Raw genomic sequence first — 57,671 nt, 5'->3', positions numbered from 1 at the left:
CGTGGGTACGAACTATCTTCAACTGCCGATCAATGCGCCAAAAAAGAAAGTTGCCACCAATCAACGCGACGGTCAAATGGCTTTTTATATTGATATTGCGCCTGGTCAAAATCCCCATATCAATTATGAGCCTTCCACAATGGGCGGATTGAAGGAAGCCGAACGTTCGGGCGAGCCGCATGAACCCTCCTACTCAGCCAAGCTGATTAAGGAACCGATAGATCGCCAGAACAATTTTAAGCAGGCTGGCGAAACCTATCGGAAGTTTGAGCAATGGGAGCGTGATGAGCTCATCGAAAATTTAGTCGGGGCACTTAGCACCTGCAGCACTGTCATCCGCGACCAAATGATCCGTCATTTCACGGAAGCTGACCGTGATTACGGCAAGCGTGTAGCCGATGGTTTGATTCTTGCTGATCAGCGGACGAAGGATCCTGACCATGTAGGCACGAATCCTGCTAACGAAGGCATGGAGCTTGCTAGCGAGCTTGGCCAGTCTACCGACGGATATTAAAAATCAGGAGTGTGTAATTTTTCAAGTGAATATCCCCTTGACGAAAGCGCTTTAAATTAATATGATGTTAATATTCATTTGGATGATTTTAAAAATCATTTAAATGATTCCAACGATCACTCATATTACATTGGCGTGTTACTCATTATTGTTTGAGGCATGAGCCAAGAAAAGATTACCTTCTAATTTACATTAGAACGGCGGTCTCTTCTTGGCTCTTTTTTTTGCCAAATGGGTATCTTAGTGACAAAGGAGGGATTTCAAGTATGGCTCGCGCATTTCGGGTAGAACGCGCCATCGGCAACAATGTTTTATTGACGGTTGATCTGCAAAGTGAGAGAGAATACGTCATTTTGGGCAAAGGACTAGGGTATTCGCTCAAGGCGGGTCAAACCATTGAAAGTACGGACACCCGTATCGAGAAACGTTTCCGGTTAGACGATACCGAGCAGATGAAGCAATACCATTCATACCTAGAAGAAATCGATCCTGCCATCATTGAAATGACAGAACGGATTGCCGATTATATCAAACAAAAAACAGGTGCCGGAGTTACTCCGAAGTTTTATTTTGCTTTGCCGAGCCACATCCAATTCGCTGTTTACCGGCTCCGTAACGGCATGGATATTGTAAATCCCTTACTAAATGAGACGAAAAAGAACTTTCCTATGGAGTATGGGATTGCCGCGCATTTGGCTGAATGGATCAAGGGGCATTTCGAGGTTGATATCCCGGAGGATGAAATCGGATTTTTATCTTTCCATATCTACTCCGGCATTCACAATGTGCCAGTAGGGCAACTTATTAAACAAGAAGACTAACAACAGTAGGAGGACATCATGATGCTATCCAAACTTTTCGGAAAATCAAAACAAAAAACGATCGAAATTACAGCTCCCTTGTCAGGAAAGGCAGTTCCTTTAAGCGCTGTTCTGGACGAGGCTTTTGCTGGCAAGCATATGGGTGACGGACTTGCAATCGAACCGGTTGAAGGCAAAGTTACGGCTCCGTTTGACGGAACGGTAGCCCATCTCATCCATACCAACCACGCCATTATTATTGAGCATGCTTCAGGTTTGCAGCTGCTCATTCATATCGGCATTAATACGGTAGCGATGAACGGTGACGGCTTTACCGCTCATGTCGGCTCAGGTGACAGCTTTAAAGCAGGCGATACACTCATTTCATTCGATATCACCAAAATTACTGCTGCCGGCTATCCGACAATAACGCCAATTGTTGTAGCAAATGAGGATGATGTGAAGCAGCTTGAGCATATCGTCACGAGCGGAGACGTAACCGCAGGAAATGAAATCATACTTAAAGCTGAAATGAACGGCTAAGGCCGCATCCATTACTTTTGATAAGAAAAGAGGACGATTAATTATGCTGGCCTTCCTGCAAAAAATAGGTAAAGCATTAATGCTTCCGGTTGCCGCGCTTCCCGCGGCTTCCATCCTGCTTCGTTTTGGGAATATCGATTATGTGAAGGACTTCCATATGGGAAGCGCAGGCGAGTTTATTAACCAGTACATCGCGCCGTTTCTTGCTGCCGGAGGATCTGCTATTTTCGATCATTTGCCGCTTATCTTTGCGGTCGGCGTTGCCATTGGCCTTGCAGGCGATGCGGTTGCCGCGCTTGCTGCCGTCATTGCATACCAAGTGCTCGTTACGGTTCAATTGAAAGTCCCTCTTGTCTTCACCGGGATCGTCGGCAAGGACGTCGTCCTTAACATGGGTGTGCTAGGCGGTATTATCGCCGGACTTATCTCCGCTTACTTATATAAACGGTTCCATAATATAAAACTGCCGGATTGGCTGGGATTCTTCAGCGGCAAACGGTTTGTGCCGATAATTACCTCTTTGATTATGGTGATTGTCGCTCTTTTGCTGGGCCTTGTTTGGGGTCCCGTACAGGCTGCTTTGGATACATTCGGACGCTGGGTCGTCGGCTTTGGCGGCATCGGTTCCTTCGTTTTCCTCACGGCAAACCGATTGCTTATCCCTACCGGCTTGCATCATGTTATCAATTCCATCGCTTGGTTCCAGATCGGCGATTACACGGATGCAGCGGGTAAGGTCGTCCATGGCGATTTGACGCGTTTCTTCGCCGGCGACAAAACGGCAGGCATGTTCATGACCGGATTTTTCCCGATAATGATGTTCGCTTTGCCAGCTGGGGCGCTTGCAATTATCCATACAGCCCGCAAGGAAAAGAGAAAGATGGTTGCCTCTATCTTCATCGGAACTGCTTTTGCTTCATTCCTGACCGGCATTACCGAGCCGCTTGAATTTGCTTTTATGTTCGCCGCGCCGTTTTTGTTTGTCATTCACGCATTGCTAACCGGTCTATCCGGTTTGATCCTTTACCAAATGGACGTTAAGCACGGCTTCGGATTCTCAGCAGGCTTTATTGATTATGCAGTCAACTATCAGCTCGCTACAAATCCGCTGCTTATCATACCCGTGGGGCTTGCGTTTGCAGTCGTGTACTATTTCTTGTTCCGCTTTATGATCTTAAAATTCAACATCAAGACACCTGGCCGCGAGGACGATGTTGTCGATGATGAAAGCTCAGATACCGTTAAATCGGATGCAAAAGCCGGCAGCAAAGCAGAAAACGTCCTGCAGGCACTCGGCGGTTCATCTAATATCATTGGTTTGGACGCTTGTATCACACGGCTTCGTTTAGTCGTCAAGGATGAAGCGATCGTCAACGACACTAAGCTTAAGGGTATGGGCGCTGCCGGCATTATCCGTTTAGGCAAAGGCGCCGTACAGGTAATCTTCGGAACACAGTCCGAGCAGCTAAAAGACGAAATCAAAAAATTACTGTAAACAAACAGAAAATAGGAGTGGAAATCCGATGCAAAACAACTTTGTGATACAAAACCCTTTCGGTATACACGCTAGACCTGCCCGTAAAATCGTTGAGGCTGCAAAAGCTTTCCCCGGAGCCGTTACGCTTGAGAAAGAAGGCAAAAGCTTTAACGCCAAAAGCCTCGTTCACGTTATTTCAGCTGGGGCAAAGCTTGGCGACAGCATTACCGTCAGCGCTGAAGGCGAACAAGCCGAAGAAGTCGTTGCAGCTATTGGGGAGATCCTTGTTTTGGTAGAACAGCATGCGGAAAAGGGGCAATAAATGATGCTGCTTCAAGGAATTGCCGCTTCGCCCGGCTATGCGATCGGGGCGGCAAAGGTATTAACGGCGAAGACTGTTCCTATCGAGAAAATTCAGCTTGCGAACGAGCAATTGGATAACGAAATCAACCGCTTTGATGCTGCGATAGCCGCGACCCGCCTTGAGCTCGAGGCGATCCATGCCCAACTGCTGGAGCAGAAAAAAGAGCATGAGGCTGAGATTTTCGAAGCGCATCTCATGCTGCTGGAGGATGAGGAGCTCATCGATCGATCCAAGGAGCTCGTTCAATCGGAGCAGGTGAATGTCGAGTTCGCTTTTCACACCGTCTCCGAGGAAATCGCAGAGATGATCGGCGGACTCGATGATCCTAATCTCAAGGAGCGCGCAGCCGATATTCGCGATGTGAGCAGACGCGTCTTAAATAAACTGCTGGGCATTTCAGACGAAGCTCTAAACGATGATTCAGGTCCAATCATCCTGTTTGCAGAAGATTTGACGCCATCGGATACCGCGCAGCTGGATCCGGCAAAGGTGATTGGTTTTGTTACGCAAGCCGGCGGACGCACCTCCCATTCTGCCATTATTGCCCGATCCATAGGCATTCCCGCGGTAGTCGGCATTGGCAGCAACATGGAAAATGCCGTAAAAAGCGGTCAATCCGTTATTATTGACGGAACGGACGGGAAAATTTATATCAACCCGGATGAAGCTATGGTTGCCCAGTATACACAATTACAGCAGCAGCAGCTTGAAATTCGGAAATTGCATCAAACCTATTTGAATCAGCCCTCCATTAGCAGCGACGGCGTTCATGTCGAGCTGGTTGCAAATATCGGACTCGTGAAGGATGCGGAGCTTGCAGCTTCTGCGGGGGCGGAGGGCATCGGATTATTTCGTACCGAATTTCTTTATATGGATGCGGACCAGCTTCCCTCCGAGGACTTGCAATTCGAGGCTTACCGCAAAGCGGCGGAGGCGTTCGCGAGCAATTCTCCTATCGTTATCCGAACGATTGATATTGGCGGAGATAAAGAAATCCCTTACCTTAAGCTTCCGAAGGAGGACAATCCCTTCCTTGGCTACCGCGCAATCCGTATTTGCCTGGATCGGCCGGAAATGTTTAAGACGCAGCTTCGTGCGATTTTGCGGGCCAGCGCCTTTGGTAATTTAAAAATCATGTTCCCGATGATTGCGACGCTTGGTGAGTGGCGTCAAGCTAAGGCGATGCTCGAGGAAACGAAGCAAGAGCTAAGCGCGGCTGGGATTGCGTATAATCCCCGTATTGAAACCGGCATTATGATTGAGATTCCGGCAGCCGCGCTGCTTGCCGATAAATTCGCGAAGGAAGTAGATTTTTTCAGCATCGGAACAAATGATTTAGTACAGTACACGCTTGCTGCCGACCGCATGAATCCGAAGCTCGGTTACTTGAATGACCCGCTCCACCCTGCTGTCTTACAGCTTATTGAGCGCGTGATAACTGCTGCTCATGCCAATGGCAAATGGGCGGGCATGTGCGGGGAAATGGCTGGACAGAAGCATGCCCTCCCCATTCTTCTCGGTCTAGGGCTCGATGAATTCAGCATGAGCGCGAGCGCAATTCTTCCGGCGCGCGCCTTGCTGGCCAAGCTGTCGCAGCAGGATATGAAGCAGGTCGCGCAGGCCGTACTCGAGCTAAGCACGGCAGAAGAAGTTCGCGCGTATATAGAGGAGCATGTTCCTGCAATAAAGTAACATGTTTAAAAGCCCGGATCAGGATCCGGGCTTTTTTGGTATGTCTGCGGGTAATTTCAATTTATTTTCCAGAACAAAAAAATGATTAAACATACCCAAGACACGGATCTTGTTATTTTCGTCATAAGAAATGTTTGTTTCCGCTGTCATGTAGATCGGCAGATGACGGATATACTCGGATGAAATAACCTTATCCGAGAGCCCATGCTCATTTTTTAGATAGTCATGATAATCCATTGCGCTTGGCGTCGAGAACTTTGTGACAAGCAGAAACAACGCGATAACGATAAATATGTACCTTTTCTTTTGGATATCAACCGACCCCTTAATACTTGCGTGTCGCAATAAATTCGGGCCACTTCATTGCTCGCTGTAATCGTGTCGTAATTGTTTGAACGCTAGTCTAATAGGTTTCCCCTTCTTCTCCCTGAACGATTGCATTCAACTCAGCCGCCACTTCCTTCATCTTATCAATGACCTCATCGTCAGCATGCGAGATGGTAATCATGCCTTCTGAGTATCGAAACGGCACCTTCACATCTTCATTGGACCAGATGAAAAACTCCCCGCTTATGGTCATCGAAAATGGACCCGTTATAGAAAATTCTTTAGAATATTCAAACTCGCTTTTCCCGGAAAAATAATTCTTTAACTCTTCCATCGCAATTGGTTTATTTGTACTCTCTGTCCAATGATCCGCTCTCGTAATATGAATATCATAACTCATTTGGTATAATCCCCTCTTACTAACCGTTATATTCAAAACCATTTATACATAAATTCCACTTCTCGTTAAACAATCCTGCCCTAGTTCAGGTATTTCCCTGATTATGACGATGCGTGTACTCGATAAGTGCTTTACGGCGCTTCGAATGTAATCACGCGGGTTGAGCTACAGCTGTCAGATCACAATTTGCATCAGCAGCTTGCCATCCTCATAACGGTAAACCATATCTCCCTTATACTTCTCAACGGTTCTCTTCACGATCGAGAGCCCGTTCCCATGTACCCCCTGACCATCATGCTTGGTCGTGAAGCCGGTTTGAAAAAACTCGCCTAGTTCAAGATCCGTAAGCACGGCCGGATTCAAAACAGCAAATTGGTAGCTGCCATTAATCGCTTTGCAGCTTACATGAATGTCTCGTGGAAGCTCACCTTCATAAGTTTCTACTGCCTCAATCGCGTTATCCAACAGATTCGAGAAGAGCTTAACCAAATCCATCGATGCCAGCCGGTCAAACGCATTGTAATCCGTTTCGAAGCTGATCCTAATATTTTTAGAATGTGCCAGCTCCCATTTACTCTTAAAGAGTACCAGAAGCATAGGATTTTTGACGCTCAAGGATAAATGCAGCGTTTTGGATTCCTCGGTCAGCTGCTTCAAATAATCATGCGCTTGATCGTGCTTTCCGATGTCCATTAATCCATTCAGCACCTGAAAATGATTCATCAAATCATGCCGGCTTGATTTGATCGTGTCTACTACCTTCCCCAGCTCCGAGATATACATCTTCTCCGATTCCTGTAAATCCCGGTTAAGGCGAGCCCTGTACCATTTGTTCAAGAAAAGGACCACGGCTACCAATACGAGTGCAAATAAGATATCCATTCCAAAAATAAACATATTGTTTCGGATGACCTGATGGCTGATGATCTCCAGTTCCTTGGTAGAAATATCTATCCCTAGAACACCCAGCACGACCCCGTTATCGTCAAAAAACGGAACCCCAACGGATAAATACGACCCTGTCAACTCATCATGAATGAGATCTGTACTGTATTTTGATCCCTGCTTAGCCAGACGCACCTGAGCAGCGGGGACCGTGCACGGAAAACCAATCGGCATATCCATAACCTGCGGTGGAAATGCGGAAACCATTACCTTCGACACATCCGTGTCATCGAGAAGCAGAATATACACATAGAGAGCATTAATTCGTTTATGATATTCCTCCAAGTACAGCTTCAGCTTCTTTCGGTGCTCATCATCGGCTTTAGATTGGAGAAACCGCTTATAGGTCTCTATATCAAGCCCATCTGCGATATCTTCAGCTATTTCCGTATATTGCTTCGCTAACGTAATCTCAGCCGATTTACTCGTGGAATGATAGGAAAAATATAATTTAATTCCTGTCAGCAAACTCAATACCGTTATGGATAAAATGGTAAAATAAATCATTCTTTTTTTAGTGGATAATTGTATTTTCATCTTTTAAATTTTCTCTTTTCCTCATAGTGTTAAAAGTTAATTATCGGATCAATTGTTTAAAATAATGAGATAATAAACGGAAAAATCAGACAGCATATCAATATGCCGCCTGAATATAATACTACAACAGATTTGTTATTTAACAAGCTTAATAAGTGAACCTTTTTCTTTCATTCTTCTGTATGTCTATTAATTCTGCTATAATCAACGATGGAATTAATGTAAATATGTTCAGTTTGATCATTTGCTATATATCAAAATAACATTAGGCAGGTGTTCCCGATGCTTCATTATCCAACAATAGCCGCCATCATGCTCTGCCCGTAGGAATTACATACCCTGTTATCTCCTCCGGGCTGAGCCTTAGCCCAGGGAGCGTGATGGTCATGAAGCAGCATAGAAAGAATCGAAATCAATCGTATGTTAGACATCAAAACAAGCGAGTAATTCAGCGTAAAATGAATCTATCCTTGCCGCGGGGATGGTCCGTTAAATTCTACGGCATGTTCAAAAAAGGAAAAATTCATTGTTCCTGTAGGCTGTGCAGCTTGAAAACGAAACGTGACGGTTACTCAAAATCAGACTTAATCAAAATAGCCGAATGCTGTGAACAACTGCGAGAATATGGATTTTAATCCGAATTATAATCGATTGCCTTCATACTGAGGCAGTCGATTTTTTTGCGCTAGCGTATAATAAATTGAAAACGTCTACGAAAACAAAAATAAGACAGCATATCGCTATGCTGTCCGATCATATTGCTATGTTAGATTTGTAATTCACCAAGCTTGATTAGCTCGACAACCGCTTGTGAACGACCTTTGACGTTCAGCTTTTGCATGACATTCATGATGTGTTTTGAAACACAACTGAATTTGAAGATGACTTAATCATTTGTGAATGGAGGCTCGATGCCGTATAAAATTTGGGCGACATCTCCGCTTCCTCCGTGATGGCAAGCGCGTATCCTTACCTTTTTACTCTTCACGTCCACCGAATAGACTACTACAACATTCCGAATCATTTTAAGGCAAAAGCCATTGTAGGCATAATTCTCATAGTCAGCTGTTTTGTCTGCTTGAGCGAACGGATCCTTGCCCAAAAAATGCAATGACAATTGATATACCTGGTCATGGTCAATCCTTTGGAACGTAAACAGACGACGAAGCGCTGTCCTTGACCACTCCACCGAATAGCGGTCATTTACGCTCATTAAATACCTCATTCTTGAACTTCAGGTATTCGTCGTAGCTTGAAATATCACTTTGCTCAGGTTCCAGATCAGACTGCTTCAACTGCTTCAATACATCGGGATGGAAGAAAATCGTCTCTCCCAGCTTATTTTTTTGTTCCTGAGACAACTCATTTCTATGGTGGGAAAATTGTTCAACCAAAGAATGAATCAGCTCATTAATATGAATTTCAGTCTGACCAGTGCTGCTATTAAATATTTTTTCAATCGCATCTTCAACAGCTTCTCTTGACACCTTTTCCACTCTGGTCACCTTCCCTTCAAACTTCATTATACCAGATATTTAGAGCTTGTACTCCATTTTCACATTAACAACTAGTCAATCATACCACTCGGAACAATTAAGCCATTAATGGACACCACATGATTGAACGGATTTCTCTCCTGCAAGCTGGCGGTTGAAAACTCACTGTCGAAGTAGCCAAGTTTCAACAGGTCGCGTATTACTTTGGATTTCTGGCTGGTCGTGCTTTGCGCGGTGCCGAAAAACTCACAAATGTCGTGTACAGTGGCGTAGGGCTGTGAGTTTTTATCAAACAGGAAATTGATCGTTCCCAGTGCATGAATGATACCCGCTGCCCATACCACCAGCTTACCAGACATAAACGGGACCGTCCTTTTACGTCCAAGCTTTTCAACCATTTTTATGGACAGACGTTCGTATTCCTCATCCAGCTTGTCTTGGCAGAAACCTTTCACCAGCTCCAGTAATTCATCTTGCTTTTCTACTATTTTCGGATCTTTCATTTTTTCCACGTTCTCCTTTGCTGCAATCAGTACTAATCAGATCTATTTTTTCACATTCATTTTATCATAGCTAGAAAGTATTTGTCGTCACTACAAGCTATTCTTTATGCCGCTTGGTTTCCTTCTTATGGTCGCTACCCTTCAATGTTTGCCACCCAAAACATAAAGCGTTTTAAACAAAAATAAGACAGCATATCGCTATGCTGTCCGATCATATTGCTATGTTAGATTTGTAATTCACCAAGCTTGATTAGCTCGACAACCGCTTGTGAACGACCTTTGACGTTCAGCTTTTGCATGACATTAGAAATATGGTTGCGGACGGTCTTCTCGCTGATGAATAGTTGCTGTGCAATATCTCTTGTTGTCTTATCCTGTACCAACAGCTCGAATACCTCGCGTTCACGATGCGTCAATAAAAACTTGCTCTTATGGTCGCTACCTTTCAATGTTTGTCACCCCTCCTTGCGCGGGTTTTTATGGTTTAACAAGGTTAAGGGATACAGTCAACTTATACTATGAAGGGGCGGTACCATTGGTGCTGTTAAGCGGAGAAAATGGGCTCTATCGCTTACATTTTTGCGTGGATGATTAAACGATGCGTTGGGTTCACGATCGGATCGCAAGTGATTAAGGTAAGCAGCTTGTCTTTGTTGTTGTAATTAAGCACGGATACGTCCGTTGGTTTTACGATCGATACTTTATAGACCGTGTAGGTATAGGATTTCCTCTTTGTATCCACCACGATTATATCGCCGACCTCTACCTCGCCAAGCCGGTTAAACAACCTTCCCTTCGACCGCATGCGATGACCTGCGATTGCCGCGTTGCCGATCTGGCCTATCGCGGTTGTTTCCTTTAAATGGGCGGCGGCGGATTTCATGTTTTTCTGGGTAGCCCCTTCGACGACAGGCAGCTTCAGCTTTATTTTGTCAATCTTAATGGTTGCGATCGATGTTAGCTTCTGCGCTGCTGGAGCAGTTGATGGGGCATCCGTGGCGGGATTCGTAGGTACAATCGTCGGTTCAGGTTCAGTATCCACAGCCGCGGCTGCCGATTCCTCGTTAAACAGATCCGTCAAATCCTCATACTGCTGCTGTGCCTGCTGTTCTGCCGTTTCTTCGAAGCTAGCTTCTTCCCAATCCGCCATCAGCTTATCCTGTTGGCGGTTGTCGTACCATTCATTGGCTTTGGGATAAAGTAAAATAAGAAGACCCACGATTACTAATGTATAAGATAATATTTTTTTCATCTTTCCCGCCTTCCGTTAGCTGCTCTTTGCTCTCGACCCGCTCACTGCAAAAACCCATTTCTTGCTTCCATAAAAATTCAGCGCCACGGTAATCACCGTTACGATGACCTTGGATACGACCTCGTTCATTCCCCACCACTCTGTAAAGGCGGCAAGTAGCAGCAGTGTAAGTCCAAGTAAGAGGGCATTCCACAGGGCGAACCTTAATCCTCTATTGATCTGCTGCGGTTTTGAGACGAGGCCATCTCTCTTATGAAAGGTATATCGGCTGTTAAGCACGAAGCTGTTAATCATTCCCGCTCCGTAAGCAATGATCTGCGCGATTAAATAATAGGTTCCTAACCATAGAAGAAGGGTGAAAAGCAGAAAATCGATTGCAGTGTTGAGCAGCCCCACTAGATTAAAGGCTAAGAATTGAAAGAAAACCTTTTTGGAAGCCATTTTAGCCATACTCTTTAACCCGTTCCGAGCCGCTTGCATTCTCTGGTTGATTCGCATCGTTCTCAGAGTAGCCCTGTACCTCGCGAACGATATAAAGCGGCCTGTTTTTGGATTCGTCATAAATCCGACCAATATATTCGCCGATAATGCCAAGGAGCATCAAAATAATGCCATTAAACAAAAGGTTAACCGCTACGATGGAAGCCCAGCCCGCAATCGTGCTGCCAGTGAACAGCTTCTGAAAAATGACGACCAGCAGGTACAAGAAACTTGTAAACGACAAAGTAAAGCCGATATAGCTTGCAATTTTTAGCGGCTTATAGGAGAACGAGGTAATCCCGTCAATGGCAAAAGCGATCATCTTCTTTAACGGATATTTGGTCTCCCCTGCAAAACGTTCCTCCCGCTCATACTCAACCATCGTCTGGCGGAAGCCGATCCAACTGACCAAGCCACGCACAAAGCGATTTTTCTCCTTTAAGCCACGCAGCACATCGCATACCTTACGGTCAATTAATCGAAAGTCACCCGTATCCACAGGAATTTCAACGTTGGTTAAGCTGCGCAGCGTACGATAGAATATTTTCGCCGTCAGCTTCTTGAATGCCGTCTCGCCCTTGCGCTTAAGCCGTTTGCCGTAAACGACCTCGTAGCCTTCCTTCCACTTGGAGATCATATCTAGAATGACCTCAGGCGGATCCTGAAGATCCGCATCAATTACGACGATGGCATCCCCCTGCGCATAGTCCATACCGGCGGAGATCGCGATCTGATGGCCGAAATTGCGGGAGAAATTGATCAGCCGGACGTTAGGATCGAAATCGCAAATCATGGATACTAATTCAATTGTACGGTCTTTGCTTCCGTCATTGACGAATATCAGCTCATACGGCTCATCAGCATGATCCATAACCAGCTTCAGCCGCTCATACGTATGCTCGATAACCTCTTCTTCGTTGAACATCGGGACGATAACACTGTATTTTACAGCTGATTGCTTCATCTATATGCCCCTTTCTCAAGCGTAGACGACTGTCGCCGTTCTTCTGGTAACATAGTATTTAAAATAACCAGCTCGGAAACCAGCGCAGCACATGCTCTACATACCAGCTTTTCACCGTCATACCGGAGAGCGCAGGATAATAGGCAATAAACAACAGAACGGCCGCAGCCAGAAAAATGTTGCGCGCGAGCTTAAAGCCTGGCCGCTTCTCTTCAATCACCTTGAATATATAAACCAAGCTCAAGATAATAAACGGCACCATCGCAAAATAATGATAGAGGAACGTGAGCCGTGTGACCAGCATCCATGGCACGTACTGCGCCAAGAATGCAATCCATATCGTATATATGGCTTTGTCTTTCCGTTTGATACTGATCCAGATCGTCGCAGCCATTGCGAAGATTCCCGTCCACCAAATAAGCGGATTACCCAACGCAACGATTGTAGACTTAAAGCCTTCGGCCATATTGTCGCCGGAATAATACCATACTGGTCTCTTCATAAATGGCCACTCCCACCAGGATGAGGAGAACGGATGCGTCGATACGAGCTGGCTATGATAGCTGAACATATGCTTCTGATAATCGACAAGGCTCTTCAAGGTATAACCGTCATCCATGACGGTCAGTACCGGGATGTAGGACAAGGCATAGATCACAAGCGGTATGGCAATATAGAATACGAGACAAACAGCAAGCGTAATCAAGGTATAGCGCGGAAACACATGAACGATATGCTGCAGCTTCTCTGAGCTGAAGGTTGCATTTGATGCCATCCCGCCCCGCAGAACCCGCTTCGCGGCTGCATACTCTTTATATCGTTCAAATAACGATATCCCGAGCATGATGGCTAAACCCGCGCCGCCATATAACACAATCCATTTGGACGCCACGCCTATTCCAAAAAACAATCCCGCCAAGAACAGCGGCATAAGGGTAACCCCAAGCTTGACTCTGTAAAAGCTGAGAGAATAATATTTGTGCATGAAATAAAACATCAGCATAATGAAAAACACGCCGTAAACGTCTATTGTCGCGATTCTTGTTTGCGTAAAGTGCATGAAATCAGCGGCAAACAGCGCTGTGGCAAGTCCGGCGTAAACGCTGGTTTTGAACAGCCTTCTAGCGAAAACATATATTAATGGAAGCATCGCTATACCGAAGAGCGTGCCCGCTATGCGCCAGCCAAACGGATTAAGCCCAAACAGCTTGATGCCGAGCGCAATAATCAGTTTGCCAAGCGGCGGATGCGTATTCTCGTAAGCCACAATATGTTCCAGATGCTCATAAGCCGTACGTGCATGGTAAATTTCATCGAAATATGAACCATTCATGAAGGTAGCGTCATACACGGCCAGCTGTTGTTCGTCAAAGAGCAGCGGTACGCTGCCTCTCTTGGCATCCTTCGCCAGCTCATCGTTTATTCCGACGATCTGCAGCGGTATTTTGTTGCTCTGCTCGTAGATCGCAAGCTCATGCATAGAAAAGCCCGTTTGAACGGTAGTGACCTTTACATAACGTGCTGGAAGCGCTGCGGGCTGCGTTGTCCAAGTAAATACGGCAACATGGCTGCTGTCTATTTCCATCACATTGTCCCAATCGGTCCCGTTTTGACTAAATTCATATTTGAATTTCCCGGTTCCGACACCGCCAAAGCTGTTGATTCGGTCAAGCTGTTTGACAGCGCCCAAATCGACGTAAAAGCTTTGGCCTGCCGCCGCAGGCTGCCATGCCGTTTGCGGCCCCTTCATATCGCCGAGCTGGAATAAAGCAACAATCGCATATACGATTGTGATTAAGCCCATAACGATCCAATCCTTGCGATCGAAACGATTTGCGTTTTGCCTCGCCCGCGAAATGGATTTGGTCTTGAAAGGGGATAGCGTCTCATGATCCGTATCCGTAAGCTCTTTCTCCAATAACGGCTCTACCAGCTTTACCCTGCCGCGTATATATTTATCATATCCGATATAAAGCAAGTAAAGCATTAACCCAATATTTGCTAGCGAGCACAATAAAACAATGCCGTTAAAAGGGACGTTTGTCGTTGTTTTGCTGAAATCCAATACGTAAGCAATATTAATGAAGCTGGTCAAGCTAAATCCGTAGAAAACAATAAGCATTCTCCGGTCAAGCGATTGCAAGAAGGCGAAGAGACCAAGTAACAGGACCGGAAATAAATAACGCTCATGCATTTTGGTTACACCCATAAATACGACAACGATGAGCACCATGGCTATAAAATAAACCCGATTGGAAGAATCGCTGTCCTTCTTGCGTAAGGTGAAATATGCGGCTAAAGCAACGGCAGCCAAAATAAAGATCGTCCCCCAGGTTTTGAAGGAGAACAGCAGCCAGGTTTCGGTGATCGGCTTCCAATTATCATTGCTTAGCGCATAAAGGTTAAATGCATTTAATGTGGCGTAAGGATAGGAAGATAAGGTTCCTTTGTACAGTTGAAATAGACCCGATAATCCGCCATTCCCCCAAAAGAAAGGAAGAGCGAGTAAAATAAACGCCGCAAAGCCATAAGCGGCACTAACCGCGACCTTCCTCCAGTCTTTGCGATAAACAAACCATAGCAGCAGCACCGGCATGAAAATGAACGCCTGCGGCTTAATAAGCGCCGCTATGGCATACCAAACGGAAGCGCGCTCGATCTTATTTTCAGCAAGTCCATGGATGGACAGCACGAGCACCAAAGCAAATATGGAGTCGACTTGGCCCCAAACGGCAGAATCCACAATAACTGCAGGATTGAATAAATAGAGCAATGCAAGTCCCAATGATACGGAAAAGCCCGTTTTTCTTTTACCCGTTTGAAAAATAAAATAAGCAGCTGCAAGATCAGCCAAAATCGCTGGCAGCTTGAACAAAAGAAGTGCTGCCTTCGATGCTCCGTCTAAAGAGAGCATGTCCTTGATTAAACCTAAGACATACAGAATATAAATATAGCCGGGCGGGTAATCTACGAACATGCCGGAATGGTAAAACCCGGAAAGGCCTTCCTTTGCAGCATGGTCAGCCCAGGCCATAAATAACGCAATATCATTGGCATAGCCCATATTCGTAACCGCAAGCCAAAGCCGCGCCGCTAGAGCGACAATACATACAAATACGAGTATGTATTTATGTATATGCGGTTTCCCGTCCAATAAGCTTCTCTCTCTTAGGAGCTTCTTGTAAATTAAGGAAAACAACAGACTGAACAACGCCGCGAACAAAATCAGGGGCAGCACGGATCCGCCTTTAGCGGCAGCATCGGATGCTTGTCCGGTTTCTGTTGGCGTTAAGCTGAATACCTCAACGCCCGCAGGGGCCTTCGATACTTTCTCTACACTGACATCGTCAAAATAAGCTTTCCCGGTGTTAATCGCCCCGTAACCGCCGAGGCTTGCTCCAAACGTAATGCTTTTCTGATCCTTGCCCGTTTTTGCGTAAAAATGCACATAAGCCCATTTCCCGTTCGTATTCTTTATTTCGGGATAGGCAACGGCAACGCCGTCTACAAAAAAATGAGCGCCGGTCGCATCCGCGCCGATTTGTTCCGCTTTTATGTAACCAGATAGCTTATAGGTTGATTTCGGTTTTACTTTGATCGTCTGCGTCCAGCGCGAATGATTGGCTTCCTTATTCTCGAGCACCGCGGAATACGTGCCCGTATGGGCCTCTTTATCCGAAATCGTATACGTGGTAATATGCTCTTCTTTCAAATAGGCGTCATGCTGCCATTCAGTCGGAGCGCCCTCCGTTATGTTCTCAAAACCAGCATTCGTTAGTAGGTTGCTTGCCGCATGCAAGGTAACCGCAGGAACTAATAGAGTCAGGAAAAGGATAACTGCAAATGCGCGGAAAGACAGTTTAATCATCGTTCTATTACTCACCTCATATCGGCATTTGTAAGAGCATTACATTAAAATCAACTCTATTAGATTATAATACGACGGTCAATGCAATTACCAAAAAAAAGACGCCTATTCGGCGCATAGTTAATCTTTTGGAATAGCCCGGTTTACGATAGGCCGATATTGGCTGGTTCGCGCTACGGTCTTCGCTCTAAGGATCCGAAACGTTCGGGCCGTAACCTTCCACGTATGCTTCTTTTGGTTCCCTCTCCTGAGGGCGGTGAAATTGTACCGGCTGGTGGATCTGATCTTATACCCCTTTTTCAAGCAGTCGTTAAGAAACCTCATATCCGAGCCCTTGCGCAGGTTAGAAAAAACAACCCCGGGATATATCCTTTTCTCGAACATAATGGTCGCGCCGGCTACGAGCCTCTTAGTCGGCATGCTTGCGTGCATAAGCTTATTGCCGCTGTGGAAGTACATATAAAACTTATTTTTCCCTATAACGTTTGCGCCAGTTCGCTCAAATTCCGCCATGGCTTCTGATAAATAATGCGGAGAGTAATAATCGTCATCATCAAATTTAGCAATAATCTCGTATTTCGCTTTGCTGATGCCGTAGTTTAGACATTTTCCGAGAGAGTATTTCTGAGGCAGCCGATAGACGGACACTTGATCAAAATGCTTGGCATATTTTCTATAACTGTCGATGCTCATGCGATCATTGTTCAATAGAATGATAAGCTCTTTCGCTTTCCAGCGCTGGCGGCTGTAGTTCGTGAACAATTGCTTCATAAATTCCGGTTTATTGGTTGCCGTAATGATGGATACTCCCTTCGGGAGAAGCTTCGTTATTTGGCTCCCTGCTTCTGTCGAATCTATCGTTTCCATCATCTCCTGTGAGTCCGATTGTTCCGGCGAAACCGGTAAAGCCGTTGATTCTAACGTTTCCTGTATCATTGCCTTCTCATACATATCCGGCTTCTCAAGCATCGTACAACACCTCATTAATTGAAATCTACATTTGCATTGTACGTTATGGCACTTGAACTAGGAACGGCTGTCGTCACGGCACGCAAAAAGTGAATCGCGATTACTTTACATAATTTTTCATAATCTTATTTACCTTCCACTGCTTCGCTACGAAGTTCGTCTTGGACAATAATCTTTGGTTTAATGTGTTTCGTTCATGAACAACAACCATATAGTTTCGTTTTCCGTTTTTGGTCAGTATTTCATGCTTAAGCTTAATAACGGAAGTATGCCCTTTCGGTGTTTTATACCTAAGTCCTTTAAAATAAGCGGAAGTCCTATAGATAAACGTATAGAAAGGCGGGGAAGGCTTTTTAACTGTAGCGACGCGATGGCGCAGGCTGTCATACACGTATCCCGTTTGGTTAATGAGCGCGCGGGTTTTCTGCTTGGGCTTATAATTATGCAATTGTTTGATAAAGGTTTTATGGTACATATCATCACAGTCCAAGCGTACAAGATACAGATACTTATAGCCGCGTGTCAGCTCTTTTTGAACCTTGAGATATTGTCCGTCCGGTACAAATCGAACGTTGCCAGGGAGTGCTTCGTACTTGCTCAATGTTTGCAAGATCGTAGACTCCGATGAGATTGCATACCGGACAAGGACCGTAAAATTCTGATTGGTTTGATTTTTAAGACTTTGTAAGGTGTATTTCATAAAGATAGACATTCTGTACTCAATCCATTGCCTAGTCAAACCCACCTTCCAGCGATTATTGGGCTTTGACCGGTTATTAAATTCAATTCCAATAATAATTTTTTTATTAGGCATCACTAGTTCCTCCTTGCATTCTTTTCAATCGTCCAAAAAAAGTAAATCGCCAGGAGAACCTGTTATTGCGCGATCATGTCCTCTTCGGTCCTCATAAGTCGCTGCGGCTCTTGCTCGATAACAGGTGCTGTCTCTTTGCAAAAGTTTTTGAGAATATGATCCAGTTTGTTTCGATTCGATCTGAACACGGCTTTGCGCAGCAAGTTTTGATTTAATGTGTTGCGCTTATGAACAACGATCATATAGTTGCGGTTTCCCTTTCTAGTTAAGATTTCATGCTTTAATTTAATGACGAATCGATGCCCGCCGGGAGTAACATATCTCTTTCCGTTCAGGTAATCCTCAGCCTTGTAGATAAAAATATAGAATGGCGGAGATTGATGGTGAACCGCTGTGAAACGCTGCCTGACGGCATCATATATATATCCCTTTTGATTAATTAATGCTTGAGTGCTAGATTTAGGGCGGTAATCTCTTAACTGCTGCACGATAGATTTATGGTACATATCGTCACAATCCAAACGAACCAGATATAAGCGATCGAATCCGGTGATCCATTGCGAAATATGTTCTTGGTATTTGCTTGCCGGAACAAATTGAATGTTTTCCGGAAGCGGATCATATTTGCCGAGTTCAATCTTTATCAAAGACTCCGTGCAATCCGCATATTGAATAAGGGCTACAAAATCTTGATTGGTCTGCTTCTTTAAGCTTTTCATTGTATATTTCATAAATACGGACATTCTGTATTGAATCCACCCTGCAGTTAATCCGATTCTCCAAGCGGGCTTCGTCGATCTCGAATTGAATTCGATACCGAAGATGATCCTTTTGGTTAACAACTCCCATCACTCCCGTATACGCTGACACATTCATATTTAACTCACCTTGATTACGTTTCACCTTTGAAATCCTTCAACATCACATTAGCTTCGTGAAGCGATTCGAAGGTGCCCGCATCAATCCACCAGCCGTTCATGATGTTGAAAGTAAGCGTTCCTTCAGAGGCATAGACGTTGTTAACATCAGTAATTTCCAGTTCCCCGCGATTCGAAGGCTTAATACGCTTGATGACCTCAAATACGCTTCCATGGTACATATAAATACCAGTAACCGAGTAGGATGATTTGGGATCAGACGGTTTTTCTTCAATTTGAATGATTTTGTTTCCATCAATCACCGGAACCCCATACCTGCGAGGATCGTCAACTTGCTTTAGAAACACTTTGGCGCCTTTTTCCTGATTGCTAAAATCGTTAACCATCTTTATAAGCGATTCGTCGAACAAGTTATCTCCGAGCAGAACGATAAACTTTTCATGCGGTTGAACAAAATCCTCTGCAGTCATCAAAGCCTGGGCGATTCCGCCGGCTTCCTCCTGTATCTTATAGGTGATTTTCACTCTCAATTCTTTGCCGCTTCCCAGTAAGTCGGTAAATAGTCCGGCCGATTGTTTTCCCGTCACGATTAGAATGTCTACGATTCCCGCACTTCGCATTTTGTCTATTGCGTAATAGATCATGGGATATTTCCCGACAGGTATCAAATGCTTGTTTAAGATCTTCGTTAATGGCCAAAGGCGCGTTCCGGTACCTCCAGCAAGTATCACACCCTTCAAAAAAATACCTCCTAACAGAACCTAGTATCCAGCAGAACCTATTAAGACCAAATAATTTCACATGAATAGTGTATGCCTATCATTTAGATTCTGTATGGACGATATACCCTTGCTATCAAAATAGTCTTCATCTTTTTCTCCGTTAAGAGTTTCCGAACCATTCTCGGATAAGCTTTTCATATCTTCCCCGGACAGACGATCCTTGGCCTCCATGGCATCGTTAGAGAGTAAAATGAGTCTATTCATAAGACTAACGTTGCTCTTCTCTACCAGAGTCTTCGGCTTGTTGAAAACGACTTTAGGCCCTTTTCCAAAATCAATCGCCACTTTCCCTGTTAGCCGAGCTACTTCGGGCGCCATAACGACAGCATTTACACCGCAGGATATGAGGGCAATATCAAACTGGTCTTTCATTCCCTCCACTTTGTTCAACGTTTTGCTCATTTGCTTAAAATGCGTAAAAATAATGGCTCCGGTTATCACCATTCGATAGGGATCGCTTTGAAGTACTTCTTTTAATTTTTTGGCATGCTCCGTGATGATCAGAATCCTTTTGCCTCTCAGCACTTCCCAAAATTCCGGTTTGCTTGCAAACTCACGGTTGATAAAAGCATCGCAAGTAAACCGCGGCCTCAGCTTGTAATAACGAAATATTTTATTCGTTAAGGGGCGTCTTACTCTTTTCGGCGCCTTTATCTTGTCCTTGATTGGCAAAATGCCTACAATATCGGCTTTCCGTATCGAACGAACCATTTGATTTCTTAGCTTTAGGTTGGGAAGCGTCACTCCTTTTTCTTTATGTCCGAGGCGTGCGCTTCGCGTTCTGACCGGATGGTTTGCCCGTCTGGCCCATGGTGTCCTTAATACTTCCCTCAGGCTCCAAACCGATTTTTGGGCCATGATCACATTTTCTCCGTCACCGATTCGGATGAGTGAGAAAGGCCGTTGATGATCCAATGCCTCTTTAATCCTTGCGAGCACCTGATCGGAATTTAGCTTTGCCATGCTGTTCATTCACCCCTCTATCTGGATTTGCGTTTTTTTAATTTCTTTACAATCAGGTAGCCGCTGCTTGTATGGCCAAATACAGGCTGATGCTTGTTCCCCCATTTTTTCAAATACAGGAGTACGAGTCTTTTTCGGAGTACATTACGTTTTTTGATATTTGCCGCGTTTGTAAGCTGACGGCCATGCTTTAAAGCGTTATAAAGGTTCCGGTTTACAAAGCGGTGCGGAAAACGATCGATAAGCTTCATGCACATGCGCCGGTCCTCCATGATCCGCCCTTCGTATGGATCGTTCACTTCCCACCCGCCCGCAGCTTTAAGAGCAGAAGTTTTATAGCATCTCGGTGTTAACATGAAATCGAAAGTAATAAGAAATTTCATCTTGCTGTATTGCCTATGTCTTATTATTTTCTTCAGCCGCAATTTTCCTTTGTTCTCAAGCCACAGCTTAGAATTCCCGTAGATTAACGCCGCTTCCGGATGTTTAACGCAGGTTTTCGCCAAAATTTCGAGCGCGCTCGGTTCAAGCCAATCATCCGAATCCAATTGGACAAAATAGGGTGTTGTTACATGTTTCAAAGCCATGTTCAGCACTTTCGAAATGCCTACATTCGTATCTAAACTAATAAGGCTTATCTCCTCTTCCGATGTAAAGGCCGATGCAATGGATGCGGATTTGTCTGTAGATGCGTCATTAATGATCAGTATTTTCCAACCCTTATACGTTTGACGAATGACGCTTTTAATCGCTTTTGCGACATAGGCTTGACGATTATATAAAGGAATAACAACCGTAAATTGAGGTTTTGACTCTGCACTCAAAAATAACCGCTCCTTTTTCTGAAGATGGTGTGGATGAATCAATCATTTTAGCCGTGCAGCAGGTCATACCTTTCCTCGAAGCTGCCAATTTGGAGGGCTAAATCATGATGAAACATAATACAAAGATCACGCAAGGCATCCGCATGATGACCCTGTCGATTATAAATTTCAGATAAATACGCAGAAAAATCGTCCATCTCTTGCATGGTTTCATACGGAATGATTTCTACCTTATGACTGCCATCCGCTGCATTTTTCCGGACACCGACTATTCCGATCGTCGGATCTGCTCGCAGCCACCAGAGCATGCCGTGAAGCCAATTTTTTTTTACTACCGTATTCTCATTTAGCAGGACGATATATTCTCCACTTGCTGCGATTACACCTTGATTCATCGCTTCGCAGCGTTCTTTAGTTACCTCATTCTTAATGACCGTAGACCCTGGGATGGTTTGGATATACTCTGCCGTTCCGTCGGTTGAGCCGTTATCAACCAAAACGAGCTGGGTATTTATCGGTGAGTGCTGCTGGATACTTTCGATGCATTCTTTCGTGGATTTCAGGCTATTGTGATTCAATACGACGACGGAAACCTTTCCGGGAATATACTGCGAGGTGAGCATCATTAGGTTGTTCTCGGCCGCATTGTTTATTTTCTGATCGCTAAATTTAGTGCTGCCTTTAATCGTCTTTTTTCTGAACACGACATGATGGCCTTTACCGAAATCCATCGCCACTTTTCCGGTTAAACGGGCGATTTCAGGGGCCAAAACCACCGTATTAACCCCACAGGAGATCAGAGCAATATCAAATTTGTCTTTCATCGCATAAGCTTTTTTTAACGCGCTGCCCATTTGCTTATTATTCGAAAATGCGATCGTACCAACAACGTTCATCCTATACGGATCTCGTTGAAGGCTTCTCTTAAGTCTCTCGGCATGCCGCGTGATAATCAGAACTCTGCGGCCTCTCAGCACATCCCAAAATTCCTTCCGCCCTGCCAAAAAACGGTTAACGACGGCATCGCAAGTATAGCGGGGCTTTAGCTTATAATATTGAAATATTTTATTGGTAAGCGGACGCTTCAATCTTCTCGGAGCATAGGTTCTTCTATCTCCCGGTGGAAGAACGCCCACAATGTCAGCCATCTTTATCGATCGGATCATTTGGTCCCGCAGCGTAAGATTAGGAAGCCTCACGCCCTTTTGTCCACGGTTGGCCCTTATAGCCCACGGTTCCTTGAGTACGGAGCTCATTCTCCATACGGATCTTTGTGCCATGACAATATTCTCTCCGTCTCCTATTCTCACGATGGAAAACGGCTGACGATGGTCCAAAGCATGTTTAATCATATGCAGTACTTTCTCCCAATTTAAATTCATTCCACCATTTCCCCTCCAGAAAATGTTCTCACTACGACATTATATGAATGATAGTGTTGATGCTCTTGTGCAGGTTTACTCCCATGCGTATGCTCTAGCCCTAATTTGCGCACATTTCGCTTCAGGCATAGCAAATAAAACGAAAATGGATGATCTCCTGCATAAAGAACGGGGAGTGGCACAAGAACTACTGCTGCATCTTTCATATAGTGGAGTAGTAAAAAAAAAATAAGGAGAGGGAATGATTGTGACGAATTTAAAATGGAAGCAGGTATTGAGAAGCATCAAGAATGCTTTAGATAATCATCAGCCTTTCTCCATGGTAAGAATAGGTGACGGTGAAAATATTGTAATGGCGCAAAAGTCGGTGTGGAGTATCAAAACCGTACTCAGGGAGCTCTGGGCAAAGAAAGCCAATAGAGGAAAAAAGGGCGTCAGGCTTCCAAATTTAAAGCTGAGAAATGAAATGGTCCGATCGATTAAGAAAGCAAATATTGTTGGGATACTTATTCCCGGGGATAAAAGGACGGTTGCACATCCCAGAGTGAAGCGGCCGCTTACTAATAAAATATTCCGATATTATAAGCTAAAGCCGCGCTATACTTGCGATGCCGTCGTTAACCGTTTTTTAGCGGGGCGGAAGGAGTTTTGGGATGTGCTGAGGGGCCGAAGAGTCCTGATCATCACGCGGGAAGCCGAGAGACTAAAAAAAATCCTTCAAAAAGACCCTTATGGGATGGACATTGCCGGAACGATTATCTTTTCTGATTACACGCAAATGAATAGAACGTTAACGCAGGTAGAAGCAATGAAATATCAATTTGATATTGCTTTAATCTCCTGCGGCGTTAATTCCGTTGTCCTGGCACCCGCGATTGCCCGTTTAACCGGAAAAGTAGCCATTGACTTCGGAAAAGGACATCTAGTCGTTTTCAAGAAAGGAAAGCGGAAACGGAAATGGAAACGCAAAAGCAGAAGATAAGCGAAAATTAATTCGAATAATTATAAAGAAAGATAGTGCATAAAATTTAACACGGATCAAATACAAAAACGACAGCGAGATTGACTATTCTTGAATAGTCAATCTCGCTGTCGTTTTTGGTGAATTCTGAAAGATAGTAGATAGCTTCGATCGAACCATCAATTTGTGTTATAGAATCTTTCTAACTTCCGCTACAAATTGCTGTGCTCGAACTTGAATCGTATGATACTTGCGAATAAAATTGTAACCATTTCGTGTAATTCGTGCTCTTGCGCGTTTGTTTTTTTGAAAAGATAATGCTTTTCTATAAAAATTCTTTCTACTACATGCTATATAGTTCACCTTATCCTTAAAGCCCAAGCCCTTCAAATCACGATTCGGCTCCGCCAACATTAAGGTTTTGCATCCCGGAAGTTCAAAAAATTTAGCAACAGGAATCTTTAAGTCACTTCCGCAAGTAAATGAAATTTGTGATCGGTTGATAACCTTGGCATAATTACTGTTAATAAGAAGACCTCGTCTGGCTCGAGCCTTGTGCCCCGGATGCTTAAAGTTAATGAATCCTTTTACTCTCCTCATTCTTCTCAGAACCGCTTTTCTGAATTTATATCGTGGTTGAATCAAGCCTAACAGGGAGAACTTAATATTTTTCCTCAGCTTATAGTCTTTGATTACTTTGGGATTGATCGCAAACGGCGACCATCTAAATTTGGGTTTACATTCGGGAAAAACCTTAAGAAACGGATATTTGCTTGCTGAGAAGATTAAATCCGGTTTCGCGGTTTTATGAAAGTAAGCACTTCTGAATTTCTTATTCCAGTGTACGTCCATTACATAACAACCTAATGGTATTTTCACCTTATTAAGATTCGTAATATTTGGAGAAAACGCATAGTTCCAAGCAATATCATAATGGAATATAAAATCCGGTTTCATCTTTATTTTCTTTAAAATGTCTAGAATATCTCCATTCCTATGCCAATATTGAACATCCGCAACCTTTTCAATGGCCTTGATAAAATCATATTTGTGCTGATGCTTGGGCATTTTTTTGTTAAATGGCTTTATAAGGATCAGAACCTTTGTTTTTCTTTGCGGAGGTACATCAGCTTTCTTATCATTCGTTTTTTGCAATTGCGCTTTGATAGTATTTTGAATAAGCTGTTCTATATATGAAATGATTTGTTGTGCCTTTACATTGGATTCAGTCATAGCAGGAGGCAGCAGTCTGACTCTTCCTTCATACTCAGGAAGGCTCATTGCGAAGGAATTATGATTTTCAGTGAAAAAAAGATCGATTTTTCGATTTTGGATGTATGTTATTTGGTCCATTTCACTTACATGATCATTAACCGCATAATACCCTGTTGGAATCCCACCTTCTTCCACTTCGTTAATAACAGACACAAAATTCACATCTGCCAAATCATAATATAGAATAAAGTCCGGTTTCATATCGAACTGTTTCAATACTTCCAGCATACTTCCGCCTTCGGTCCAATAGCGTATTTCTGCAAAGTTTTCCATAGCCTTAATCGTGTCAAGATTATAATCCGATTCCATGGTATCATTAGGTTTTGTCAGCACTAGAATTTTTAGTTTTTTCTCATTTATAATAGGAGTTTTTTTAGACTTTGCCTTTCTTATTAATAACTTATTTCTGTGTAACGTTTTTTTAGACTTTGCCTTTCTTATTAACAACTGATTTCTGTGTAACGTTTTTTTAATTCTTCTTTTCTGTGTTCTTACTAATTTCACACCTATTTTTTTCGCTTTTTTAGGTTTGCGAGCCTTCTGTATCCGATTGCGCTTTACTCTCACTCTTTCACCCGCTTCTCCATAGAAATGTATACCTCATCCTCATTTTTCTATTGGTTTTCCAACCATTGATCCGGTGAAACATCCCTAATCTTGCGGGCTGGTGAACCCGCAACAAGCTCTTTGGATTTTACATCTTTCGTGACGATGCTTCCGGCAGCAACAACGCCGTCTTCCTCAATGGTTTTGCCTGGGAGAATTGTCGCATTTGCGCCTATTCTCCCTCCTTTTTTGATCGTCACTCCTTTAAACTTGCCAAAGCGTTCCTTCGTCCGGCCCAAATAATTATCATTCGTTGTGACGACGCACGGAGCAACGAATACATGATCTTCCAAAGTCGAGAATGCGCAAATATAACAATTAGTTTCAAGCTTGCAGTTTGCTCCGATCGTACAATCATTCTCTACTGCCACCCCTCTACCAATGATCGTTTTCTCTCTGATGACGACCCGTTCCCGAATGGTCGCCAAATCCGCAACGAAAACATCGTTCTCCAAGAAGGCATTCGCATAAATAATAGCGGAGGTTCCAATAATGCATCCATCCCCGATAATTGTCGGGAGCAGATAAACCTGATTTGTTGTCGTCGCGGAATTGTGTGCTTTCATCGGTTTTTTGCCGATTACCGCATGATCGTGAATGACTGCCTGGTTGCCGATGACAGTCCCGTCGTATATGACAACATGATGGCCAATCACCGCATCCTCGCCAATCGTTACGTTTTCTCCAATCACAACATGCTGTCCCATCCTTAGATTTTGATTCATTATACACCTCAACCTTTTGTAAATTGTTTGACTTTCTCGATGATATAGGCTTGTTGGTCGTCCGTTAGGTGTGGAGACATCGGCAATGCCAAGGAGCGTTCACATAATTTCTCCGCTACCTTGAAATCACCCGGTTTATATCCGAGATAGGCAAGCGCCTTTTGGAGATGCAGCGGGCAAGGGTAATAGTGACCTGTAGCAATGCCAGCCTGCTGCAATTGGTCCGCAATTTGTTCACGATTGTCGCATTCAACAGTAAACAAATGAAAGACATGATCTACATGAGCATCAACGGTTGGAATTCGGAGTGCCGAATGTTCAAGTTGCTGAGCATAGAGGGCGGCTTTCTGTCGACGTTTGGCATTCCACTCCTGCAGCTTGCTTAATTTCACACGTAGGATAGCGGCTTGTAAGGAATCCAGTCTGCTGTTATATCCAACCACCTCGTGATAATATTTACGTTTGCTTCCATGGTGACTGAGAATCTTAATACGTTCTGCTATTTCCTCATCATTGGTAACGACAATGCCTCCGTCTCCATATCCTCCTAAATTTTTCGTTGGAAAAAAGGAAACGCATCCGATACTGCCAAGAGCGCCAATCGGTTTATTTTTGTATCCGGCTCCCAATGCTTGGCAAGCATCCTCGATAATCGCAAGATTGTGCCGTTCAGCCATATCATTAAAGGCATCCATATCTGCCGGTTGGCCGAAAATATGAACCGGGATGATGGCCTTCGTTTTTGAGGTGATTTTCTTTTCCGTCTCCTCGGGAGACAGGTTATACGTTCGCTCGTCGATATCGGCGAATACGGGAATGGCACCTCGCCTTGCGATGGCCTCTGCCGTCGCAAAAAAAGTATATGGCGTAGTAATGACCTCATCGCCCGGTCCGACCCCGCATGCTTCCAAAGCCAGGATCAGGGCATCAGTACCGTTTGCGGTGGAAACTGCATGTTTGGATTGTGTAATGGATGCTATGTCTTTCTCCAAAGCTTCCACTTCCGGCCCTGAAATATAAACCCCGCTATCAAATACCCGCTCCGTCGCCTCTAAGATGTCCTTTTTCAGCTCCAGGTACTGGGCATGCAAATCGATTAAAGGAATAATCAATGCGGGTCCCCTCCTTTGCTTATTAGCGTCATATTTTTCATGTCAAAATGATCGAGCGGCAGATGTACCGGTACGCCTTCCTTAATAGACTTGTAGATCGCCAGAATGACCTCCAAAGAATCTATCGACGTTTCTACGGATACCAAGGGTGAGGTTCCCGTTGTAATCGCTTGTATCATGTCTTTATATAGGGGGGTATGGGAAATTTCATCCGTTCTTTCGAGTACACTTTCATCCTCGATTTGATCATTTTCAAAGTTCCATTGTTTTAGTTCGTTTAATCTCACGCCTTCGAGTGACACTGATCCCCTCTCGCCGAACAGGCTAAGTGAGGTTAGAAGGCTTTTCGGATAAACACAGGCTGAGGCTTCGACATTACCGGTCGCACCGTTTGCGAATTTCAACACGGCGACTCCCATATTTTCCACATGCAAGGGTTGTGCAAACGTGTCGGCTTCTCCGTATACCGACACAACAGGCCCCATTAACCATTGAAGGAGGTCGATGTAATGTATGCATTGATTCATAAATAACCCGCCACCTTTGGCCCAAGATTCCCGCCAAGGACTGGCATGATAGTAATCCATATTCCGATTCCACCTCATCGATACGACACCATGAATCAAACGCCCGAATCGCCCTTCGTCAGTAGCCTTTTTTATCGCTTGCATCTGCGACAAATATCTGGTTTGCAACGAAACAGCAAGAATAAGACCACGCTGCTTCGCTTCAGCCTCCGCTAATCTAGCATCTTGAATCGACAACGCAAGCGGTTTCTCTACCAGAACGTGCTTGCCCGCTTGAAGAGCCGCAATGGAGATAGCTGCATGGGTATGACTGCTGGTTGTAATCGCAATCAGATCAATATCATCTCTGCTCAAACATTCTTCAATCGTAGTATGGAGTCGTATATTCGGATAATGAGGCTTGCATACATCCTTAGCAAAACGTTCCAGCTGTTGTTTATCAATATCGCATAGAGCTACCAATTCTACTTCCTCTCCTATTTCTAGCAAAGAACGTACATGTTTTTGCGCGATATAACCGCAACCTATCAATGCAATTCTTACAGGTTGCATAAAGTATCCCCCCTTTCGGTTAAGCAAAGCCTTTCCGAAATATTTCATTTACGTCATAGTATATGAGAGAACAATCAGGCTGGTATGGACAATGTATCAATATTTGTAAAACAGGGAAACAAAATGAATGATTACCTATTTTCACTTACTTAAAAGAGATGAAATAAAAATCGCTTGCAAGAAAAAAAACAAAGTATCGCCCTCTAGGCGGTACTTTGTCTTTTTAAACGGAAACGCTCATCCGCTTTTTTTGCTTTATTTCTTCCGTTTCAGAAACTCCTCGATAGCAGCAACAAACTGATTTGCCCGCACTTGGTTAGTATGGTGAGTCTGTATAAAATCATAGCCGTTTTGACTAATCAGTTCTCGTTCCAGATGATGGGTTCGATAATAAATGGCTTTCCGGTAAATATCCCCTCCATAGCACGCAATGAAATTTATTTTATCTTTAAAGCCCAATTCTAAAATATCCTTATTGGGTTCAGCCAATAGCAAAGATCTGCATCCGGGTCCTTCAAAAAACTTCGCAACGGGAATTTCCAATTGACTACCGCAAGTGAAAAATAGTTTTGTTCTATTTATCGCTCTTGCATATTCTGTGTTAATTAGAATGCCTGGTTTATTTTGAACGTGATGACCCGGATGTGTGAAATGTAAGAAACCATTAACTTTGGTCATTCTGTTCAAAACCGTTTCCCTGAACGGATATCGTCCGGGCGGGTGCAGCAGACCCATAAGAGCAAAATCAATGTCTTTATTTTCTTTATAATCTCTAATAATATTGGGGTTTATTGCAAATGGAGCCCATCTAAATCTTCTAATGCATTCAGGAAAAGCTTTCAGGAAAGGGTATTTACTTGCCGAGAAAATTAAATTCGGTTTTGCTATTTTGTCAAAATAGGCTTTTCTTTCATTCGGACGCCAATGAACATCAAGCACATAACATCCTTTAGGTATTTTCACCTTCGACAAATTGGTTATCTTGGGAGAAAATGCATAATTCCATGAAATGTCGTAATGGAAAATAAAATCCGGCTTCATCTTTATTTTTTTTAATATGTTTCGTATATCACCATTCTTATGCCAATAGCTGACTTGAGCAAATTGTCTAATGGCTTTGATCATATCGTATTTATGCTGATGTTTAGGCATGGTTTGAGCAAATTTTTTTATGAGGATCAAGATCTTTAATTTCTTCTTTCGAGGAACCGCCCCGTTTGTTATAAGCGCTGCGAGATGCTTCATATTCAAATAATCTTTTATTGTGGCTATTAACTGCTGAGCGCATTGAACGGCTGAATAATCGTTTTGAACGAGAGTAGAAGAGGTAAGCGGCTCCGAGTTTATCTTCCTGTCCTCTTTAACATTCGGTTGAATTGGACTGGGCAACTCTCTGAATCTTTCTTCACACTCTGGGAATACCTCCAAGAATGAATCTTTTGACGCTGCATATAAGAGATCTACATTATTCTCTAAAATATATGCTCTTCGAACTTCAGGACGCGTATGAATATTGAGAACATAGCAGCCTTTAGGAATGTCGACTTTATTCAAGTCGGTAATTCGGGGTGAATAAGAATAAGACGCTGTATAATCATAATGGAATACAAAATCGGGCTTCCAACTCATTTTCTTAAGTATATCCAATATACTTCCGTCCTCGGACCAATACCGGACTTCTGCAAATTGTTTCAAAGCTTCGATCGCAGGATGGTATCGTTTTACTTCCATAGTTTCAAACGGTTTTATGAGTGCCAATATTTTTAGTCTTTCCACTTTTATTGGCTTCTTTACTGTTCTTTTGTTATACAGCCGCTTCTCTCCGATTGTTTGCCGATTGCTTATTCTCTTTCTGCTTTTCCTTTTTGAGGTTCTTATTCTTGTAACTTTTTTTATTCTTTCGATTACTTTTCTTGATTTTATGTTATTTAACATTCGATTGGCTGATTGGTGAGCCGTTTGTTTTCGTTTTTTTATTATTTTTCGGATAAAATTTTGTTCACGTCTTATAATCACTATCACACCTCTTCTTTATATCCCGATTATTTCATTTTACGTGTGAATCCAAGTGTACGGAAACGGCATTCGTTTATATATTAGGTTTAGCCTCGACAAATAAATAAGAAACTGACGGTTTGTCCCTATTTACCTTTTCTCAACTATTCTCTCGAACACACACTAACTCACTCGAATAGTTTGATAAGTCTATAAGCTATGTAGTAAGTGAGGAATCAATTTTAAAAAAGTTATATAAACGGATTGTGTATGCCTGCCGACATTGCGAACGGGAGGAGATCCAGACGCCGATTTTGTGACAGCGCCAAAGCCCCGTCCAGTAGCATCACGGCAGACGGTCTTCCGATGTTCATCGAATGCAACAGCAATTATCAATGCATCACCTTCCGTGAAGGGGGCAAGCTTCACAATTGAAAGCCACCTACAATAATCCGTAGGATTACACCATATACTCGCTGGGCTGCAATCAGGCTCCTGAGTGCTAATCGTCCTCTTTCAACATTGAGGAAAAAGGAATCGGAGCCCGATCTTAGGGCTTTTTTTGTACAATAGCCCGTTTAAAACAAGCTATTACAAATTTCTGATCTTCTTGCGTCAAATTTGATCCTGACGGTAAACAAATTCCATTGTTGAACAAACTGTCTGAAATACTGCTATCGCCGTGAACGAAATACAGATAATGCTTGAATAGCGGTTGCAAATGCATCGGCTTCCAAACGGGGCGAGCCTCGATATTATATAAAGCTAGTTCGTCGATGACTTGATCAACTGACACTCCTAGCTTCGTCGGGTCTATGATTAAGGCAGTTAGCCAACGGGTACATCGACCATAGGACGCTTCAGATAAAAAGCGTATCCCGTCGATGTCTCCCAATTCCGAATAATAACGTTCGAATACGGTTCGGCGTGCGGTGATGCGATCCTCTAACACCTGCAATTGAGCCCTTCCGATTGCTGCCAATACGTTACTTAAACGATAATTGTAACCCACTTCGCTATGTTCATAATGACGGGCGGAATCTCGGGCCTGAGTGGCCCAGAACCGCGCCTTTTCCAACGCTTCGAGATCGTTCGATACCAGCATGCCGCCGCCTGAGGTCGTAATCATTTTGTTCCCGTTAAAAGAGTAAATTCCGAATTTGCCAAAGGTTCCGCTTGCCTTATTACGGTAAGTGGCACCTAAGGATTCGGCCGCGTCTTCAATCACCGGTACGTTATATTCATTGCAGAGCGCTAACAAAGGATCCATATCGGCATTTTGGCCGTATAGATTTACAACAATGACCGCCTTAGGAAGTTTCCCGGTATTATCAGCGTGGACGAAAGCATGTTTCAAAGCGACGGGTGACATGTTCCACGACATAGGTTCGGAATCGATAAAAACCGGTTCAGCTCCCTGATATAAAATGGGGTTAGCGCTGGCAACAAAAGTTAAAGTAGAACAAAACACAGTATCGCCTTTACCGACCCCGAGCAGCCTCAAAGATAAATGAATCGCTGCCGTTCCTGAACACATTGCTACCGCTCCCGCACTCTGAACATAATTGGCAATTTCCTTTTCAAAGGCATCCACATGAGGACCCAGAGGAGCGATCCAATTCGATTGAAATGCGTCATCTACATATTGTTGTTCTTTTCCGCTCATATGGGGAGAAGAAAGATAAATCCGACCTGCATCTTTTGTCATTTTTCCCAATCTCCCATAGCAATTATTTTTATATCTTTAGTAACGATATATGCAGGGAGATCGTTCTCTGATTGCACGTTTGAAACAAAACCTTTTGTCGAACGATGGACGCAAGCCGTGTCCGTTTTTACTCACCCCCATACTATACTATGAAGTTATCAGTTCTTATCAGGAAGGAAGCGACTTAATAGATGAACAAGAAGACTAACGCAGGCATCCGAAGGCTACGCCCGATTAAACAACAAAATGTTAAAAGAAATACGAAGCTAAAGCCAACAAGAAATGCCGCTCCCCATATTAAAAGAACGAAAAAAAAACATCCCCCAAAAAAGAGAATGGTTTTGAAACAAAAGCTACGTTTGAAAAAAAATATTAAAAAAAAATCTAAACCAAAAAAAAGAATGGTTTTGAAACAGAAACTGCGTTTAAAAAAAATTATTATAAATAAACCTAAACCAAAAAAAAGAATGATTTTTAAAAAAAAGAAAGCAAAACCAAAGAAAAGAGTCATCAAACCGATAACCCAGTTAGTACCGTTGCGTTTCAGTACACCTCATCCCAAGCTAAACACTATACTTATTGAACCCGAGCCTGATAAAATGATATCCGCCCCGCAGCTAGGGAGGATCTTGCATACACCGGTAAACCCAGCCGGACAAATGAGCACACAAGCAACTTCTCTACAAAAACTTGGACTCCCGGTGTCATTTTGCAGTTATGTAAAACGTGGTCGCTTTGCATTTCCCGACGGGCTGCCTTCGCCAATACACAAAGTTCCTAAATCCCTTCGAGGACGTGCCATGATGAATTACGCAATAAAAAGCTCGGAAAAATACCAAATATTTCATTTTCACGGCGGAGAAACGTTCACCAAATACAATTATACGGACTTGCCTTATCTAAATCTAACTAATAAAAGGATCGTCATGTCCTTCTGGGGATCCGAAGTCAGAAAGGCTTCAATTGCCAAGCTCATGAATCCCTTTGCAAGAGTAAAGCTTACCGACGAAAACGAAATTCATCGCAGATTAACGGTCTTATCGAAATTCGTCGATGCGGTCATTGTCCCTGACCACGAACTGTTTGAATACATTAAAGGCTATTTCAAAAAGGCATATCTTGTTCGAGCGGTGGTGGATCATAGAAAATTCAGTCCTCTTTATCCCGATGCAAACAACCAAAGACCTCTTGTCGTACATGCTCCAAGCAATCGCTATATAAAAGGGACAGATCATATTGGGAGGGTAGTCAAGACTCTGAAACAAAATTTAAATTTTGACTATGTTCAGGTTGAGAATACGTCAAATGCAAACGTCCTTAAATGGATAAGAAAAGCGGATATATTGGTCGACCAGCTTCATTTAGGGATATACGGTACAGTGGCCATTGAAGCCATGTTATTGGGTAAGCCCGTTATTTCACATATCCGGGAAGACCTTCTCACTAAGTATCCGGCTAATATGCCAGTTGTTCCTGCTAACCCTCTTACGTTTGAAAAAGCGCTTTATAATTTGATAACGAATCCCCAACTTCGATATGAACTTGGAGTTAGAGGCAGGGCCTACGCTGCCGAGCACCATGACCCCATGAAGATAGCACAACAACTGATTACGGTGTATAAGAGCCTTGACTAAGTATTCCGACTGCCACTTATTTATGACTTTTAATAATTTGGGCAGGTACTCCAACCACCGTGACATTTGCAGGGACATCTTTGACTACTACAGCTCCTGCTCCAACGACAGATTTTTCACCAATAGTGATGGAAGGAATAACCACACATCCTATACCAAGATGCGCTCCTTTCTTTACGGTAACGCCGCCAGCCAGATGAACACCCGGCGATAAGTGAACAAAGTCCTCAATGAAGCAGTCATGATCAACTGAGGAAGAGGTATTAATAATAGAATGACTTCCAATCTTTGAATGGGTATTAATAACAGACCCCGGCATCACCAAAGAACCTTCCTTAATCTCAACCAAAGGACTGGTGATAGCCGAAGGGTCTATTAATGTTGCATATCGAATCGAAATAGCATTAAATTGACTTACCATATCTTCCCTTGATTTATTGTTCCCGATCGCGATAAATACTTCATGATTATGATAATCCACACGCTTTATAAAGTCATTAGGCGTACAAATATAAGATGAGTTCCCAAGGCGGGGGGTATCATCCACATAGCCAATAATTTTGTAACCTAGTCTCAAGGCAACATCTGCTGCAACTTTACTATGCCCCCCCATTCCAACGATCACCAAGCTCTTCACCGCTCTGCCTCCTTTTGATGTTTTTCTTTACAATATGCAGTCGGAGAGCTTAAGACATCTTGTCCTATCAAAATAGCGATTCATGTTTTTGCAGAGTGGTTTTAGAGTTGAACAATGTGGGGATTCTATATGGAATCCCCTCAAATATCGTTTATAAACTCCCTCGGTACGATATGATATTCTCAGGGTCGTGGTGGCTTGATATACTAAGCTTTCGGAATTCAGGATAATTTGAATCCAGTTATACAACGTAGTCCCCATCCTGTTATACGGTGGGGACTACAATTAGTCATCCTGCTGTGAAACCACTGTCTTTCTTATGATGCTCCACGGTCTTAGCTAACATGAGATAAATCCAACTCATCCATTGCTTGCTCGACGTGATCGAAGGTCACCACATGCCTGTATCGTGCTCTCGCAGTTCACGCGCTGCAGCATTCACTAACATTTCATCGATAAATGATTTATTTTGTAACATTATTCAATATGGCTGCCAATCTTTCAGTCAATCTCCTTCGGTCATAGTTTTCAATCGCATGCATGTCAGGATTTATTCTAAGAACACCTTGTTCCCATGAGCGTATATATGTCTCAATGATTCGTATGGCTTCCCAAGGGCGATTCGAATCTATGACTATTCCTGTGCGAGTTTCTCTAATTATTTTCGCTGCTGCCCCATTCGGAGGGACGATAGCAAGTATTGGTTTTCTTAAATTAATAAGCTCAAATATTTTACTCGTGACAGTCTGGTCTCCTTGTTTTGGATCAATTAAAAGAAGGAGAAGATCGGATGAAGCTGCCATCTTAAGGGCACTATTATGATTTACGTAACCCGTTCTCTTTATCAGACTGTTTAACTTCCAGTTGTCCGGAAAACGGATGTTGTCAAGATAACCGACTAGTCTTATTTCAACTTTGTTCGAACGAATCTTTTTCTCGCGAAGGCTTTTTTCAAAATCCTTAAAAAAGCGATCGGCTAATATTTTTATGTGTCCATATATAGAGCCCATATAACAAATCTTAAACTTATCGTTATTTTGGGTTGTTAGTGTAATGTTATTAAAATCTTCCGAATCATAACCATTCATGATGGTATGAAATTTTTTTTTTGATTTAGTGCCAGACAACTTAAATAACGTGTCCTTAATACTGTCGGAAACAGTAATGACAGCGTCAGACTCTTTTAGTACTTGTATTTCTAGTTTCTTATTAAATCCTATATCTTTTTTATACCGACTTCTTTGAATAAACGGGTTTGTGGTCCACTCGTCTCTTAGGTCGATTACAAGCGGTTTTCCGGTAAGTCGCTTTAAAGCTAAGCCGGATAATAAGGATACGTAGGGAGCCGAAACGCTATATATGGCGTCAATTTTCTTTTCTTCAATTAATCTGACACCTTCCATTATCGTAGCCGGAAACCATCCCTGTAAAAAATCATTTATTGTAATATATGGATTTCCCGGAAGTTTTTCGCATGACTTGAGCCTAAAGACCTCGCATTCTTTAGGTATTTCATTCAACATCGTTTTGTCGACTTTGGGATAATTCGACTTTTCCGGGGTAAGAATTATTGGCGACCATCCAAACTGTGGAAGAAATTTGGCGAATTTAAGTGCGCGCTGGCTTGCCCCTATCGGGGGAAATAGGTAACTGATAAACAGAACTTTTTTCATATTCATTTACCTCTCGTTTCATCGCTTTCTATTTATCATAAGCTGTTGTATATCGTAATCAACTGACGAACAATCTTTTCTGGATTACGGTGGTTAATAGAATACTTACGGCCACTGACTCCCAGCTTATAACTTATATCAGGGCTTATAAGCAAGTCGTGAAGCACTTCGTCAAAGCCAACGAATATTGCAAATTGATGCCGATTTACCAAGCTTAGTTTTGGCTTTGTGTAGCCAAAGTTGCTAATTCATTTATTCAACGCCTTGTTTTCTCTCGAATCCATACTATGCGTAATAAAAGAAGATGTGTGGACAGTAGTTTGTTATAAACATAAAATAGGGCTTCCTCGCTTCAGTCAATGAGAACACGACGATTAAGAGGAGGCTAGGGTACCAAATGATATAATGCCTGCTCTAAGATATTAATGGACTTGTGCAAGCTGCCAAACGAAGAGCCCGCGGTTACAGAAACATTCAAAACCTGATTGCCATGGTCTTATGACCGCTAACAAATTTCGGCTTCGAGCGCTTGTAGCACAGGTCCTGAATCAGTCTTTACCCTTTTTCATTTCCACCATCAAATTAAGTGTCTCCTAAATCAGCGTATCTATGACCTATATTATTCAGCATTATCCATCCAGTAGAGCGGCGAGCTTAAAATAGTCCCACCTTGTGAAAGGATCGGGACTACTTCACGCTATTTATTAACTCAACTTACGAACCATGCTTAGGTTGTGAAGTTTAGAAGGTGGAAATCCTGCTTTGAAAGACTTAATCCAAGCCACCAATAGCGTGTCTTGGTCGGCTGAAGGACATCTCTTCTTTATCGTATTTCGAACAGTGCTTTTATGTCTTAAGCCATTAGGGGGGCGATGAAAGAGTAGAATCGTTTAGTATGATGGTTTCAAGACACTGCTTCAATTGGGAAGGGTCTTGTTGGATCATAGCCAGTTCAAGGCGCTTCACATCCAAAAGTAGACGTTCCCATCCAATCGGTTTCGGTGTAGCGATGAAAATATGCGGATGCGAGCTCGGCATACTCCGTTCCTCTTCGTAAAATAGTGATTCCGCCAGTTTTTCTCCTGGGCGAATGCCCGTATACACAATCTTGATGTCACGCTCCGGTTTATATCCTGCCAAATGGATCAAAGACTTCGCTAGATCAGAAATTTTGACAGGCTCACCCATATCCAACACAAAGACTTCTCCCCCTCTGGATAAAGCTCCGGCTTGTAAAACAAGATGAACGGCCTCAGGGATAGTCATAAAATACCTGATCATATCCGGATGTGTGACCGTTATCGGTCCCCCCTTCGCAATTTGTTTCTTAAATATGGGAATGACGCTTCCGCGACTTTCCAACACATTCCCGAATCGCACAATTGAAAATTTTGTTGCACCTTTTAAAGAAAAATATTGAATCATCATTTCAGCTGCCCGTTTGGTCAGACCCATTACATTAATGGGGTGTACCGCTTTGTCAGTCGAGATATATACAAAACGATCTACTCCAAACTTAATTGCACTCTCAGCCATGTTAATTGTTCCGAAAACATTGTTCTTTATAGCGGATCCAGGGTTATGTTCCATTAGGGGGACGTGCTTATGCGCTGCTGCATGAAAGACTACATGGGGCTGATACCGTTGAAATACTTGTTCTACATCATCAAGATTTTGAATGTCCGCTATAACACTTTCAACCGCCACATGAGGAAAATGTTCTCTTACCGTCATTTCAATCTGATGGATGCTGTTCTCACCATGTCCAAACATAATCAAGCGGCGCGGGTTAAACTGTGCAGTTTGGTAGACAAGTTCTCCACCTATTGAACCGCCTGCACCGGTAATTAGAATAATCTTGTCCTTTAAAAAATGCTCCATGTCAGCCGTAGAACTGATTGCTAAGTCTCTTCCAAGCAAATCTTTAACATCTATATCGCGTATCTCATCTGCGGAAATCCGGCCAAGGATCACATCATATATACGAGGTAATATCCTAATATTGACCGATGTCGTTTTGATGATTTCTACGATTTCTTTTATTGTATTCTTTGAGGCAGAGGGAATCGCGACAATGATATCTGTAATCCCATACTCAGCCACGATTTGAGAGATATTGGTTCTGTTCCCCAGAACGGGTAACCCATTTATTTCAAAGTACAGTTTCCTAGGGTCATCATCAATAAAACCGATAGGATTTAATTCTTCCCTATCAGATAAAATGAGTTGTTTGGAGACTATGGTTCCTGCATCGCCCGCTCCAATGATTAACGCTTTTCTATTAAATTTTGATTGTGTCTTGTACTTGTATTTCACAACTATTGATTCAGCTCTAAGCGAACAAAGGAACAATACAGCAATTGCGCCTTGAATAAGATATTCTCGAATTGGACGGGGATTTACCATCAAAAATTGATCGACTACCGCATACAATATCGAAGACAAAAGGATCGATTGAAATACTTTGACCATTTCCCGAATGCCAGTGTACCGCCTTAAAGCCTTATACGATTTATTAGCGGCGAGGATGATGTTACTAAATGCAATAAAGATAATGCCGGACATCAAGTTTATCCAAGACCAATCCATCTGATGAATTCTTCCGTCGGTCAAATAAATGGAACATAATAAGCTAAGAGCTAACAAGGCACTATCTGCAATTACCAAAAACATCAACTTGATTCTATATTTCATCATTCACTCCTCCCTATAATAAAGAAGCTAGAAGTTGAAATTTTCGAGAGAGGTATTACCATACCTCAATCGACCTTTTAGTTTACCGTGAGTGTCCGAGCCTATATCCAAATGATACTTACTTCAAATTAGGCTTTCATCTGTACATATTCATAATTTTACTGATCCGTTTTCGCTTAACCCTATAATCTGTCTTTTTTTTAATTCTGTACCGGGTTGAAGTATTCTTTCCATGGATAATTACCATATAGTTACGCGGCTTTAACTTTTCATGACGGAGCCGAATCACGCTTCCATGTCCCTTAAGCGGGTACCGCATTCCTTTTTTATAATCTTCCGTCTTAAAAATAAGTGTATAAAACGGCGGAGATTTGCGGACGACGGCTGCCAATCGCTTGCGATTGGAATCATACCAGAAGCCTCTTTGATTGATTAAAGCTTTTGTTGACGGTTTCGGCTTGAAAGCGTGGAGCTGTGCAATAAAATTTTTACGGTACATGTCGTCGGAATCGACGCGTACAAAATATACATGCTTAAATCCTTCTAAGCAGTCCAGCACCCGCTTATTTCTGTCTGAGATTCGAACAAATTGTATATTGGAGGGAAGCTTTTTATATCTACGCAGCGCTCGTTGAATCAAAGAATTAGACTGATCCGCATAATAAATAAAAGCTTTGAAGTTTTTGTTCGTCTGTTTCATCAAACATCTGCACGTATACATCATGAAAATCTTTATCCGATAATCGATCCATTTTTTTGTAAATCTTTCTTTTTTGAAACCGTAAGAATTAAAATGAATTTCTACAATCACACATTTATTATTCAACGGGAGCACCGGGAGCACCGACAGCATCGGTTGCACCGGCAGCACCACCGGTTGCACCGGTAGAACATCATCCGTAATCTCATTTGCGGTTTCGGAGGTATTGCTGGTCTCTTGATCCTGAAGTTCTTCTCCACTTGAATCTTCTGCTATCTCGACGTCATCAGCGGTTTGATGATGCTCTTCATCCATAGGGTTAGAGAATGAACTCAAGAATAGCCTCCTCCCAGTCTCACGATTTTGGCTTTTCCTTTTAGGCTTCTAGTCACATTCCGCGTGTCATAGATTAGAGGCGCATGTTCCAATAAGAGCTCCAGAGGCATGGAAGAATGATCGGTAGCGATCACGACGCAATCCATTTTACTCAACGTTTCTTCTGTCAGTTCTAGGCTTTCGAATTTGTTATCGCCAAGCTGCAGTGAAGGAATGAACGGATCATGATAGAACACGTCTGCCCCTTCAATCTGAAGCATATGCATAAGCTCCAGCGAAGCTGATTCGCGGTAATCGGCGATATCCCGTTTATAGGCAGCCCCATAAACTAATATGCGTGAGCCCGTCAGCGACTTCTGTTCCAGATGTTGTTTAAGCTGCCGCATGATATACAAAGGCATCATATGATTAACCGCATTTGAAATTTGAATAAAATCAGAATTAATGCCAAATTGTTTTATCTTCCATAACAAATAAGAAGGATCCACTGGTATGCAATGTCCCCCGATCCCTGGACCCGGATAAAAGGCTTTAAAGCCGAAAGGCTTACTGCTTGCAGCTTCGATAATCTCCCATAAATTCAAGTTAAGAACATCGCAAATCATCGCCAATTCATTAATAAACGAGATGTTGATCAGTCTATATGAGTTTTCCAATAGTTTCGTCATTTCGGCTGCATCTGTTGATGAAATTGGATGGACTTTAATAAATAGCTGCCCGTATAACTCTTCTACTCTGCCCATGCAGCTAGGCGTGATTCCGCTAACTACTTTCGGAATTTTCTCAACCGGATACTCCTCATTGCCTGGATCCACCCGCTCCGGTGAATAGGCCACAAAAAAGTCTGAACCTACCTGTAATCCCGTTTTATTCAAGACTGGCAGCAGTACTTCTCTGGTCGTTCCCGGATAAGTGGAGCTCTCTAAAATGACCAGCTGACCTTTCTGCAATCTTCCGCCAATTTCCCCTGCTGCTTGCGTCAAATAACTCAAATCCGGTGTTCCATACGAGGTTAGCGGCGTGGGAACACAAATAACGATTGCTTCGGCTGCCTCCATAAAGCTGAATTGATCGGTTGGTGTGAACCTGGCAGAGGATATGGCTTCCTGAATATCACTGTCCGGAATTTCAGTAATATAGCTCTTTCCTTTACGCAGCATTTCAATTTTTCTACGATCCAAATCGATTCCCAACACATGAAATCCCTTTTTCACGAAGAGAAGCGCTAACGGAAGGCCGACATAGCCCTGGCCTATGATGGCCACCGTTCGCTGCTCTGTATTGGTTTTTGGTTTAAGGTCATCACTCATATCCTATTTTCTCGCCTTCTTTCTAGTTTGTTACTAAGCTAAGAGTAGTATATGAAGTGAATCATGAAGCGGTTTGGACGTTCTACTACTATTAAATAGAGAATGCGTGGAATTATATAGATAAAGCTTCAGCCTTATAAAGCTTTTAGCTAACGAAAATTAAATAGGCATCTACGCGAGGGTAGATGCCTTCATTTGTATGGGTTTAAACCTTCCATTAACCGTTTCGCCGAATACGCTTTTTACGGCTAGCGCTGATCTTTTTACGGCTGGCGTTGATCTTTTTTCGCCTTGCTTTAGTTTTTCCGGCTTGAATCACCCGGCGCTGCTTTGGCATTATCTTCTCAGATCGTGCGCGAATGGGTATCATGTCGATACTTTTACGCTTTGACTCCATATTGAAATAGGCATTGGATAATAAAAAAGGGTTTACAATTTCCGGGTTTTCATAATAATTTTTGAGAAAAATCCTTTTCGTCTCATCACTTATCGGTTCCCGGCTCGAGAAAAAGCCGTAGCTCCACTTTGATAGATGTCGATTGCTTCGTTCCAGCTCTTTCATTTCATTCATATATTGGTGATAGAGATCACTATAAATTTGTTCTTTGTGAGGATCGATCCACGAAGCGGCTTGCAGAAACTGGGGAGAAAATTGTATGCAGCGTAGAGGTTGACCGTTAATGACGTGTAAATCCTCGCCAACCCTGTCTATATTCCATCTCTCTAATAAGTTCAAAGATGATATCGTATAGCCGGCATGCCGAAGTGAATAAACGTTGTCAAAAAAGTGTTGGGATATATCCAGCCAATCTTGATCGGCAAAGCGATTTTTCTCATGATCGTAATAGCCATGATGATCGCTTAGCTTTGACCACCAAAGCAAATATTTTTCTGCCGCTGGATGCCTATTTAACGCAACAAAGCCCGAATGGTGTATGCCTGCTTTACGTACTTCTTCCAAATGATCGGGATCCAATGTTTCCGGATAAATGAAATGCCCCGTAAGCACTATAGGATACTTCTCCAGAACGGCTGGGAGCTCATCTAAAGGGCTTAATAACTTCATATCCGCTTCCACATAGACCATCATTTTCTCAGCTGCATATTTATTATAAATATACCTCATCACTTGCGCCTTGCATGAACGGATCGCTTCTTGTATCGTATATTGAAAAAAAAACTTATGAGAATTGGAGCTCCGAAAGATATCTTTCATTAGAATAACTTCATCAAAATAAGGAAAACGGAGCGCTGGTTCCGGAATCTTATCTTCTATGATACCAACAACAACTTTGCTTCCTGGCATATGTTTTTTAACCGATCTTGCCATGATCATTGCTCTCGGTAAATAGCCTGCGCTTGTAACCGTTCCAATTATCATGCTGCTCCTCCCAGTCTAATTAAAGGTATACCATATCCTATGATTGCCTAATTTCATAGGAAACCCCTATCAAAGCCTATTTTAATTCGCTTTAATCTCTCATCCTTATCCGCTCTTTTGCACAAAAAAACCGGTTCTGAGAGCGGCTGCTCAGTAAACCGGTTTCCATCTACTCTATGATTTTATCAGTCGTAAATCATGCGTTTGTTTTTTATACTATAATTTTCGATCTTCTTGTCGCCCGATTTCGCCGGGAATATTCGCTCGGCCATAGAATTAAATTCCGCAATAAAGCCCTGAATCGGATGTCCAAGCTTCACATCGTTCATATACGCGTTCATTCTTCCAACAAAATCAGGATTGGCAGATACGTACACATGCTCCACGCTTGGTCTTATACGTTTGACCTCATTTGCGATATCATCCTTTATTTGTTCGGTGAGCATATCCTGTCCCGTAGATAAGCTGCTCATTCGCCTGCTCATACGGACGCCTTCTTTGCCCATGTAACCGGTATTTGTACGGCTCATCAATTTCGAGTCACCTGCAGGCTCATTCTCATCAAGAGATACGGCGACATAGGCATTATGGTCGGTGAGCAAGACGTACGATAATTTAACCGCATCCATTTCCGTAATTTGCTCGGCAATTTTCTCGCTCATTTCCATCCGATAATTTTTATGCGACCCGATAACGTTATTGCTGTTCAACCTACGGCCGTTTACTCGGTTCATCTCATTCATCTGATCATCGGCAAAGCGCTTATCCTTCAGCAAATTGCCGTTAGCATCATACCTTATGCTGTTTGAACGGATATTTTTATTACCCAGATCCCCTTGGTTTTCCGAACAGCCCGCGAGCATTGTACTAAGCAGCACGCCAGCGGAAAAAGCAATCATTTTTTTGTGCATTTAGCCATCCTCCATTTCGGTTTGATCAGGCTTCAGGCCCCATCTTAGCGTTCGCCAATCCCTTTTGAACTATTCATGACATTGACAAGAGCGGATCAATGAAGTAAATTAGCATCAGGTACTAGTACTTGATACTAATAAATTGGGAGGCACTGAGGATGAACGATATAAATCGATCCGATATTCGCTCGAATGCCGTAATTACCGCTATTGGCTCATATGTACCAGAACGGATTTTAACGAATGCCGACTTAGAGAAGCTGGTTGATACGAATGATGAATGGATCGTGCAGCGAACCGGCATTAAGGAACGTCATATAGCGGCTGTGCATCAATTCACGAGCCACCTTTGTTTCGAAGCTGTCCATAACATGATTGAACGCTACAATATTACCGTAACCGACATCGATTATATTATCGTTGCCACCTCTACTCCCGATGCCGTGTTTCCAAGTGTAGCTTCGCAGGTTCAATCTCATTTGGGCATAGAAAACTGCGGAGCAGTTGACTTACAAGCCGCATGCGCCGGATTTACGGCTGCCATACAACTTGCTAACGGTTTATTGGTTTCCGGTGCATATCGCAAGATACTGGTGGTTGGAGCCGAGACATTATCCAAAATTACCGATTATTCTGACCGTACTACATGTATATTATTTGGAGACGGAGCCGGGGCATTCCTTATGGAATCTTCGGATGACGACCGCGGCAATGTGTTGTCTATGTATTCAAAAACAGATGGCTCGCGCGGGCATCAGCTATACCGCAGCAGCTTAGCTTCTGCCATCGGAGATCATGCTATTCATACGAACGGAATGATCGTGCAAAATGGCCGGGAAGTGTACCGTTGGGCAGTCAGCCATGTAGCAGAAGGGGTAAAACAGCTGATGGAAAGAAGCAGGCTCTCGGCAGCGGATATTAATTGGTTCATTCCGCATAGCGCGAATATGCGTATTATTGAAGCCCTTTGCGAAAGAACGGGATTCTCGCTTGATCAAACGTTATCCAGCATCAAACTCTTCGGTAACACTTCCGCTGCTTCGATACCGCTCGCCATAGATGAAGCGGTCAAAGCAGGTACAATAAAACATGATCAGATCATGCTGCTTTACGGATTTGGCGGCGGCTTAACGCAATCCGGAATCATTATTCGCTGGTCGCTGTAGGCATACCAAACAGCCCTATATCCTTTCGTTTCAACTTACTTAAGCGAAACAATTACGGATATAAGGCTGTTTCCATACCGGCTCTTACGGCTGCTGCTCATAAGCCAATTGATGTCCTTCCTCAAAGCCTTTTGCAAACCCTGTATTATAACTATTGTCAAAAACCTGACCAATTTGTACGCGTTCATTATTCTTTTGAGAAAGGCGCTTTCTTTGTGCTGGCTTTCTGCGCTGAAGAGACTTTTTCTTACTTATTGCCATTGATTTTGCCTCCTAACGAAAAACGAAATTACAAGGCTTGCCGAAGCTTGATCGGTCCAATTATAGGCAATCCATCGGGAACGTCTAGAAGCTCTGATTCTAATAAGCTAATCTGCGAGCGACTATTCATGAACCATGCTTCAGCAGCTAATGGACTAACGATTGCTCGTTTCATGCCTTTTTCCATATAATACATACCACCATCCGCTTTAACGCAAATAGAACCATGCAGTTCGGTATGCTGCCCGCGCCCTTGGACAAGATCCAATTTATGCTGAACTTCGTCTTCAATCAAGGCTGGCCCGAATGTCCATCGCCTTAAATCAATTTGAGACAACTGAATGACAGGTCCATCCCATATCCCTTCAATGGCTCTTCGGACACCATCCTCAATCCAGAAAATAGTTTCAGTTAATCCTTTCACTGCAATCGCTTGCGGGTAAAATGCAGTTTCGCCAAGCCTCCGTTCATGCCATTCTGCTGATTGCCGGGCGTCTGTCCGGTTTATCCCACTGTTATGTGCCAGGGAATTCAAAACTTCATTCGGTTTATTCCATTTATCAGTGAAATAGAGCAAACCTTTTTTCTTTTCCGCTTCTTCATTGCCCGGGATCTTCTCATCGTCAGAAGTCAGATGAACGAAAGCATCACCTGCATAAACCAATGTAAGTCCTAGATTCCTTACTCTGATGCAATAATCTTCCTCAACGTATGGTCTTTCTATGCAACCTTCATCCAAAAACCCGACCTTCTCTAACAGATCTCGGCTAAACAACAAGCATTGGAAGGACAATCTCTCTGAAGTGCTCCAACTAGAAGGATCACTTATATTGTTCAATGTCGCAAATTCCTGCATCTTTTCCATACAGCTGTAACCTTGGTCAATCCGTTGGTCGCCATTCATACCATTCGACACCGCTCCTACAATGCCAATGCTAGGATTACTTTGTAAGCAAATAAGCATATTATGAAGCCAATTGTCTGTACAGACAACATTGTTGCTTAACAGTAAAATCGTCGTTCCTTTGGCCATCATTAAGCCTCTGTTCAGTGCTCCTGCAAAACCATGATTATGCGATAAAATATGATATCTCACCATTCCGTTCAGTTGCTTCAAATAGTGCTCAATTCCATCGGTTGAGTTGTTGTCGACAACGATTATTTCGTAGCTCAAGGTTGTATAATTGATGATACTTTCGATACAACGCTTAACTCTTTCTGCTTCGTTATGGCTCGTAACAATAATACTTGTTCCATCAAAGTACGAATCAAAACTTTTAAAACCTGCTTCTAATCCTTGCTGATAGCCTTCTTCCAAACCTCGGTTGGAATCTGCTATACGTTTGTTCGCATGTGTTTGCAATTCACTTTTTATTTTAAGACGGTTGGCTTTCTTTTTAATTCGTCTCATCGGCGATCACACCATTTCTGTCAAATGATCGAACAGTTTAACATTATATTGTATGTTGGGTTTTCTTAACCGTAAGGGCATTCGTGTAGTTCTCGAAATTAAACCATAGGTTCAATGTCCAACTGCTCCATGAAAAAAGAGGATTTTGACGCTTTTCGCGCACAAAATCCTCGTCTTTTTTCTGTGTCATGCCGATTGCAAACCAGTTAATATCTTCTTTGGGATCATAACTGCTGCGTGTATAGAACCGTTACTTCCGAGCACCAGATCTTCCCTTTTTTCGCTGCCTGTCAGCAGCTGCCTTACTCCTACGCTTCTGAGCGCCAGCTGCTCCCTCGTTACGTTTGCTGGCGACAACTGCTTTTCGTTTACTCTTCTGAGCGAGAGCTTGTTCCTTGCTGCGCTCCCCGCTGAAAACTACGCCGAATAACGCAAGTACTTCGCCTGAGAGATGCGCTAGCGTAATATTCCCCTTACGAATGTGATGCCCTTCAATTGTTTCTGCCTTCAAGTGCTTGCCCGCTAACGAATCCGGTTGAACATGCTCGCCAATTACCGCACCGTGAACAAGCTTCGCTCCAGTTACTGCACCGTCCTGCAACTGATTCTCACGTATTGACAGCTCAGCGATTTTGTCGGATGTAATCGCGCCTGCAGCTAAATGCTCCGTCCCTACAGCTTCCGGCTTCAGTGCCGCAGCCCCAACAACGCCGTTCTGCAGCTGTTTTTCACCTACGCTGCCCTCCGACAGCTTCTCCGAAGTAACTGAATTATCCACCAAATGAGCGCCGCGTATGCTACTCTCGCTCAGGTGGGTACCAAGCACAGAACCACCCGCCAGCTTACTGCTTGTGACCGACTCATTGGCTAACTGCGCCATCCCTATTGCACCATAACTAATATGCTCCTCAAGAACCGCATGCGTCGCAAGCTTATCTTTATTAATAATTCTGTCTTGCAAATGATTGCTCTCAATGGCGTTCTTCGACAGGTGCTTCGTTGATACCGAGTGATCGGATAACTTCGCCGACGTTACCGATTGATCAACGAGATGATCGCTGTTGATTTGCCCTTTTCCGAGATGTGCGCTTTGAACTGCCTCTTCCTGCAGGTGGGATGAAGAAACCGAGTTAATCGCTAATTTTTCCGATTCGACTGCGCCCGCTTTCAGCTCCCTTGTTCCTACCGCCCCTTCCGCCAAGTGCTCGGCATTGATTTCGCCTAAAGTCAAATGCTTTCCCTGAATGGTACCTGGCGCAACATGCTCGGCTAGCAGTAAGCCCGGCTTCAAATGAATGGAATCTAATGCCTCCTTAGCAATCTTATCGCCTGTAACAGCTCCATCGCGCAGCTTCGACTCCGTAACCGCACCGTCTGCGAGCTTCGAACTGTTAATGGCATCATTGGCTAAGTTTTCCAGGCGTATCTCACCGATTTTTATTTTTTCTGATGTAATCGACTGTTCGGCCAACAGCTCCGTTGTAATCACAAATGGCTTCAAATGTTTGGAGTCAATTGAGCCCAATGCTATTTTGTGTGCGCTAATCATGCGGTCAGCGAGCTTCTCCGAAGTAATGCTTCCATTCTGCAGCTTGCTTCCATTAATAGAGAGGTCCAAAATTTTATCTCCGGATATCGCGTTGTTCGTCAAATGGTCCCCGGTAATCGTCTGATTCGCAATTTTAGAAGAGTAAATGGCGCCATCCGCAATATGAATGTTCTCAACTGCATAATCGGCAATGGCGCCCGATTGAACGCTTCCTGCTCTGAGCTTACTGCTGTCGATCGCACCAGGAGCAATTTTGTCTGTGGTAACCGCTAAGTCAGCCAAATCGTCCGTATAAATAAATGGAATTGGCGCATCCAGGTTTTTCCTTTTATCAACTCTTTCCAGCTTCTCATTCAAGGTAGGCTCTATTACATCTTGAACCATATTCTGAGGGTCCTCAAGATCCTCTAGATTCTCTAGATCTTCAAATTCAAGCAAATCCGGATGTTCTGCTTTTATCGATCGTTTGGCAGCCATGCTTTTCACACTTGGTTTCCTTTTGTTCAAATCATCCAGCATCTTTAACTCGGAAGTATTCGGATTTTCAACATAAAAAAGCGGCTTCCGCCCTCTCGGGCTGTTCCCTTTTCTGCTTTTTTCCATTATTTTCTCCTTCTTCCTCCTGAAATGTCATTAGCCTCTCGGCATGTGCCGAGGCAAATGGAAAAGGGATTCCTTGTTCCGTCCAACATACCTTCCTTTTGTGGAGGATTTTTTTCAGCCACCATCCAAAAGAACTCATGCCTGCAATCGACCTGCTGCATTCCCGACATGGATTCTCACCTGCAAGGCGTGCCTCCTAGTACGTTTAATAGTCCTTACGGATTAATGTCCATATTATCAATTATCGGGTCTAAAGAGTCACTTGAAACTAATTTTCCCTGATGATTACAGTTTGGTTCTGCTCATACATGAAACATCCTCCCTTAGTAGTTATATGAGGAGGGACAATAGTCGGTATAGATAAATATCCATTAATAAAAGCCCATTTTGTCATTGCTTACGAAACATGAGCAGGATAGAAAATAAGTTGTTTTACAAAAAGCCTGTTATCTCTCATTTTTTGGAAGTTTTGGATCGACAAATAGACGTGTTGATCCATCATTCTAGCGATGGTCAAGTCAGCGTCAAAATAATCACGACCTTCTGAGAGGATTGGGACTATTTGATATAAACTAAATAATAGACACGGATTATATTGAATTCAGAACATGAATCAGAGGAACTGTTGTGTTGTGAATAATCACTTTGGAACGGATTAGCTATTTTGATATGTAATTCACTGAACTTTTGTTAAATTACAGAGGGAGGTTTTCGAACGATATACTAGCATTTTTTCCTAATTTATTAACTGTGTTGTGTCACTAGAAAAAGGAATATAAACAAGAGATTTCTCCAAAAATCTGCTCATTAAAAAAAGAGGATTCTGACACATTATGCGCACAAAATCCTCTTTTTGTTTCTATGCTCTGCCGATTGCAATCCAGTTAATGTCTCCACTGGGATCATGACTGATGCGCGTACGAATAACGGTAATTGTTGCTTGTTCGGCCGTTTTGGATAGAATGACTGCATAACAAGCGGGATTATCAATCGTCGCTGTCAGTACGTAACGATCATCCGTGAAAGGCTCTTCGAACGAAATAACGACTTGGATCTGCTCTTCTTGAGAAGTGAAGATAAAGGGCGACAATCCGAACTGTTGCTTAGCGACTCCGCTTCTTGAAGTCGATATAACAGGAGCAAAACTTAATCTAGATAGCTCAATCGGCGTTTGCTGCAATGGCAGGATTGTTCCTTGGTCAAAAATATACTCTTGCAGCAGGCCTGGTGCGAGCTTATCTGCTGTCACACTGCCCGCAGCTAGCTGCTCGTGTCCCACACTTCCAAGCGCAATCTTCTCCGTCGTTACGCTGCCATCCGTCAGTTGCTCTGTTCCTACGCTTCCATACGCCAGCTTCTCCGTCGTTACGCTGCCATCTGTCAGCTGGTCCGTTCCTACGCTTCCGAGCGCCAGCTTTTCCTTCGTTACGCTGCCATCTTTCAGCTGGTCCGTTCCTACGCTTCCGAGCGTCAGCTTTTCCTTCGTTACGCTGCCGTCTGACAACTGCTCCGAACTTACACTTCCAAGCGCTAACTTCATCGTTGTTACGCTGCCGTCTGACAACTGCTCCGAACTTACACTTCCATGCGCTAACTTCATCGTCGTTACGCTGCCATCCGTCAGCTGCTCAGAACCTACACTTCCATGCGCTAACTTCATCGTCGTTACGCTGCCGTCTGACAGTTGTTCCGTTCCTACGCTTCCATACGCCAGCTTCACCGTCGTTACGCTGCCGTCTGACAACTGCTCCGAACCTACACTTCCATGCGCCAGCTTCTCCGTCGTTACGCTGCCATCTGTCAGCTGTTCCGTTCCTACGCTTCCGAGCGCAAGCTTTTCCTTCGTTACGCTACCGTCTGACAACTGCTCCAAACCTACACTTCCATGCGCCAGCTTCTCAGTCGTTACGCTGCCCTCTGACAACTGCTCAGAACTTACACTTTCATGCGCTAACTTCTTTGTCGTTACGCTGCCATCCGTCAGTTGCTCTGTTCCTACACTCCCGAGCGCCAGCTTTTCCTTCGTTACGCTGCCCTCATACAAATGCTCTGTTCCTACACTTCCATGTTCCAGCTTCGATGCAGTCACGCTGCCCACGGACAATTGCTCTGTCCCTACGCTCCCAAGCGCCAGCTTTTCCATCGTTACGCTGCCCTCAGAAAGCTGCTCTTCCCCTACGCTTCCAAGCGCCAGCTTTTCCGTCGTTACGCTTCCTGCCGACAGCTGCTCTTCCCCTACGCTTCCAAGCGCCAGCTTTTCTGTCGTTACGCTTCCTGCCGATAGCTGCTCTTCTCCTACGCTACCAAGCGCCAGCTTTTCTGTCGTTACGCTGCCTGCCCACAACTGCTCTTCTCTTACGCTTCCCTGCGCCAGCTTTTCCGTCGTTACGCTTCCTGCCGACAGCTGCTCTTCTCTTACGCTTCCTATCGCCAGCTTTTCCGTCGTTACGCTTCCTGCCGACAACTGCTCTTCTCTTACGCTTCCTATCGCCAGCTTTTCTGTCGTTACGCTTCCTGCCGACAGCTGCTCTTCTCCTACGCTACCAAGCGCCAGCTTTTCTGTCGTTACGCTTCCTGCCGACAGCTGCTCTTCTCTTACACTTCCTATCGCCAGCTTTTCCGTCGTTACGCTGCCGGCCGACAGCTGCTCTTCCCCTATGCTACCAAGCGCCAGTTTTTCCGTCGTTACGCTTCCTGCTGACAACAGCTCTTCTCTTACGCTTCCAAGCGCCAGCTTTTCCGTCGTTACGCTTCCTGCCGATAGCTGCTCTTCTCTTACGCTTCCTATCGCCAGCTTTTCCGTCGTTACGCTTCCTGCCGACAGCTGCTCTTCTCTTACGCTTCCTATCGCCAGCTTTTCCGTCGTTACGCTTCCTGCCGACAGCTGCTCTTCTCTTACGCTTCCCTGCGCCAGCTTCTCTGTCGTTACGCTGCCCTCCGACAACTGCTCTTCTCCTACGCTACCAAGCGCAAGCTTTTCTGTCGTTACGCTTCCTGCCGACAACTGTTCCTCTCTTACGCTTCCAATCGCCAGCTTATCCGTTGTTACGCTTCCTGCCAACAGCTGCTCTTCTCTTACGCTTCCAAGTGCCAGCTTTTCCGTCGTTACGCTGCCTGCCGACAGCTGCTCTTCACCTACACTTCCATGCGCCAGCTTTTCCGAAGTTACGCTGCCGGCCGACAGCTGCTCTTCACCTACGCTTCCCTGCGCCAGCTTTTCCGTCGTTACACTGCCCGCCAAGAGTTGTTTTGATCCCACGCTTCCGAATGCCAGCTTCTCTGTCGTTACGCTGCCCTCCGACAATTGCTCTTCTCCTACACTTCCAATCGCAAGATTTTCCGTCGTTACACTGCCCGCCGAGAGTTGCTTCGTTCCAACGCTTCCAAATGCCAGTTTTTCCTTCGTTACGCTGCCGGCCGACAATTGCTTCGTTCCAACGCTTCCGAAGGTTAGCTTATCGGAGGTTACACTCCCTGCCAAAAGCTGCCTCGATCCAATGCTTCCCTGCGCCAGCTTCTCCGTTGTTACGCTACCGGCCGACAGCTGCTCCGTACCCACGCTTCCATGATCCAATTGCTCGGCTTTCACGCTTCTCAGTGCCAGCTTCTCCGTCGTTACACTGCCTTGTGAGAGCTGCTCCATTCCGACGCTTCCAAGCGCCAATTTCTCTGTCGTTACACTGCCGACTGACAGTTGCTCCTCGCCTACGCTTCCAAATGCCAGTTTATCCTTCGTTACGCTGCCTGTCGAAAGCTGTTCATCACCTACGCTTCCATGCGCCAACTTCTCTGAAGTCACACTGCCCGTCGACAGTTGCTCTGCTTTTATACTACCTAATGCCAGCTTTTCCGAAGTTACGCTGCCGTCTGACAACTGCTCATTTCCAACGCTTCCGAGCCCTAACTTCTCTTGACTTACGCTTCCTGCTGCCAGCTTTTCCTCGCTTATGCAGCCATTTGCAAGTTTCTCCGTCGTTACGCTGCTTGGAGCAAGCTGATCCGAGCCTACGCTTTCAAACGCCAGCTTTTCCGTCGTTACGCTGCCTGCTAACAGCTTCTCCGTACTTACGCTTCCGAGCGCCAGTATCTCTTCAATCACGCTTCCGGGCGCCAGCTTCTCTTCCGTAACGCTTCTTGCGGACAGCTGCTCCTCGCCTACGCTTCTAAGCGCTAACTTCTCGGTCGTTACGCTGCCTGCAGAAAGCTGTTCCTCACCTACGCTTCTGAGAGCCAGCTTCTCCATTGTTACGCTGCCGGCTTCCAGTTGTTCTGCTCCTACGCTTTCGAGCGCAAGCTTCTCCTTCGTTACGCTGCCTGACGTAAGCTGTTCCTCACCTACGCTTCTGTGAGCCAGCTTCTCCATTGTTACGCTGCCGGCTTCCAATTGTTCTGCCCCTACGCTTTCGAGCGCCAGCTTCTCCTTCGTTACACTGCCTGCCGAGAGCTGCTCTGTGCGTACGCTGCCGATTGCCAGCTTTTCAGTCGTTACACCGCAATCTTCCAGCTGGTCTGCTCCTACGCTCCTGAGCTCCAGCTTCACCTTCGTGACGCTGCCAACAGCCAGCTGTTCTGTCCGGACTGCACCCGTTTCGATTTGCTCACTGCCAACCGCAGCCGTGAACAACTTCTCACGTGTGACAGCACCTGAAACGAGCTGAACCGTTCCTACGCTGTTTTCTGCCAATTGCTTTTGGCTAACCGAGCCCTGCCTAACTTTGCTGCCGGGAATCGTATCATCCGATATTTTCTCGAAAGCAAGCACTTCGTCTGCAAGATGACCAAGCGTAATCGTCCCCTTGCGAATGTGATACCCCTGAATCGTATCGGCCTTAAAATGCTTACCCGCTAACGATTCCAGCTGCACGTGCTCTGCCGACACCGCCCCGAAATCAATCTTCTCCCCAGTTACCGCTCCGGCCTGAATGGCCGATTCGCTTACGCTCTCCGCATCCAAATTCGCCGCCTTCACAGCCCCAGGCTGTATATGCTTCGAGCTGATTGACAGTTCCGTCAGTTTATCGGTCGTAATTGTACCGTCTGCTATGTGCTCTGTGCTAACAGCACCTTGCTGCAATGCTGCAGCTCCGACAGAGCCGATTTGCAGCTGTTTTTTTCCTACGCTGTCAGCAGAAAGCTTCTCCTGGGTAATCGATTCTTCTGCAATATGGGCACTATGCACACTATTTTCACTTAAATGAATACCAAGCACCGAAGCATTAGCCAAATGACGGCTCTTCACGGCTTCATCTGCGATTTGCTTTGACTGGACAGAACCAGTTGATAACTTCTCTGCGTTTATGACGCCATCCTGCAGCGCATCTGTTCCAATCGATTGCGCAATTAGATGATTGGTTCCAATGATACGATTCTGCAAATGCGATGAACCAATCGAACCATGTCCAATATGCTTAGCTTTTACGGATTCATCCGCTAAATGGTCAGATTGAACCGTGTTCGGAGCGATTTTTTCGCTTATCACGCTTCCATCCGCTAGCTTCGAGGTTAAAACACTTAAATCAGCCAGCTTATCAGCAGTTACAGATTCCGGGGACAGCTTGAGTGAATTGACGATATGATCGGCCAAATGATGTGAAAATACGACTCCAGGTCCGATATAACTCTCCGTCACAGCGCCGTAAGCCAGTTTACTGCTCGTTACTGCTCCGTCCTGCAGATTTTCCGTGTCGATTGCATTAACCGCCAGATGGCTATTGTCTATAAGGCCTGGCTGAAGATGCTCCCCGTTTACTGCTTTCGGCGAAATGGACTCTTCCGTCACGGCCCCTGCGGAAAAATGATATGCTCTTAACGCTTCTGGAGCTATTTTCTGAAACGTAATGCTGTCATCCTTCACATGTCTCGATTCTACAGAGCCGTTCGCCAAGCTGGATGACGTCACTGCCCCTTCGGTTAGCTTGGACTTGGTTACGGACTCATCGGCTATTTGCGTCATGCCAACAGCTGCCTTAGCGATATGTTCCTTCCGAACAGACTGCAGCGCAAGCTTATCTTCGTTAATAATGCCATCCTGCACATGCTCTCTCATAATGGCATTCGGCGCAATCTGCTCCGTCGATATCGATTCGGCTGCCAGATGCCATTGCAGGATTTGAGCTTCGGCAATTTTGTCTGATGTAACGCTGAAACGTCCCAGATGACGATTATGCACCGCATCGTTAGACAGTTTTTGCCCGTTGACGCTTTGGTCTGACAGCTTTGATAAAGTAATGGCATGGTCGACGATTTTGATCGTCGATACCGATTGATCGGCTAGCTTTGCGGATGTAACGGAATGGTCTGCGAGTTTACTGCTGTTGATTTGTTCCGCACCGATGTGACTGTTCTGAACGGCTCCCGCTTGAAGATGTGCCCCAGCTACCGACCCTGAGGCTAAGTGCTTGGCTTTGACGGCATCCGTCCGCAGCTCTCTGGCACCTACTGATCCCTCGGCCAAATGATTGGCGCAAATTTCCCCCTGCGCTAAATGTTTACCCTTAATGGCGCCTGGCGCAACATGATCGGCAAGCATTAAGCCTGGTTTCAAATGAATGGCGTCAATCGACGCGGGCGCAATCTTCTCGCCCGTAACCGCCTCGTCGCGCAGCTTTGAGCTTGTAACGGCAGCATCGCCCAGTTTGGAATTGTTAATGATGTCATTAGACAAATTTTCTGCACGAATCGCGCCGCTTTGTATTTTGTCCGACGTAATTGATTGGTCTTCAAGCAGCTCTGAGGTAATAATGAGCGATTTTAAATGTCTGGCTTCGATCGAACCATCGGCTATTTTGTGTGAGCTGATCGTACGATTTGCCAACTTCTCTGACGAAATGCTTCCGTCCTGCAGCTTGCTGCCGCTGATCGAGTGATCCAAAATTTTATCTCCGGAAATCGAGTGATCCGTCAAATGGAATCCCGTTACCGATTCCGGCGCGATTTTAGCGGATGTAACGGCGCCGTCCTCGATATGGATATTTTTTACGGCGTAATCTGCAATGACTTCCGATTGGACGCTGCCAGCTCCGAGCTTGCTGCTTTCGATTGCGCCTGCTGCAATCTTCTCGGTGGTAACGGCGTAGTCGACCAAATCATCCGTATAAATAAACGGAGTAGGCCCTTCCGGGTATTTCTTTTCCTCCAGCTTCGCCATCTTCTCTTCCTGGCTCATTTGCTCATCATCCACTATTTCATAAATCTCAGTGATTTCAGACTCATCAATCTCGAGTATGTCAGGCTGCACATCGTCCGAAACTTCTGCTTCGGCGCTCTCCATATCCAAGGTAGCGCTTGCCGCATGAATTGTAATCGTGGCTTCTTCCTCATCTATGGCATAGACCGTTCGCTCTACTGCCGGATTAGGCGAAGCAACTTTCTTCGTTTTAGACTGATCCAGCCACTTTAACTCGGAAGTATTCGGATTATCAACATAAAAAAGCGGCTTTCGCCCTTTCGGGCTTTTCCCTTTTCTGTTATTTTTCATAGTCCTCTCCTTCTTCCACCTGAAATGTCATAGGTAATATATGCAGGTACCCATAGGCACGCTACAAGGAGAGGTGACGAAAAAGGCTATCCGGCTCTACTTCAGACAAAAACCGCGGAAGCATACTGCTCTCCGCGGTTTTAAAAAAGCTGTTTATTTGGATCTGGATAACAAATATAAGAAATAAGGTGCGCCGATGACAGCGACGACGATACCGGTCGGAATCTCATTAGGCTGAAACGCCCAACGTGCGAGCGTATCCGCTACGATGACGAGCAAAGCTCCTACGAAAGCCGATGCCGGAATTAACACCTGATGCTGCGGACCGACTAACCTTCTTGCCAAATGCGGCGCAATTAGTCCCACGAACCCAATGCCGCCGCCGACTGCGACGCAGGAGCCTGCCAGCCCCACGGCTGCCGCAAGCAGCCATGCCCGCTCTTTGTTCACCTCAGCGCCCAGGCCGACAGCCATTTGATCGCCAAGATTTAATGCATTCAATGATTTCGCCTTATATTGAGCAAACGGTAAAATAATGATTAACCATGGCAGCAGAGCCAGTACGTATTTCCAGTTCGTTCCCCATATGCTGCCTGCCATCCATACGGCAAAATACTGGTATTTTTCCGGGGTAAGGCGCAAAATCAATATTTGCATCGCTGCGCTAATCCCCGCCGCTACCGCAATACCGACAAGTATCATCCGAGTAGGCAGTAATCCGCGGTGCCGCTTATAGGATAAGACAAAGATAAGCAGCGCCGTCAGAGAGGCACCGATCAATGCCAGAAAAGGCATTAAGAAAATCGATCCCTTTTCCGTAGTAGGATAAAAAGAAATAAACAGAATGACGGCTAGACCTGCCCCGGCGTTAATCCCAAGCAGTCCCGGATCAGAAAGCGGATTGCGGGACAAACCTTGAATAATGCAGCCCGACACGGCAAAACCTGCTCCGATCAGGATCGAAATAACGATTCGCGGTAAGCGAAAATCAAACAGGATAAGCTCTTGCTTGGCTGTACCTGCACCGAACAACGTTTTGATCACATCGATTGGCGCTAAACGAATATGGCCTGTATTCATGCTTACGATGAATGACGCTACAATTAACGCGCTTAGCACGGTCATCACAGTAACCGCACGTTTTCTTCTGCGCAGCTCTGTCGCTGTAATGAATAAATTATCCACGGTTACTCCCCCTTCATTCTTGTTACGAGATAGAGGAAGTAAGGAACGCCGAGAACCGCGATAATAATGCCAATCGCTACTTCCTGCGGCGGATTAATAATTCGCCCGCCAATATCTGCAAGAACCATCAGCAGGCTGCCGAGAACAGCCGAGGACGGAATGATCCATCTATAGTCGACGCCGACTAGAAAACGTGAGATATGAGGAATGATCAAACCAACAAACCCAATGGAGCCCACAGCAGATACAGCCGTGCCTGCGAGAAGCAGAACGATAATGACGCCTGCCGCCTTTACCAGCCCCGTTCGCTGGCCAAGACCTGCCGCTACGTCTTCTCCTAAGCTAAGCAGTGTGATTGAACGAGATAATGCAATGGCGCCAAGCAAACCGCCGATGACCCAGGGCGACACAATTTGAATTTGCTCCCATTTTGTTCCTGCAACGCCGCCTGCATACCAGAAAGCCAAATCCTGACCGATTTTGTAATAGAGAGCTATGCCCTCCGTAA

46 protein-coding genes and 1 pseudogene (2 of these 47 cut by a window edge) are annotated in these 57,671 nt (G+C 44.4%); 9 read left to right on the top strand and 38 right to left on the bottom strand.

The window, feature by feature from the left end:
* The 6 genes from RCO25_RS14980 to ptsP all read left to right on the top strand — a co-directional run.
* A protein-coding gene (locus RCO25_RS14980) for a catalase (protein WP_308996943.1) crosses the window boundary here: on the top strand, positions 1 to 514 show its 3' portion. 1,061 nt of this gene lie to the left of the window's left edge; only the last 514 of its 1,575 coding nucleotides appear in the window; its start codon lies beyond the left edge, outside the window; its stop codon occupies positions 512 to 514.
* 266 nt (positions 515 to 780) lie between these two features.
* A complete protein-coding gene (locus tag RCO25_RS14975) occupies positions 781 to 1,335 on the top strand; it encodes a PRD domain-containing protein (RefSeq protein WP_308996942.1) in 555 nt (184 codons plus the stop codon).
* A 21-nt stretch (positions 1,336 to 1,356) separates the two neighbouring features.
* Positions 1,357 to 1,857 carry a PTS sugar transporter subunit IIA gene (locus tag RCO25_RS14970; protein WP_308996981.1) on the top strand — a complete coding sequence of 167 codons (501 nt, stop codon included), beginning with the start codon at positions 1,357 to 1,359 and terminating at the stop codon, positions 1,855 to 1,857.
* 43 nt (positions 1,858 to 1,900) lie between these two features.
* Positions 1,901 to 3,352 (top strand): N-acetylglucosamine-specific PTS transporter subunit IIBC, encoded by a 1,452-nt coding sequence (nagE, locus tag RCO25_RS14965; protein ID WP_308996941.1) that lies wholly within the window; start codon positions 1,901 to 1,903, stop codon positions 3,350 to 3,352.
* Between the two features lie 28 nt (positions 3,353 to 3,380).
* Positions 3,381 to 3,656: an HPr family phosphocarrier protein gene (locus tag RCO25_RS14960; RefSeq protein ID WP_308996940.1), complete on the top strand. Its 276-nt coding sequence runs from the start codon at positions 3,381 to 3,383 to the stop codon at positions 3,654 to 3,656.
* 3 nt (positions 3,657 to 3,659) lie between these two features.
* Positions 3,660 to 5,390 (top strand): phosphoenolpyruvate--protein phosphotransferase, encoded by a 1,731-nt coding sequence (gene ptsP, locus RCO25_RS14955; protein ID WP_308996980.1) that lies wholly within the window; start codon positions 3,660 to 3,662, stop codon positions 5,388 to 5,390.
* Positions 5,391 to 5,408: 18 nt separating this feature from the next.
* Here ptsP and RCO25_RS14950 read toward each other — a convergent pair whose 3' ends face one another.
* The 19 genes and pseudogenes from RCO25_RS14950 to RCO25_RS14860 form a co-directional block, all read right to left on the bottom strand.
* Positions 5,409 to 5,735, bottom strand: coding sequence for a hypothetical protein (locus RCO25_RS14950; RefSeq protein WP_308996939.1), 327 nt, complete (start codon positions 5,733 to 5,735; stop codon positions 5,409 to 5,411).
* 58 nt (positions 5,736 to 5,793) lie between these two features.
* Complete coding sequence (locus RCO25_RS14945; RefSeq protein WP_308996938.1) at positions 5,794 to 6,117, bottom strand: hypothetical protein; 324 nt, start codon at positions 6,115 to 6,117, stop codon at positions 5,794 to 5,796.
* Positions 6,118 to 6,291: 174 nt separating this feature from the next.
* Positions 6,292 to 7,599 carry a GHKL domain-containing protein gene (locus RCO25_RS14940; RefSeq protein ID WP_308996937.1) on the bottom strand — a complete coding sequence of 436 codons (1,308 nt, stop codon included), beginning with the start codon at positions 7,597 to 7,599 and terminating at the stop codon, positions 6,292 to 6,294.
* Between the two features lie 766 nt (positions 7,600 to 8,365).
* Positions 8,366 to 8,464, bottom strand: a pseudogene (locus RCO25_RS14935) (LuxR C-terminal-related transcriptional regulator); the annotation flags it as partial.
* Between the two features lie 21 nt (positions 8,465 to 8,485).
* The gene (locus RCO25_RS14930) at positions 8,486 to 8,812 is read right to left on the bottom strand and encodes a hypothetical protein (protein WP_308996936.1); all 327 of its coding nucleotides are present in this window, start codon (positions 8,810 to 8,812) and stop codon (positions 8,486 to 8,488) included.
* On the bottom strand, positions 8,799 to 9,095 hold the full coding sequence (locus RCO25_RS14925) for a hypothetical protein (RefSeq protein WP_308996935.1): 297 nt from the start codon (positions 9,093 to 9,095) through the stop codon (positions 8,799 to 8,801). Before RCO25_RS14925 ends, RCO25_RS14930 begins: the two co-directional genes overlap by 14 nt.
* A 71-nt stretch (positions 9,096 to 9,166) precedes the next feature.
* Entirely contained in the window at positions 9,167 to 9,598 is a 432-nt protein-coding gene (locus RCO25_RS14920; RefSeq protein ID WP_308996934.1) for a DUF6398 domain-containing protein, read from the bottom strand.
* A 224-nt stretch (positions 9,599 to 9,822) separates the two neighbouring features.
* Positions 9,823 to 10,047, bottom strand: coding sequence for a helix-turn-helix domain-containing protein (locus RCO25_RS14915; protein ID WP_006040330.1), 225 nt, complete (start codon positions 10,045 to 10,047; stop codon positions 9,823 to 9,825).
* A gap of 122 nt (positions 10,048 to 10,169) precedes the next feature.
* Positions 10,170 to 10,850 (bottom strand): class D sortase, encoded by a 681-nt coding sequence (locus RCO25_RS14910; protein WP_308996933.1) that lies wholly within the window; start codon positions 10,848 to 10,850, stop codon positions 10,170 to 10,172.
* A 15-nt stretch (positions 10,851 to 10,865) separates the two neighbouring features.
* The gene (locus RCO25_RS14905) at positions 10,866 to 11,291 is read right to left on the bottom strand and encodes a GtrA family protein (protein WP_308996932.1); all 426 of its coding nucleotides are present in this window, start codon (positions 11,289 to 11,291) and stop codon (positions 10,866 to 10,868) included.
* A gap of 1 nt (position 11,292) precedes the next feature.
* A complete protein-coding gene (locus tag RCO25_RS14900) occupies positions 11,293 to 12,294 on the bottom strand; it encodes a glycosyltransferase family 2 protein (protein WP_308996931.1) in 1,002 nt (333 codons plus the stop codon).
* A gap of 58 nt (positions 12,295 to 12,352) precedes the next feature.
* A complete protein-coding gene (locus tag RCO25_RS14895) occupies positions 12,353 to 16,162 on the bottom strand; it encodes a phospholipid carrier-dependent glycosyltransferase (RefSeq protein WP_308996930.1) in 3,810 nt (1,269 codons plus the stop codon).
* Positions 16,163 to 16,282: 120 nt separating this feature from the next.
* Positions 16,283 to 17,131 carry a glycosyltransferase family 2 protein gene (locus tag RCO25_RS14890; RefSeq protein ID WP_308996929.1) on the bottom strand — a complete coding sequence of 283 codons (849 nt, stop codon included), beginning with the start codon at positions 17,129 to 17,131 and terminating at the stop codon, positions 16,283 to 16,285.
* A 100-nt stretch (positions 17,132 to 17,231) separates the two neighbouring features.
* Positions 17,232 to 17,945, bottom strand: a complete 714-nt coding sequence (locus tag RCO25_RS14885; protein WP_308996928.1) for a glycosyltransferase family A protein — start codon at positions 17,943 to 17,945, stop codon at positions 17,232 to 17,234.
* 62 nt (positions 17,946 to 18,007) lie between these two features.
* Complete coding sequence (locus RCO25_RS14880) at positions 18,008 to 18,787, bottom strand: hypothetical protein (protein WP_308996927.1); 780 nt, start codon at positions 18,785 to 18,787, stop codon at positions 18,008 to 18,010.
* A 50-nt stretch (positions 18,788 to 18,837) separates the two neighbouring features.
* Positions 18,838 to 19,563, bottom strand: a complete 726-nt coding sequence (locus tag RCO25_RS14875; RefSeq protein WP_308996926.1) for a sugar phosphate nucleotidyltransferase — start codon at positions 19,561 to 19,563, stop codon at positions 18,838 to 18,840.
* Positions 19,564 to 19,620: 57 nt separating this feature from the next.
* Complete coding sequence (locus tag RCO25_RS14870) at positions 19,621 to 20,568, bottom strand: GT-D fold domain-containing glycosyltransferase (RefSeq protein WP_308996925.1); 948 nt, start codon at positions 20,566 to 20,568, stop codon at positions 19,621 to 19,623.
* Positions 20,569 to 20,585: 17 nt separating this feature from the next.
* Complete coding sequence (locus RCO25_RS14865) at positions 20,586 to 21,392, bottom strand: glycosyltransferase family 2 protein (protein ID WP_308996924.1); 807 nt, start codon at positions 21,390 to 21,392, stop codon at positions 20,586 to 20,588.
* Between the two features lie 47 nt (positions 21,393 to 21,439).
* Complete coding sequence (locus RCO25_RS14860) at positions 21,440 to 22,774, bottom strand: GT-D fold domain-containing glycosyltransferase (RefSeq protein ID WP_308996923.1); 1,335 nt, start codon at positions 22,772 to 22,774, stop codon at positions 21,440 to 21,442.
* Between the two features lie 247 nt (positions 22,775 to 23,021).
* Between RCO25_RS14860 and RCO25_RS14855 the strand changes: the two genes are divergently transcribed.
* Complete coding sequence (locus RCO25_RS14855) at positions 23,022 to 23,756, top strand: GT-D fold domain-containing glycosyltransferase (protein WP_308996922.1); 735 nt, start codon at positions 23,022 to 23,024, stop codon at positions 23,754 to 23,756.
* A gap of 168 nt (positions 23,757 to 23,924) precedes the next feature.
* On the opposite strand, the gene RCO25_RS14850 is transcribed toward RCO25_RS14855, so the two are convergent.
* The 6 genes from RCO25_RS14850 to RCO25_RS14825 form a co-directional block, all read right to left on the bottom strand.
* A complete protein-coding gene (locus RCO25_RS14850) occupies positions 23,925 to 25,577 on the bottom strand; it encodes a glycosyltransferase family protein (protein WP_308996921.1) in 1,653 nt (550 codons plus the stop codon).
* Between the two features lie 47 nt (positions 25,578 to 25,624).
* The gene (locus RCO25_RS14845; protein ID WP_308996920.1) at positions 25,625 to 26,341 is read right to left on the bottom strand and encodes an acyltransferase; all 717 of its coding nucleotides are present in this window, start codon (positions 26,339 to 26,341) and stop codon (positions 25,625 to 25,627) included.
* Positions 26,342 to 26,349: 8 nt separating this feature from the next.
* Positions 26,350 to 27,450, bottom strand: coding sequence for a DegT/DnrJ/EryC1/StrS family aminotransferase (locus RCO25_RS14840; RefSeq protein ID WP_308996978.1), 1,101 nt, complete (start codon positions 27,448 to 27,450; stop codon positions 26,350 to 26,352).
* Positions 27,450 to 28,532 carry a Gfo/Idh/MocA family protein gene (locus tag RCO25_RS14835; protein WP_308996919.1) on the bottom strand — a complete coding sequence of 361 codons (1,083 nt, stop codon included), beginning with the start codon at positions 28,530 to 28,532 and terminating at the stop codon, positions 27,450 to 27,452. The genes RCO25_RS14840 and RCO25_RS14835 overlap by 1 nt, the downstream gene beginning before the upstream one ends.
* Before the next feature lie 255 nt (positions 28,533 to 28,787).
* Complete coding sequence (locus RCO25_RS14830; RefSeq protein ID WP_308996918.1) at positions 28,788 to 30,548, bottom strand: glycosyltransferase family protein; 1,761 nt, start codon at positions 30,546 to 30,548, stop codon at positions 28,788 to 28,790.
* A 529-nt stretch (positions 30,549 to 31,077) separates the two neighbouring features.
* The gene (locus tag RCO25_RS14825) at positions 31,078 to 32,235 is read right to left on the bottom strand and encodes a DegT/DnrJ/EryC1/StrS family aminotransferase (RefSeq protein ID WP_308996917.1); all 1,158 of its coding nucleotides are present in this window, start codon (positions 32,233 to 32,235) and stop codon (positions 31,078 to 31,080) included.
* A 191-nt stretch (positions 32,236 to 32,426) separates the two neighbouring features.
* Between RCO25_RS14825 and RCO25_RS14820 the strand changes: the two genes are divergently transcribed.
* Positions 32,427 to 33,869, top strand: a complete 1,443-nt coding sequence (locus RCO25_RS14820; RefSeq protein ID WP_308996916.1) for a glycosyltransferase family protein — start codon at positions 32,427 to 32,429, stop codon at positions 33,867 to 33,869.
* 16 nt (positions 33,870 to 33,885) lie between these two features.
* Here RCO25_RS14820 and RCO25_RS14815 read toward each other — a convergent pair whose 3' ends face one another.
* From RCO25_RS14815 to RCO25_RS14785, 7 genes are all read right to left on the bottom strand, one after another.
* A complete protein-coding gene (locus RCO25_RS14815) occupies positions 33,886 to 34,506 on the bottom strand; it encodes an acetyltransferase (RefSeq protein WP_308996915.1) in 621 nt (206 codons plus the stop codon).
* 464 nt (positions 34,507 to 34,970) lie between these two features.
* Positions 34,971 to 36,179, bottom strand: coding sequence for a glycosyltransferase (locus tag RCO25_RS14810; RefSeq protein ID WP_308996914.1), 1,209 nt, complete (start codon positions 36,177 to 36,179; stop codon positions 34,971 to 34,973).
* An 861-nt stretch (positions 36,180 to 37,040) separates the two neighbouring features.
* Entirely contained in the window at positions 37,041 to 38,876 is a 1,836-nt protein-coding gene (locus RCO25_RS14805; protein WP_308996913.1) for a polysaccharide biosynthesis protein, read from the bottom strand.
* A gap of 133 nt (positions 38,877 to 39,009) precedes the next feature.
* On the bottom strand, positions 39,010 to 39,909 hold the full coding sequence (locus RCO25_RS14800) for a glycosyltransferase family A protein (protein WP_308996912.1): 900 nt from the start codon (positions 39,907 to 39,909) through the stop codon (positions 39,010 to 39,012).
* On the bottom strand, positions 39,906 to 41,219 hold the full coding sequence (locus tag RCO25_RS14795) for a nucleotide sugar dehydrogenase (RefSeq protein WP_308996911.1): 1,314 nt from the start codon (positions 41,217 to 41,219) through the stop codon (positions 39,906 to 39,908). The genes RCO25_RS14800 and RCO25_RS14795 overlap by 4 nt, the downstream gene beginning before the upstream one ends.
* 217 nt (positions 41,220 to 41,436) lie before the next feature.
* A complete protein-coding gene (locus RCO25_RS14790) occupies positions 41,437 to 42,600 on the bottom strand; it encodes a hypothetical protein (RefSeq protein ID WP_308996910.1) in 1,164 nt (387 codons plus the stop codon).
* Between the two features lie 185 nt (positions 42,601 to 42,785).
* Entirely contained in the window at positions 42,786 to 43,511 is a 726-nt protein-coding gene (locus tag RCO25_RS14785; RefSeq protein ID WP_308996909.1) for a YhcN/YlaJ family sporulation lipoprotein, read from the bottom strand.
* Positions 43,512 to 43,669: 158 nt separating this feature from the next.
* Here RCO25_RS14785 and RCO25_RS14780 point away from each other — a divergent pair, with 158 nt between their 5' ends.
* Positions 43,670 to 44,677, top strand: coding sequence for a ketoacyl-ACP synthase III (locus RCO25_RS14780; protein WP_308996908.1), 1,008 nt, complete (start codon positions 43,670 to 43,672; stop codon positions 44,675 to 44,677).
* 84 nt (positions 44,678 to 44,761) lie between these two features.
* Here RCO25_RS14780 and RCO25_RS14775 read toward each other — a convergent pair whose 3' ends face one another.
* The 6 genes from RCO25_RS14775 to RCO25_RS14750 all read right to left on the bottom strand — a co-directional run.
* Positions 44,762 to 44,938: a hypothetical protein gene (locus RCO25_RS14775; RefSeq protein ID WP_308996907.1), complete on the bottom strand. Its 177-nt coding sequence runs from the start codon at positions 44,936 to 44,938 to the stop codon at positions 44,762 to 44,764.
* A gap of 28 nt (positions 44,939 to 44,966) precedes the next feature.
* On the bottom strand, positions 44,967 to 46,349 hold the full coding sequence (locus RCO25_RS14770) for a glycosyltransferase family 2 protein (RefSeq protein ID WP_308996906.1): 1,383 nt from the start codon (positions 46,347 to 46,349) through the stop codon (positions 44,967 to 44,969).
* 250 nt (positions 46,350 to 46,599) lie between these two features.
* Entirely contained in the window at positions 46,600 to 48,501 is a 1,902-nt protein-coding gene (locus tag RCO25_RS14765) for a hypothetical protein (protein WP_308996905.1), read from the bottom strand.
* Positions 48,502 to 49,360: 859 nt separating this feature from the next.
* Positions 49,361 to 55,978: a WIAG-tail domain gene (locus RCO25_RS14760; protein WP_308996904.1), complete on the bottom strand. Its 6,618-nt coding sequence runs from the start codon at positions 55,976 to 55,978 to the stop codon at positions 49,361 to 49,363.
* A 153-nt stretch (positions 55,979 to 56,131) separates the two neighbouring features.
* On the bottom strand, positions 56,132 to 57,103 hold the full coding sequence (locus RCO25_RS14755) for a FecCD family ABC transporter permease (protein ID WP_374992116.1): 972 nt from the start codon (positions 57,101 to 57,103) through the stop codon (positions 56,132 to 56,134).
* A gap of 62 nt (positions 57,104 to 57,165) precedes the next feature.
* Positions 57,166 to 57,671: the end of a FecCD family ABC transporter permease gene (locus tag RCO25_RS14750; protein WP_308996977.1), read on the bottom strand. It continues 535 nt past the right edge of the window; the window shows 506 of its 1,041 coding nt (coding positions 536-1,041); its start codon lies beyond the right edge, outside the window; it ends in the stop codon at positions 57,166 to 57,168.

It is taken from the genome of Paenibacillus sp. LHD-38 (assembly GCF_031157315.1).
GTDB lineage: Bacteria > Bacillota > Bacilli > Paenibacillales > Paenibacillaceae > Pristimantibacillus.
This window is presented reverse-complemented; position numbering and strand designations above follow the sequence as displayed.

Bases quoted from the DNA above. Each gene is read 5' to 3' on its own strand.
- RCO25_RS14975 (WP_308996942.1), top strand. From the start codon at position 781: ATGGCTCGCGCATTTCGGGTAGAACGCGCCATCGGCAACAATGTTTTA.
- RCO25_RS14970 (WP_308996981.1), top strand. From the start codon at position 1,357: ATGCTATCCAAACTTTTCGGAAAATCAAAACAAAAAACGATCGAAATT.
- nagE (WP_308996941.1), top strand. From the start codon at position 1,901: ATGCTGGCCTTCCTGCAAAAAATAGGTAAAGCATTAATGCTTCCGGTT.
- RCO25_RS14960 (WP_308996940.1), top strand. From the start codon at position 3,381: ATGCAAAACAACTTTGTGATACAAAACCCTTTCGGTATACACGCTAGA.
- ptsP (WP_308996980.1), top strand. From the start codon at position 3,660: ATGCTGCTTCAAGGAATTGCCGCTTCGCCCGGCTATGCGATCGGGGCG.
- RCO25_RS14945 (WP_308996938.1), bottom strand. From the start codon at position 6,117: ATGAGTTATGATATTCATATTACGAGAGCGGATCATTGGACAGAGAGT.
- RCO25_RS14940 (WP_308996937.1), bottom strand. From the start codon at position 7,599: ATGAAAATACAATTATCCACTAAAAAAAGAATGATTTATTTTACCATT.
- RCO25_RS14930 (WP_308996936.1), bottom strand. From the start codon at position 8,812: ATGAGCGTAAATGACCGCTATTCGGTGGAGTGGTCAAGGACAGCGCTT.
- RCO25_RS14920 (WP_308996934.1), bottom strand. From the start codon at position 9,598: ATGAAAGATCCGAAAATAGTAGAAAAGCAAGATGAATTACTGGAGCTG.
- RCO25_RS14910 (WP_308996933.1), bottom strand. From the start codon at position 10,850: ATGAAAAAAATATTATCTTATACATTAGTAATCGTGGGTCTTCTTATT.
- RCO25_RS14905 (WP_308996932.1), bottom strand. From the start codon at position 11,291: ATGGCTTCCAAAAAGGTTTTCTTTCAATTCTTAGCCTTTAATCTAGTG.
- RCO25_RS14900 (WP_308996931.1), bottom strand. From the start codon at position 12,294: ATGAAGCAATCAGCTGTAAAATACAGTGTTATCGTCCCGATGTTCAAC.
- RCO25_RS14895 (WP_308996930.1), bottom strand. From the start codon at position 16,162: ATGATTAAACTGTCTTTCCGCGCATTTGCAGTTATCCTTTTCCTGACT.
- RCO25_RS14890 (WP_308996929.1), bottom strand. From the start codon at position 17,131: ATGCTTGAGAAGCCGGATATGTATGAGAAGGCAATGATACAGGAAACG.
- RCO25_RS14885 (WP_308996928.1), bottom strand. From the start codon at position 17,945: ATGCCTAATAAAAAAATTATTATTGGAATTGAATTTAATAACCGGTCA.
- RCO25_RS14870 (WP_308996925.1), bottom strand. From the start codon at position 20,568: ATGGCAAAGCTAAATTCCGATCAGGTGCTCGCAAGGATTAAAGAGGCA.
- RCO25_RS14860 (WP_308996923.1), bottom strand. From the start codon at position 22,774: ATGAATTTAAATTGGGAGAAAGTACTGCATATGATTAAACATGCTTTG.
- RCO25_RS14845 (WP_308996920.1), bottom strand. From the start codon at position 26,341: ATGAATCAAAATCTAAGGATGGGACAGCATGTTGTGATTGGAGAAAAC.
- RCO25_RS14835 (WP_308996919.1), bottom strand. From the start codon at position 28,532: ATGCAACCTGTAAGAATTGCATTGATAGGTTGCGGTTATATCGCGCAA.
- RCO25_RS14825 (WP_308996917.1), bottom strand. From the start codon at position 32,235: ATGACAAAAGATGCAGGTCGGATTTATCTTTCTTCTCCCCATATGAGC.
- RCO25_RS14820 (WP_308996916.1), top strand. From the start codon at position 32,427: ATGAACAAGAAGACTAACGCAGGCATCCGAAGGCTACGCCCGATTAAA.
- RCO25_RS14810 (WP_308996914.1), bottom strand. From the start codon at position 36,179: ATGAAAAAAGTTCTGTTTATCAGTTACCTATTTCCCCCGATAGGGGCA.
- RCO25_RS14805 (WP_308996913.1), bottom strand. From the start codon at position 38,876: ATGATGAAATATAGAATCAAGTTGATGTTTTTGGTAATTGCAGATAGT.
- RCO25_RS14795 (WP_308996911.1), bottom strand. From the start codon at position 41,219: ATGAGTGATGACCTTAAACCAAAAACCAATACAGAGCAGCGAACGGTG.
- RCO25_RS14790 (WP_308996910.1), bottom strand. From the start codon at position 42,600: ATGATAATTGGAACGGTTACAAGCGCAGGCTATTTACCGAGAGCAATG.
- RCO25_RS14785 (WP_308996909.1), bottom strand. From the start codon at position 43,511: ATGCACAAAAAAATGATTGCTTTTTCCGCTGGCGTGCTGCTTAGTACA.
- RCO25_RS14780 (WP_308996908.1), top strand. From the start codon at position 43,670: ATGAACGATATAAATCGATCCGATATTCGCTCGAATGCCGTAATTACC.
- RCO25_RS14775 (WP_308996907.1), bottom strand. From the start codon at position 44,938: ATGGCAATAAGTAAGAAAAAGTCTCTTCAGCGCAGAAAGCCAGCACAA.
- RCO25_RS14770 (WP_308996906.1), bottom strand. From the start codon at position 46,349: ATGAGACGAATTAAAAAGAAAGCCAACCGTCTTAAAATAAAAAGTGAA.
- RCO25_RS14765 (WP_308996905.1), bottom strand. From the start codon at position 48,501: ATGGAAAAAAGCAGAAAAGGGAACAGCCCGAGAGGGCGGAAGCCGCTT.
- RCO25_RS14760 (WP_308996904.1), bottom strand. From the start codon at position 55,978: ATGAAAAATAACAGAAAAGGGAAAAGCCCGAAAGGGCGAAAGCCGCTT.
- RCO25_RS14755 (WP_374992116.1), bottom strand. From the start codon at position 57,103: ATGACCGTGCTAAGCGCGTTAATTGTAGCGTCATTCATCGTAAGCATG.